Origin of the sequence: Deinococcus taeanensis (assembly GCF_020229735.1) — a bacterium.
GTDB lineage: Bacteria > Deinococcota > Deinococci > Deinococcales > Deinococcaceae > Deinococcus > Deinococcus taeanensis.
In genome coordinates this window covers 1,448,481-1,505,001 of sequence record NZ_CP083455.1, presented here as the reverse complement: position 1 = coordinate 1,505,001, position 56,521 = coordinate 1,448,481, and the positions used below count along the sequence as shown (strand labels likewise).

Annotated in this window: 51 protein-coding genes (2 of these 51 only partly in view); 24 read left to right on the top strand and 27 right to left on the bottom strand. The window is 68.5% G+C overall.

The features are described 5' to 3' along the window. Positions 1-124, top strand: the end of a protein-coding gene (locus LAJ19_RS07290; protein ID WP_225475121.1) for a DUF3995 domain-containing protein. It extends 287 nt beyond the left edge of the window; 124 of the gene's 411 nt are visible here — the last part of the coding sequence; its start codon lies off the left edge, out of view; it ends in the stop codon at positions 122-124. 181 nt (positions 125-305) lie between these two features. Here LAJ19_RS07290 and LAJ19_RS07285 read toward each other — a convergent pair whose 3' ends face one another. Beyond that, positions 306-1,646: an FAD-dependent oxidoreductase gene (locus LAJ19_RS07285; protein ID WP_225475120.1), complete on the bottom strand. Its 1,341-nt coding sequence runs from the start codon at positions 1,644-1,646 to the stop codon at positions 306-308. A gap of 160 nt (positions 1,647-1,806) precedes the next feature. Next, a complete protein-coding gene (locus LAJ19_RS07280; protein WP_225475119.1) occupies positions 1,807-2,706 on the bottom strand; it encodes a CAP domain-containing protein in 900 nt (299 codons plus the stop codon). Positions 2,707-2,829: 123 nt separating this feature from the next. On the opposite strand from LAJ19_RS07280, the gene LAJ19_RS07275 reads away from it, so the two are divergent. From LAJ19_RS07275 to LAJ19_RS07265, 3 genes are all read left to right on the top strand, one after another. Then, the gene (locus LAJ19_RS07275) at positions 2,830-3,987 is read left to right on the top strand and encodes an aminotransferase class V-fold PLP-dependent enzyme (protein ID WP_225475118.1); all 1,158 of its coding nucleotides are present in this window, start codon (positions 2,830-2,832) and stop codon (positions 3,985-3,987) included. A gap of 159 nt (positions 3,988-4,146) precedes the next feature. Beyond that, positions 4,147-4,662, top strand: coding sequence for a MarR family winged helix-turn-helix transcriptional regulator (locus LAJ19_RS07270; protein WP_225475117.1), 516 nt, complete (start codon positions 4,147-4,149; stop codon positions 4,660-4,662). Then, positions 4,659-6,773, top strand: coding sequence for an MDR family MFS transporter (locus LAJ19_RS07265; protein WP_225475116.1), 2,115 nt, complete (start codon positions 4,659-4,661; stop codon positions 6,771-6,773). Before LAJ19_RS07270 ends, LAJ19_RS07265 begins: the two co-directional genes overlap by 4 nt. A gap of 75 nt (positions 6,774-6,848) precedes the next feature. Here LAJ19_RS07265 and LAJ19_RS07260 read toward each other — a convergent pair whose 3' ends face one another. Further along, positions 6,849-7,040 carry a hypothetical protein gene (locus tag LAJ19_RS07260; protein WP_225475115.1) on the bottom strand — a complete coding sequence of 64 codons (192 nt, stop codon included), beginning with the start codon at positions 7,038-7,040 and terminating at the stop codon, positions 6,849-6,851. Positions 7,041-7,211: 171 nt separating this feature from the next. Between LAJ19_RS07260 and LAJ19_RS07255 the strand changes: the two genes are divergently transcribed. Beyond that, a complete protein-coding gene (locus LAJ19_RS07255; protein ID WP_225475114.1) occupies positions 7,212-8,435 on the top strand; it encodes an alanyl-tRNA editing protein in 1,224 nt (407 codons plus the stop codon). 3 nt (positions 8,436-8,438) lie between these two features. Next, positions 8,439-9,152: a purine-nucleoside phosphorylase gene (gene deoD / locus LAJ19_RS07250; protein ID WP_225475113.1), complete on the top strand. Its 714-nt coding sequence runs from the start codon at positions 8,439-8,441 to the stop codon at positions 9,150-9,152. An 84-nt stretch (positions 9,153-9,236) separates the two neighbouring features. Here deoD and LAJ19_RS07245 read toward each other — a convergent pair whose 3' ends face one another. The 3 genes from LAJ19_RS07245 to LAJ19_RS07240 form a co-directional block, all read right to left on the bottom strand. Then, the gene (locus LAJ19_RS07245; protein WP_349774803.1) at positions 9,237-10,121 is read right to left on the bottom strand and encodes an RsmB/NOP family class I SAM-dependent RNA methyltransferase; all 885 of its coding nucleotides are present in this window, start codon (positions 10,119-10,121) and stop codon (positions 9,237-9,239) included. Beyond that, positions 10,118-10,516, bottom strand: coding sequence for a transcription antitermination factor NusB (locus LAJ19_RS21910; RefSeq protein WP_349774802.1), 399 nt, complete (start codon positions 10,514-10,516; stop codon positions 10,118-10,120). The genes LAJ19_RS07245 and LAJ19_RS21910 overlap by 4 nt, the downstream gene beginning before the upstream one ends. A gap of 66 nt (positions 10,517-10,582) precedes the next feature. Beyond that, on the bottom strand, positions 10,583-11,821 hold the full coding sequence (locus tag LAJ19_RS07240) for an MFS transporter (RefSeq protein WP_225475112.1): 1,239 nt from the start codon (positions 11,819-11,821) through the stop codon (positions 10,583-10,585). A 498-nt stretch (positions 11,822-12,319) separates the two neighbouring features. On the opposite strand from LAJ19_RS07240, the gene LAJ19_RS07235 reads away from it, so the two are divergent. From LAJ19_RS07235 to LAJ19_RS07225, 3 genes are all read left to right on the top strand, one after another. Continuing rightward, the gene (locus tag LAJ19_RS07235; protein WP_225475111.1) at positions 12,320-13,501 is read left to right on the top strand and encodes a sugar ABC transporter substrate-binding protein; all 1,182 of its coding nucleotides are present in this window, start codon (positions 12,320-12,322) and stop codon (positions 13,499-13,501) included. A 241-nt stretch (positions 13,502-13,742) separates the two neighbouring features. Beyond that, positions 13,743-15,140, top strand: coding sequence for an ABC transporter permease subunit (locus LAJ19_RS07230; RefSeq protein WP_225475110.1), 1,398 nt, complete (start codon positions 13,743-13,745; stop codon positions 15,138-15,140). Further along, a complete protein-coding gene (locus LAJ19_RS07225; protein WP_225475109.1) occupies positions 15,137-16,522 on the top strand; it encodes a sugar ABC transporter permease in 1,386 nt (461 codons plus the stop codon). Before LAJ19_RS07230 ends, LAJ19_RS07225 begins: the two co-directional genes overlap by 4 nt. A 108-nt stretch (positions 16,523-16,630) precedes the next feature. Here LAJ19_RS07225 and LAJ19_RS07220 read toward each other — a convergent pair whose 3' ends face one another. Continuing rightward, a complete protein-coding gene (locus LAJ19_RS07220) occupies positions 16,631-17,137 on the bottom strand; it encodes a transcription initiation factor IIE subunit alpha family protein (RefSeq protein WP_225475108.1) in 507 nt (168 codons plus the stop codon). 398 nt (positions 17,138-17,535) lie between these two features. Here LAJ19_RS07220 and LAJ19_RS07215 point away from each other — a divergent pair, with 398 nt between their 5' ends. The 3 genes from LAJ19_RS07215 to LAJ19_RS07205 all read left to right on the top strand — a co-directional run bounded on the left by LAJ19_RS07215 (position 17,536) and on the right by LAJ19_RS07205 (position 20,475). Continuing rightward, positions 17,536-18,270 (top strand): ABC transporter ATP-binding protein, encoded by a 735-nt coding sequence (locus LAJ19_RS07215; protein ID WP_225475107.1) that lies wholly within the window; start codon positions 17,536-17,538, stop codon positions 18,268-18,270. Further along, positions 18,260-19,534: an ABC transporter permease gene (locus LAJ19_RS07210; protein ID WP_225475106.1), complete on the top strand. Its 1,275-nt coding sequence runs from the start codon at positions 18,260-18,262 to the stop codon at positions 19,532-19,534. Before LAJ19_RS07215 ends, LAJ19_RS07210 begins: the two co-directional genes overlap by 11 nt. 86 nt (positions 19,535-19,620) lie before the next feature. After that, a complete protein-coding gene (locus LAJ19_RS07205; protein WP_225475105.1) occupies positions 19,621-20,475 on the top strand; it encodes a metallophosphoesterase family protein in 855 nt (284 codons plus the stop codon). A gap of 59 nt (positions 20,476-20,534) precedes the next feature. Here LAJ19_RS07205 and LAJ19_RS07200 read toward each other — a convergent pair whose 3' ends face one another. Next, a complete protein-coding gene (locus LAJ19_RS07200; RefSeq protein WP_225475104.1) occupies positions 20,535-22,259 on the bottom strand; it encodes a fasciclin domain-containing protein in 1,725 nt (574 codons plus the stop codon). 174 nt (positions 22,260-22,433) lie between these two features. After that, on the bottom strand, positions 22,434-25,787 hold the full coding sequence (locus LAJ19_RS07195; protein WP_225475103.1) for an FtsK/SpoIIIE family DNA translocase: 3,354 nt from the start codon (positions 25,785-25,787) through the stop codon (positions 22,434-22,436). Between the two features lie 87 nt (positions 25,788-25,874). Here LAJ19_RS07195 and LAJ19_RS07190 point away from each other — a divergent pair, with 87 nt between their 5' ends. After that, positions 25,875-26,294, top strand: coding sequence for a M67 family metallopeptidase (locus LAJ19_RS07190; protein ID WP_225475102.1), 420 nt, complete (start codon positions 25,875-25,877; stop codon positions 26,292-26,294). Between the two features lie 15 nt (positions 26,295-26,309). On the opposite strand, the gene LAJ19_RS07185 is transcribed toward LAJ19_RS07190, so the two are convergent. The 4 genes from LAJ19_RS07185 to pulA form a co-directional block, all read right to left on the bottom strand. Then, positions 26,310-27,260, bottom strand: a complete 951-nt coding sequence (locus tag LAJ19_RS07185; RefSeq protein ID WP_225475101.1) for a nucleoside hydrolase — start codon at positions 27,258-27,260, stop codon at positions 26,310-26,312. Positions 27,261-27,334: 74 nt separating this feature from the next. Next, the gene (locus LAJ19_RS07180) at positions 27,335-27,625 is read right to left on the bottom strand and encodes a hypothetical protein (RefSeq protein WP_225475100.1); all 291 of its coding nucleotides are present in this window, start codon (positions 27,623-27,625) and stop codon (positions 27,335-27,337) included. Between the two features lie 83 nt (positions 27,626-27,708). Then, positions 27,709-28,134, bottom strand: a complete 426-nt coding sequence (locus LAJ19_RS21905) for an alpha-1,6-glucosidase domain-containing protein (RefSeq protein ID WP_349774838.1) — start codon at positions 28,132-28,134, stop codon at positions 27,709-27,711. Then, positions 28,080-31,421: a pullulanase-type alpha-1,6-glucosidase gene (gene pulA / locus LAJ19_RS07175; RefSeq protein ID WP_349774801.1), complete on the bottom strand. Its 3,342-nt coding sequence runs from the start codon at positions 31,419-31,421 to the stop codon at positions 28,080-28,082. The genes LAJ19_RS21905 and pulA overlap by 55 nt, the downstream gene beginning before the upstream one ends. 130 nt (positions 31,422-31,551) lie before the next feature. On the opposite strand from pulA, the gene LAJ19_RS07170 reads away from it, so the two are divergent. Further along, positions 31,552-31,770: a hypothetical protein gene (locus LAJ19_RS07170; protein ID WP_225475099.1), complete on the top strand. Its 219-nt coding sequence runs from the start codon at positions 31,552-31,554 to the stop codon at positions 31,768-31,770. A gap of 119 nt (positions 31,771-31,889) precedes the next feature. Here the strand turns inward: LAJ19_RS07170 and LAJ19_RS07165 are convergent, their stop codons facing one another. The 3 genes from LAJ19_RS07165 to LAJ19_RS07155 all read right to left on the bottom strand — a co-directional run bounded on the left by LAJ19_RS07165 (position 31,890) and on the right by LAJ19_RS07155 (position 33,884). Next, positions 31,890-32,333 carry a hypothetical protein gene (locus LAJ19_RS07165; protein ID WP_225475098.1) on the bottom strand — a complete coding sequence of 148 codons (444 nt, stop codon included), beginning with the start codon at positions 32,331-32,333 and terminating at the stop codon, positions 31,890-31,892. 160 nt (positions 32,334-32,493) lie between these two features. Then, positions 32,494-32,964, bottom strand: coding sequence for a hypothetical protein (locus LAJ19_RS07160; protein ID WP_225475097.1), 471 nt, complete (start codon positions 32,962-32,964; stop codon positions 32,494-32,496). Between the two features lie 59 nt (positions 32,965-33,023). After that, on the bottom strand, positions 33,024-33,884 hold the full coding sequence (locus LAJ19_RS07155) for a M55 family metallopeptidase (RefSeq protein ID WP_225475096.1): 861 nt from the start codon (positions 33,882-33,884) through the stop codon (positions 33,024-33,026). 116 nt (positions 33,885-34,000) lie between these two features. Between LAJ19_RS07155 and map the strand changes: the two genes are divergently transcribed. After that, positions 34,001-34,762, top strand: a complete 762-nt coding sequence (map, locus tag LAJ19_RS07150; protein ID WP_225475095.1) for a type I methionyl aminopeptidase — start codon at positions 34,001-34,003, stop codon at positions 34,760-34,762. Positions 34,763-34,855: 93 nt separating this feature from the next. Here map and LAJ19_RS07145 read toward each other — a convergent pair whose 3' ends face one another. The 3 genes from LAJ19_RS07145 to LAJ19_RS07135 all read right to left on the bottom strand — a co-directional run bounded on the left by LAJ19_RS07145 (position 34,856) and on the right by LAJ19_RS07135 (position 38,745). Beyond that, complete coding sequence (locus tag LAJ19_RS07145) at positions 34,856-35,701, bottom strand: DUF4384 domain-containing protein (RefSeq protein ID WP_225475094.1); 846 nt, start codon at positions 35,699-35,701, stop codon at positions 34,856-34,858. A gap of 171 nt (positions 35,702-35,872) precedes the next feature. Then, entirely contained in the window at positions 35,873-38,050 is a 2,178-nt protein-coding gene (locus LAJ19_RS07140; RefSeq protein ID WP_225475093.1) for a sensor domain-containing diguanylate cyclase, read from the bottom strand. Between the two features lie 104 nt (positions 38,051-38,154). Further along, positions 38,155-38,745: a hypothetical protein gene (locus LAJ19_RS07135; RefSeq protein ID WP_225475092.1), complete on the bottom strand. Its 591-nt coding sequence runs from the start codon at positions 38,743-38,745 to the stop codon at positions 38,155-38,157. A 109-nt stretch (positions 38,746-38,854) separates the two neighbouring features. Between LAJ19_RS07135 and LAJ19_RS07130 the strand changes: the two genes are divergently transcribed. Genes LAJ19_RS07130 through LAJ19_RS07115 form a run of 4 tightly spaced genes read left to right on the top strand, consistent with a single transcriptional unit; the run spans position 38,855 to position 42,765 of the window. After that, a complete protein-coding gene (locus LAJ19_RS07130; RefSeq protein ID WP_225475091.1) occupies positions 38,855-39,988 on the top strand; it encodes an ABC transporter ATP-binding protein in 1,134 nt (377 codons plus the stop codon). 55 nt (positions 39,989-40,043) lie between these two features. After that, positions 40,044-40,871 (top strand): ABC transporter permease, encoded by an 828-nt coding sequence (locus LAJ19_RS07125; protein WP_225475090.1) that lies wholly within the window; start codon positions 40,044-40,046, stop codon positions 40,869-40,871. Then, positions 40,868-41,677: an ABC transporter permease gene (locus LAJ19_RS07120; RefSeq protein ID WP_225475089.1), complete on the top strand. Its 810-nt coding sequence runs from the start codon at positions 40,868-40,870 to the stop codon at positions 41,675-41,677. The genes LAJ19_RS07125 and LAJ19_RS07120 overlap by 4 nt, the downstream gene beginning before the upstream one ends. Continuing rightward, positions 41,674-42,765: a polyamine ABC transporter substrate-binding protein gene (locus LAJ19_RS07115; protein ID WP_225475088.1), complete on the top strand. Its 1,092-nt coding sequence runs from the start codon at positions 41,674-41,676 to the stop codon at positions 42,763-42,765. Before LAJ19_RS07120 ends, LAJ19_RS07115 begins: the two co-directional genes overlap by 4 nt. Positions 42,766-42,832: 67 nt before the next feature. Here the strand turns inward: LAJ19_RS07115 and LAJ19_RS07110 are convergent, their stop codons facing one another. Continuing rightward, positions 42,833-43,162: a hypothetical protein gene (locus tag LAJ19_RS07110; RefSeq protein ID WP_225475087.1), complete on the bottom strand. Its 330-nt coding sequence runs from the start codon at positions 43,160-43,162 to the stop codon at positions 42,833-42,835. Further along, on the bottom strand, positions 43,159-44,856 hold the full coding sequence (locus LAJ19_RS07105; protein WP_225475086.1) for a PhoX family protein: 1,698 nt from the start codon (positions 44,854-44,856) through the stop codon (positions 43,159-43,161). Before LAJ19_RS07105 ends, LAJ19_RS07110 begins: the two co-directional genes overlap by 4 nt. Positions 44,857-45,068: 212 nt before the next feature. Between LAJ19_RS07105 and LAJ19_RS07100 the strand changes: the two genes are divergently transcribed. Together LAJ19_RS07100 and LAJ19_RS07095 are read left to right on the top strand one after the other, a co-directional pair. Further along, positions 45,069-45,347, top strand: a complete 279-nt coding sequence (locus LAJ19_RS07100; protein WP_225475085.1) for a stage V sporulation protein S — start codon at positions 45,069-45,071, stop codon at positions 45,345-45,347. A 136-nt stretch (positions 45,348-45,483) separates the two neighbouring features. Then, on the top strand, positions 45,484-46,170 hold the full coding sequence (locus LAJ19_RS07095; RefSeq protein WP_225475084.1) for a zinc metallopeptidase: 687 nt from the start codon (positions 45,484-45,486) through the stop codon (positions 46,168-46,170). Between the two features lie 63 nt (positions 46,171-46,233). Here LAJ19_RS07095 and LAJ19_RS07090 read toward each other — a convergent pair whose 3' ends face one another. Both LAJ19_RS07090 and LAJ19_RS07085 read right to left on the bottom strand, forming a co-directional pair. Next, a complete protein-coding gene (locus LAJ19_RS07090; protein WP_225475083.1) occupies positions 46,234-46,593 on the bottom strand; it encodes a metal-sulfur cluster assembly factor in 360 nt (119 codons plus the stop codon). Then, entirely contained in the window at positions 46,593-46,907 is a 315-nt protein-coding gene (locus LAJ19_RS07085) for a rhodanese-like domain-containing protein (RefSeq protein ID WP_225475082.1), read from the bottom strand. The genes LAJ19_RS07090 and LAJ19_RS07085 overlap by 1 nt, the downstream gene beginning before the upstream one ends. Positions 46,908-46,991: 84 nt before the next feature. Between LAJ19_RS07085 and LAJ19_RS07080 the strand changes: the two genes are divergently transcribed. Then, on the top strand, positions 46,992-47,270 hold the full coding sequence (locus LAJ19_RS07080) for a rhodanese-like domain-containing protein (protein WP_225475081.1): 279 nt from the start codon (positions 46,992-46,994) through the stop codon (positions 47,268-47,270). Positions 47,271-47,317: 47 nt separating this feature from the next. Beyond that, on the top strand, positions 47,318-48,778 hold the full coding sequence (locus tag LAJ19_RS07075) for an aspartate aminotransferase family protein (protein WP_225475080.1): 1,461 nt from the start codon (positions 47,318-47,320) through the stop codon (positions 48,776-48,778). Positions 48,779-48,832: 54 nt separating this feature from the next. On the opposite strand, the gene LAJ19_RS07070 is transcribed toward LAJ19_RS07075, so the two are convergent. Continuing rightward, complete coding sequence (locus LAJ19_RS07070) at positions 48,833-49,351, bottom strand: hypothetical protein (RefSeq protein WP_225475079.1); 519 nt, start codon at positions 49,349-49,351, stop codon at positions 48,833-48,835. Between the two features lie 378 nt (positions 49,352-49,729). On the opposite strand from LAJ19_RS07070, the gene LAJ19_RS07065 reads away from it, so the two are divergent. Continuing rightward, positions 49,730-52,273: an excinuclease ABC subunit UvrA gene (locus LAJ19_RS07065; protein WP_225475078.1), complete on the top strand. Its 2,544-nt coding sequence runs from the start codon at positions 49,730-49,732 to the stop codon at positions 52,271-52,273. A gap of 494 nt (positions 52,274-52,767) precedes the next feature. Here the strand turns inward: LAJ19_RS07065 and LAJ19_RS07060 are convergent, their stop codons facing one another. The 3 genes from LAJ19_RS07060 to mntE form a co-directional block, all read right to left on the bottom strand. Next, on the bottom strand, positions 52,768-53,271 hold the full coding sequence (locus LAJ19_RS07060) for a helical membrane plugin domain-containing protein (RefSeq protein WP_225475077.1): 504 nt from the start codon (positions 53,269-53,271) through the stop codon (positions 52,768-52,770). 36 nt (positions 53,272-53,307) lie between these two features. Further along, positions 53,308-56,370: a formate dehydrogenase subunit alpha gene (fdhF, locus tag LAJ19_RS07055; RefSeq protein ID WP_225475076.1), complete on the bottom strand. Its 3,063-nt coding sequence runs from the start codon at positions 56,368-56,370 to the stop codon at positions 53,308-53,310. 90 nt (positions 56,371-56,460) lie between these two features. Beyond that, positions 56,461-56,521, bottom strand: the end of a protein-coding gene (mntE, locus tag LAJ19_RS07050) for a manganese efflux transporter MntE (protein ID WP_285892295.1). It continues 869 nt past the right edge of the window; the window shows 61 of its 930 coding nt (coding positions 870-930); its start codon lies beyond the right edge, outside the window; its stop codon occupies positions 56,461-56,463.

Genomic DNA, 56,521 nt, shown 5'->3' with positions numbered 1-56,521 from the left:
GGGTGCAGCAGGCTACGTGCTGCCGCGTCACCCTGGTCAGGACTTCGACCGCCTCAACCGGTGGCTGTACTCACCCCTGTGCCTCGCCCTGGGCGGATTGTCGCTTCTGGCCCTCATGGGCTGAAGGGTTGAGGCTCCACGCGGCGGCGCAGTTGGGTTCAAGCAGCTGGACGTGCTCGTCTGGAGCCCCATCATCCTTTGACACTGACGACGTTCACGTGCGGGCAGCACGGGTGGGGTGCGCGGGGTGGTCCGTCCGGTTACATCCCTCCCGGCTGAAACCGCTGTACCTGCTGCCGAGGCCTCTACAGCTCGCGGTGAAGGCGGTCGGCGGCGACCAGCAGAACGTCCCACACGCTGCTGAACGGAGGGGCATAGGCGAGGTCCGCGTCGAACAGGTCCTGAGCGGTGGCCCGCTCACCCAGAAGGGCCGCCACCACGTCCACCCGTTTGACACTCAGCGGATTATGCCCGAGCAACTGCGCGCCCAGCAGCCGCCCGGTGCCGCGTTCACCGGTCAGGCGCACGTGAATGGGGCGGCTGCTGCGGTGGTACCCGGCGTGGTCGGTGCTCGTGACATCCACGCTGAGTGCATTGAGGCCCAGGGCGTCCGCGTCGGCCTGGGTGAGGCCGGTGCGGGCCACGCCCAGCCCGAAGGTCCGGAAGATGCCGGTGCCCACCACGCCAGGAAAGCGCGCGTCACCGCCGGCCATGTTCACGCCGGCGATGCGGCCCATCCGGTTGGCGGTGAGGCCAAGCGGAATGTGGACGCGGCGGCGCGTGACACGGTGTACCGTCTCGGTGTTGTCCCCGGCGCTGTACACGCTGGGAACGCTGGTTTCCTGCCGGGCGTTCACGGCGACCGCGCCGCTCTTCCCGAGGCGCGCGCCGGCGGCCTGGGCAAGGGTCACGTTGGGTTTCACGCCCACAGCCACGATCACCACGTCGGCCCGCACCAAGCCGTGGTCGGTCTGCACGCCGGTCACGCGGTCCTGCCCGGTGAGCCCCTGAACAGTGACCCCGCAGCGGACATCCACGCTGTGACGTTCCAGTTCAGCCCTCACCTGCGCCTGGAGGCCGGTGTCCAGCATGCGCCCCGCCACCTCCGGACCTTTTTCCAGCAGCACCACACTCAGGCCGCGGGCGTGCAACGCCTCGGCGAGTTCCAGGCCAATGTACCCGCCGCCAATCACGCACGCGCGTCTGGCGCCGCGCAGGCTGGCGTCGAGCGCCTCACCGTCCGGGATGTCCCGCAGGACGTGCACGCCGCCCAGAGGGGTGCGGGCCCAGTCGGGCCGGACGGGGGAGACCCCCGTAGCCAGCAGCAGCCGGTCGTAGGGTTCGGTGGTGCTCCGCCCGGAACCGTGGTCCGTGACTGTGATGGTGGCGGCGCGCGGGTCTACTCCCGTGACCTCATGCCCCAGCCGGACGCCGATGCCCCGGGCGCGCATCTGGCTGGGGGTGCGGGCGATCAGGTCCCCGAAGGTGGCCACCTCTCCGCTGATCACGTACGGCAGACCGCACGCACCGTAACTGATGGTCTCACCCCGCTCGAACACCACGATCTGCGCGTCCGGATTCAGGCGCCGGGCGCGGCTCGCGGCGCTCATTCCGGCGGCCACGCCCCCCACGATCACGATTCGCATGCCGCAGCCTAAAGCGGACGGGGCAGGGCGCGGCTTCCGGACGCCTTCATGTAGAGGAGGGCAGGCGCGCAGGGCGTGGAGGGTGGGAAGCGGTCAGTGGGTGAACTGGCTGTAGGCGCTCAGGGCGGGCCACCGCTCCTGGCCATGACCCCTCGTCTGGTCAGCGGCCGAAGTCCTGCACCCAGTAGGTCGCGAACACCGTGTTGGGGGTGCCGTTGCCCATCGCGGCGCCAAAGTCGCGCCAGTCGCTGTTCATGAGGATGCGGCAGTGGCTGGGGCTGTCCAGCAGGCTTTGCAGGGCGTCCTCGGGTGTGGTGGAGTCGTACGCGGCGTTCTCACCGACGGCCGTACTGGGGTACCCGGCGGCGCGGGCGCGGTCTGGTGGGGCGCTGCCGGTTTCGGGGTTCATGTGGCCCCGGAAATTCAGGCGGATCATGTCGTTCAGGTGCGTCTGGGCGGAGATGGCCAGCTGATCGTTCCAGGTGAGGGGCGGAGCACTGTGGAACAGTTCGTCCCCGCAGCGTTGCCCCTGACGGCGGGCCTCGTTGGTCAGGTCGAGGAAGTGCAGCAGCCACGCGCGGGGGTCGTCCGCTTCGATCTGGGCGGGTTTCACGCTGACCAGCGCGGCGCGGCCGTCCTGTACGGCCAGGCCGTAGCGGGTGAAGCCGACCCTCATGGCGCACTGGTTGGCCAGGGCCTGCACGACGGCGGGCGCGCGGCCCAGTTTCGGCAGGACGAACTGGTTGGCTTTCTGCGCCCGCACCTTTGCGCTCTGCAGCTCGGTCTTTAGTGAGAAGCCGCGTGCCACCCGGGCGGCCACGGCGTCCAGCACGGGGTCACGGCGGGCGGTCTGTCCGCAGGAGCGGAAGTCTGCCTGCACGAGCAGGTCGAAAATCTCGGCGCGGTCGACCATGGCGTTCGCGGCGACCGGTTGCCCGTCCGGCAGGGTCAGCGGCGCAGGCAGGGGGAGGCCAGAGGGGACGCCGGTGGTCTGCGCGGGGCTGGTGCCGCTCAGCCCGAGGCTCAGGGTGAGCAGGGTGGAACGCAGGGCGCGGTGCATGTCTCATTTCATCAAAGAATCCCCACACTGTCCTCACATGTCGTCCATAAAAAGTGAGGTTTCTCACGCAGGGCTGCACAGGGGCGTCACGCGCCCCGGGGACGGCAGCCTAAGATGCTGGGCATGACCGATGCTGTCCGCCCGGATTTCACGCCCCTGAACCGCGAACGTCTGATCGCGCCCGGCCCGGTCGAGGTCGCGCCCGCCGTTCTGGCGCAACTGGCGCAGCCGCAGATGCACCACCGCGCGCAGGCGGGAATCGCCAAGCTCATGGAAGCCCGGCAGAAGCTCACGCGCCTGCTCGGCGATCCGTACGACGCGGTGATCACCACCAGCAGCGGCACCGGCGCCTTCGAGGGCGCGCTGGTCAGTACCACGCCGGGCGGCGCGAAGGTGGTGAACGCTCAGGCTGGAAAGTTCAGCGAACGCTGGGGCGAGATGGCCCGCCGCTTCGGGTACGACACGCAGCTGGTCGCCCGGCCCTGGGGTGAGGTGCTCGACCCGCAGGAGGTCGCGGACGCCGCGAGGGACGCGCACACGCTGCTGATCACGCACAGCGAGACGAGCACCGGCGCACTGCACGACCTGGAAGCCATCGCGCGGGCCGCGAAGGCGGCCAATCCGGACCTGATCATCATTGCCGACTGCATCACGTCGTACGGCGTGGCTGAGCTGCGTCCGGCAGCGTGGGGCGTGGACGTGATCGTCTCCGGCAGCCAGAAGGGCACGGCCACACCCCCCGGACTGGGGTTCGTGCTGTTCAGCCCGGAGGTGCAGGCGCGCCTCATTCAGAACCCGGAGCGCGGCTTCTACCTGGACATGACGCGGGAACTGGCGGGCCAGAAGGCCGGGAACACGCCGCAGACCCCGGCCATCAACCTGATCTACGCGCTGGACACGGCCCTCGACCGGCTGTTGAGTGTGCCGCTGGAGGTGCTGTGGGCCGAGCAGCGCCGCAAGACCGACGCGCTGATTGCGGCAGGTACCGCGCTGGGGGCGTCCGCCTGGGCGGCGCGGACCAGCCCGGCGGTGGCGGTGCTCACGCCGCCCGCCGGGGTCACGGGACGGCAGGTGGCGGCGCAACTGGCCGCCATGGGACAGCGGGCCCTGCCGGGGCAGGCGCCGCACGAGGACACGGTGTTCCGGGTGAGCACCATGGGGTACGCAGACCGGTACGATGCCCTGGCGATTGCGGGCATTCTGGAGGACTGCTTCCGCGCGCTGGGCGTGTCCTTTGAGCGGGGTGCGGCGGTGCAGGCGGCCTGGGCTGCCCTGAGTTGAGGTCTGGGAGCAGGGGCGGGGGCAGCCGCCCCCGCCCCTGCTTCGTTGTGCGCACCTCAGTTCGTGCACTGGGGAGGGCCATAGGCATATCCATCTATGGCCGAGAGGATGCGAACTGTCGTACTGTCTTGGCTATGAGACTGTTGCAAGATTGGAAGTATGATTCCTCCTGAGAGCGCCCCGCCGGACGGCGTGAGTCCTGAACATCTGCAGGCCGCCCAGCAGTTCGGCCGGGCCATGAAACGCCTGCACCGCATCATCAGCAGCCGCGTGATGCGCGGCATGCAGGACGAACTGATGGACCACGACCTGAGCTTCTCGCAGATTACGGCCCTGCACCAGCTGCGCGCCTACGCCCCCATGAGCGTGACGCAGCTGAGCGAACGCATCCGCCTGAGCCTGCCGGCCGCCAGTCACCTCGTCGAACGCCTTGTCAAGCGCGGCCTCGCCCAGCGCACCGAGAACCCCGACAACCGCCGCGAGAAACTCGTGGAACTCACGCCCGCCGGCCGCAACATCGTGGGCCGCATGGACAGCGAATTTGTCAGTGCCTATGTCACCGCCTTCCAGGGCGTGAACCTCAGCACGGTGCAGGCGGCCTCGCACCACCTGCAGGCCGTCCTCGACGAGCTTGACCCCCAGTTCTCCACCGAGCCGTGCCAGGAGCACCCATGACCGTACCCCACACCACCGAGCCCGCCGGGCGCATCGACTACGCCAAGACGCTGGACCTGCCCACCAAACGCCTGATTCTGCTGGGCGTCCTGCTGGGCCTGTTTCTCAGCGCCCTGGATCAGACCATCGTGTCCACGGCGCTGCCCCGCATCACGCAGGAACTTCAGGGCCTGAGCCTGTACTCCTGGGTCACCACCGCCTACCTGCTCACGAACACCGCCCTCGTGCCCATCTACGGGAAGCTCTCGGACCTGTACGGCCGCAAACCCATTCTGATGGTCGGCATCATCGTGTTCCTCCTCGGGTCGGCCCTGTGCGGACTGAGCGGCGAGCCCTTCCTGGGCAACCTGTTCGGCGGCGGCATGATGCAACTCGTCGTGTTCCGCGGACTGCAGGGCGTGGGGGCCGCCGCGCTGGGCTCCGTGGCCTTCGCCATCATTGCCGACCTGTTCGAACCGGTCGACCGGCCCCGCTACCAGGGGCTGTTCGGCGCCGTATTCGGCCTGAGCAGCGTCATCGGGCCGCTGCTGGGCGGCTTCCTGACCGACCAGGTGTCCTGGCGCTGGGTGTTCTACGTGAATCTCCCCATCGGTCTGATCGCCCTGGCCTTTATCGCCAGCAAGATGCCCCGGCTCGCCAGTGGCCTGCAGGCCCGGGTGGACTGGCTGGGTGCCCTCCTGATCCTGGTATTCGCTGTGCCTCTCCTGCTGGCCCTCACCTGGGGCGCCGACGGCAACTACGCCTGGACGAGCCCCACTGTACTTGGCCTGTTCGCCCTGAGCGCCGCGAGCCTGATGGCCTTCCTGTTTGCCGAGAGCCGCCACGAAAGTCCCATCCTGCCGCTCACGCTCTTCCAGAACCCCACCTTCGCCTGGAGCGCCCTGGCGCGCTTCATGATCGGCGCCGGCTTTCTGGGCGCAATCCTGTTCCTCAGCCTGTACCTCGTGCGGGTGCAGGGCGTGAGCGCCACCAAGGCGGGTACCGCCACCATTCCCCTCACGGTCGGCCTGATCATCGGTGCCATCGGGTCCGGTCAGCTCGCCAGCCGCCTGGGCCGCTACAAGATTTTCATGCTGATCGGCCTGATCACCGCCGCGCTGGGTTTCTTCGCGCTCAGCACCCTGAATGCGGACAGCAGCTACTCCAGCGTCGTGATCCGGATGGTGCTGCTGGGCCTGGGTCTGGGCCCGGCCCTGCCGCTGTACACCACCGCCGTGCAACTCGCCGTGAAGCCCTGGGAGATCGGCGTGGCCACCAGCGCCGGGCAGTTCTTCCAGCAGATGGGAAGCACCATCGGCACCGCCATCTTCGGCGCGGTGCTGACCGCCGGCGTGAGCAGCAACCTCGCGGCGCAGTTCGCAGCGCAGGCCGCCAGCCAACAGGGCACCGTCGCCGCACAGCTGCAGAAGATCGGTGAGGACATCAAGTCCGGCAGGGCCGGCGGCACCAACGACCGCAGCGCCACGCCGGAGAAACCCGAAGACATCAAGGCCCGCTTCGCCACCCTGCGGGAAAACCTGACCCGCGCCGTCCAGACCGGTGACGCCGCTGCCCTGAGCGCCGTGAAGAACGACCGGTTCATCCAGTCCCTCCCGGAGAAGGCCCGCACGCAGCTCACCAGCATTCCGGGCGGTGGCGTGCCCGCCCAGGTGAAGGCCAGCTTCAACCAGACCTACGCCAGCATCGAGCGGGCCATGAACAGCGGTGACGCCGCGCAGGTACAGGCCGCAGCTGCCAGCCCGCAACTGCCTCAGGTGCTGCGCGCCACCCTCGCCCGAATTCCAGCCGCTGCACTCGCCAGCCCCCAGGGCCGCGCGCAGATCCTGGCCGGGCTCCGCCAGGGCCTCGCGCAGGCTGAAGGCCCCGCCGCCGAGCAGGCCACCCGGCAGGCCCTCAGCGGCGCCCTCAGCAGCGTGAACGACGGCGAGAAGATCACCCTCGCCAGTGCCCGCGCCGCGAAGGTCGCGTTTGCCGACACCATCAGCTCTATCTACCGGTACTCCGTCGCGGTGGCCATCCTGGCCTTCCTCGCCACGCTGATGATGCCCAACCTGGAGATTCCGCGCCGGGCCAGAGGGGAACGCGCCGCGCCCGCCCACGTGGAGATCTGAACAGACTCCACGGTGCCCGCAGGGACCGCCACAGCTTCCCGCTGTGGCGGTCCCTGCGTTCAGCTCGCCCGGCCCTCAGCGCACACGGGCCGCTCCGGACACCGCACGACGCCGCGTGCCCGCCACGTCCAGGGCAATTCCACCCCACAGCAGGACCACAGCGCTCAGCAGCGTGCCCGGCGGCGGCCAGCCGAACGCGTTCCCCGCACCGAACACCGCTGCGATCACCATCAGAATTCCCAGTTTCTCCAGGCCCAGATTCGCCACACGTCCCTCCACATCACGCCGCCCACGGGGCCGGCGGCGCCACCGGACCAGTGTAGGAACGTCCCACGGCCGGCGCCGCCATCAAGCGTTCACCAGCCCTTGCGCCAGACTTCAGACTGCGCCTACCGCGACCCGGACGGCCCTGCCCGGCAGGCGCTAGCCTGAACCGGTATGACCCGCCCCCTGTTCCACGACAGTACCCTCATGAGCTTCGCTGCCACCGTCCAGGCCACCGAGGGGCAGGCCCTCACCCTGGACGCCACCGCCCTGTACCCCGAAGCGGGCGGCCAGGCCGCCGACACCGGCCTGCTGCGCTGGCCTGGAGGACAGGCGCGCGTGACCGGCAGCCGCAAGGACAAGACCACCGGCCTGATCTGGCACACCCTGGACGCCGCCCCGCCGCCCGCCGGCACCACCGTGCACGGCGAGGTGGACCGTGACCGCCGCTGGCGGCACATGCAGCGCCACAGCGCCGAACACCTGCTCGCCCAGGCGTTCACGCAGGTGAACCCCGCCTTCACGGTGGTAGCCGTGAGCATGACCAGTCCTGAGTGCAGCATTGATCTGAGCGGAGATCCGGCCGAAGTGCACGTCCGCGCCGCCGAAACCCTCCTGCGCCAGACGCTGGCCCGCACGGAACTCACGCTGCGAACCCCCGTCGTCCCCGAAACCGACCTGCACCACTACCCTCTGCGGCGGGACACGAAGGTCCGCGGGGACGTACGCCTCGTGATCTTCGAGGATGACCAGGGCGCGCCCTTCGACGTCAGCGCCTGCGGAGGCACGCACGTCCCGCACGCCAGCATGGCCGCCCCGGTCGTGATTCTCCGCACCGAACGCATCAAGGGTGGGGTCACCCGCGTGACCTTCATGGCCGGAGAGGAAGCGAGCACGTACCTGAGCGGCGTGTACGCCGACGCACGCCGCCTCGCCCAGGACTTCAGCGTGCCCGTCGAGCGCCTCCCGCAGCGCGTACAGGCACTCAGTGACGACCGCGCCGCCCTGCACCAGCAGCTCACCGCCCTGCATGACACGCACGCCCGCGCCCTGCGGGACGCCGCCCCCAGCGAAACGCACGGCGCCCTGGCCCTACGCGCCGTGCGCCTCCCCGACCCTGCCGGCCTGCAGGCGGCGCTCACCGGGCTGCCGCCCCAGACTGTGGTGGTCGCGCTGGCCGAAGGGGGCCGCTGCGGCGTGGCCAGCACCCACCCGGACGTCAACGCCGGCACCCTGCTGCGCGCCGCACTCGCCGACGCGGGCGGCAAGGGCGGTGGGCGGCCCGACCTCGCGCAGGGCAGCACCACCCACCCGGACGCGTTCCTGAGTGCCGTGCGCCGGCACCTCAGCGCCCCCCCAAGCCGGGACGCCTGTCTGGACGACCCTGCTAGCCTGTAACGCATGAGTCTTCACCTGAACGCCGAACCCGGTCAGATTGCCGAAACCGTCCTGCTCCCGGGCGACCCGCTGCGCGCCAGGCACATCGCCGAAACCTTCCTGGACAATCCCGTGCTGCACAACACCGTGCGCGGCATGCACGGCTACACCGGCACGTACAAGGGCCAGCGGGTCAGCGTGCAGGGCACCGGCATGGGCATCGCCAGCTCCATGATTTACGTGAGTGAACTCATCACCGAGTACGGCTGCAGGAACCTGATCCGCGTCGGCACCGCCGGCAGCTACCAGGCGGACGTGCATGTGCGCGACATCGTTCTCGCCCAGGCGGCCTGCACGGACAGCAACATCAACAACATCCGCTTCGGGCACAAGAACTTCGCGCCCATCGCTGACTTCGGCCTGCTGATGCGCGCCTATCAGATCGCCCGCGAGCGCGGCCACGCCACGCACGTCGGCAACATCATGAGCAGCGACACCTTCTACCACGACAGTTTCGACCAGTACAAACTCTGGGCGGACTTCGGCGTGCTCGCCGTCGAAATGGAAGCGGCCGGGCTGTACACCCTGGCGGCCAAGCACGGCGTGAAGGCCCTGACGGTCCTCACCATCAGCGACCACCTCATCACAAGGGAGGAAACCACGGCCGAGGAGCGTCAGCTGACCTTTAACGCCATGATCGAAATCGCGCTGGACGCCGCCCTGGCCGACGCCCAGTAACCCAGAATGCACAGCACCGGGCCGCCCCGCGCGGCCCGGTCCTCGTTGGGGAGCCCGGCAGAAAGGGAGCGCCGGGGGTGGGCGTCAGTCGTGCCGGCGCAGCCGGGCGATGAAGAAACCGTCGATCCCGCCTTCGGGGATGGTCAGCACCCCCGGACCGGCCGGCACGCTGGGCACCTCCACGTTCGGAACGTCCTCAGCCTGGAAGGCCGGGTGCTCCGCCAGGAACACCTGCACCAGCTGCGGCCCTTCCTCGGGAGTGACGGAGCACACCGAGTACACCAGCGTGCCGCCGGGCTCGACCAGCGCCGCGGCGTTTGGCAGCATGCTCGCCTGCAGGCGGGACATTTCCTGCACGGCGTGGGGCGTGAGCCGCAACTTGATCTCGGGGTGACTGCGCAGGGTGCCGCTCCCCGTACAGGGCGCGTCGAGAAGCACAAACGGCGCGGGCGTCAGGTCCAGGGGACGGGTCAGGTCGTGCGTCACGAACTCGGCCTTCAGCCCCAGGCGGTTGAGGTTCGCGCGGGCCGCGTCGTGTTTGCGGGCCACGACGTCCACGCTCGTCACCTGCGCGCCGCGCGTGGCGAGCATGGCTGCCTTCACGCCCGCGCCGCCCGCGAGGTCCAGCACCCGCGCGCCCTGAACGTCCCCGAGGGCGTCCACGCAGGCGAGGCTGGCCGGATTGATCGGCTGCGCCTGGCCCCGCTGGAACGCCGTGGTCTGCCGCAGTGGCCGCTCAAGTTCCACGCGGTCCACGCCCTGCACGCCCGGCAGCACCAGACTGCCCTCCGCTTCCAGGGCGCGCACGCCGTCGTCGGAGAGACTCAGCCACAGCGGCTGAGCGTTCAGCAGGTCCGCGATGACCGTGGGCGCGCGGTCCCCGTACGCGCCGTGGTACACGTCCGCGAGCCAGCCGGGAAGTTCGGTTGGGTCGGGGCTGCGCTCCACGCGGCGCAGCACGGCGTTCACGAGGCCCGGGGGGCCAGGCGGGCGCCCCGGGCGAGGTTCACGTATTCACTTGCCACCGCGTGGGGTGGGGTGCCCAGGAACAGTTTCTCGAACGCGCCGGCCATCAGGAGCGTGCGGGTTTTGGGGTGCGTGTCTCCGGTGAGCAGGGCGTTCAGGCTGCGGGTCAGGCTGGGAGCATGCCGGAGCGTGCCGTACACAATGTGCGTGGCGAGCCCGGCGTCCCGGGTGGGCAGGTGGGCCTGCTGCAGCGCGGCGTCCAGGGTGGGAGCAGCGAAGGCGTCGGCGTCGAGCACGCGGAGCAGCACGCGCACGGCCAGTTCGCGCGCGGGGTTGAAGGGGCCGGGGCGGTCCCCGCTGGGGCGGGGGCGTTGGGGGCGGCGCGGGGCGTCGGTCACCGGGGCAGTGTACGCGCCTCACGCCCGCCCGGGCGTGAGGCGCGTGTCCCGGGGCGTGCGGGCCGCTCAGGTGGGGGCGGGTTTCACCTGCGGGCGAAGGACCACGACCACCAGCAGCAGGGTCAGCAGCACGCCGCCGCTCAGCAGGTACGGCGCGGCGTGACTGACCGTCTGGTACAGGCCGGTGCCCAGGAGGGGGCCGGTCATGCGGCCCAGGGCCAGAGCGCTGGAGTTCAGTCCCGCCACGGTGCCCTGCAGGTCCTCACTGACACTCAGGCTCAGCCCTGCGCTGAGGCTGGGGCTCAGGATGGCGCTGCCGATACCGATGACCGCCAGGGCCACCGTGATGGGCCAGAAGGTCTGTGCGGCGGGCACGAGCAGCATGCCGGCGCCCATGATCAGCAGGCCGGCGGCCACGAGGGGGGCCGTGGGCAGTTTTTTCGCCAGGGGACGGATGGCGCCCCCCTGGACGAGCGCGGCCACCAGGCCGAACACGGTCAGCATGATGCCCACGGTGCGCGCCGCGCCTTCCGGGGTGAGATTCAGGGTGTCCTGCACGTAGAAGCCGATGGTCTGTTCCATGCCCACGCTGGCAAGTGTGGACAGCGCACTGATGATCAGCAGCAGGGGAATGCCGGGCTGGCGCAGCAGGGCGCGGCGGCTGCCCTGTGGGGTGGGTGGGGCGTCTGTGCGGCGCGTTTCGGGCAGGGTGCGCCACGCGATGAGCGCGGTGACGAGGCCGAGTGCGGTGCTGAAGAAGATGGGCGCGGTGAGGCTCACGGTGCTGAGGGCGGCGCCGATGGCGGGGCCGAACACGACGCCCAGCCCGAAGGCGGCGCCGATCAGCCCGAGGCTGGCGGCGCGGTCCTGGGTGCTGCTCAGGTCGGCCATCATGGCCTGCGCGGTGGGGAGGGTGGCGCTGGACAGCATGCCGCCCACCAGGCGCGCGGCGACCAGCAGGCCGAACAGGGCGGCGCCGTCCAGTGTGCCCTGCACGCCGAGGTGCGCGAGGAGGCCGAACAGTCCGAAGCTGATGGAGAATCCGACGAGCCCCAGCAGCAGCACCGGTTTGCGCCCCGTGCGTTCGCTGCGGTGGCCCCAGATGGGGGAGAAGAGGAACTGCATCAGTGAGTACGCCGTGGAGAACCAGCCGGTCTGTGTTTCGGTGAGGCCCAGGGCGCGGCCGAGAGGTGCAATGATGGGAAACAGAACGCTGAGGCCGAGCATGGCGATGAAGATGGTCAGGAACAGCGTGAGTTTTGTTCGGCCGGGCGCGGCCGGCGAGGGAGGGTCGGCGGGCGACATGAGCGGCAGTATACGCTTCGCCCTGACCGAGCGGTCAGGATTGACTGGGGAGTGGGGTACTCCAGGGCAGAACCTCCCTCTGGTGTCGGCGGTGAGGCCTGACCTGGTCCTTCGTTCCCTGGCAGCAGGGCATATTCCAGGGCGTTCCATCAGCGGCGGTCACCCGGAAGGGGTAGCGCAGGTTCAGGGGCACCCGGTATGCTTCACATGAACCGCTTCCATTCACCCTGCCGCGCCCGCTGCATGAGCAGCCGAGCGCGCTGCCCGTCATAGGGTGAAGGCTGACTTACAGCTGACTGGGACGGCGAAATCGTTCTTCTGCCCCCATTGTCAAGCGCGGCTTCCAGGCTTATAATGTTCAGTGAGCAACCAGAATTGACCCGTTGCGGACGCTCATCCGCAATCCTTTCCAGTTCCTTCCTGCCGTGGAAGGCCCATGGAACTCTGCACACCACCAGAATGGAAGCGATTCACAATCGCACGCACCCAAGGAGACCTATGAAAAAAGCTCTGACTGTCCTCTCCCTTGCACTGCTCGGCCAGGCCAGTGCCGCCACCATCACCGTGTGGACGCACTTCGGTGACGCCGAACTGGCGTGGCTGCGCACCCAGGCCACCCAGTTCAAGGCCAAGACCGGCAACACGGTGAACATCGTCAGCGTCCCCTTCGGTGAAATGACCGACAAGTTCATCCAGAGCGCTCCCAAAGGCCAGGGCCCGGACCTGATGACCACCCAGCCGCACGACCGCCTCGGGCAGCTCGCCGCAGCGGGCGTAATCGAACCGATGGACAAGTTCGTCACCAGCCGCACCGACCTCGACAAGACCGCCCTGAGTGCCATGACCTACCAGGGCAAGCTGTTCGGTATTCCCATGTTCGCTGAAGCTGTCGCCGTGGTGTACAACAAGGCCCTGGTCCCCACCGCGCCGACCAGCTGGAACGCCTTCCTGGCCGCCGCACAGAAAAACACGGGGTCCGGCAAGTTCGGCTACCTCGCTGAACTGAGCAACGCCTATATGCAGTACGGCATCATCAGCGCCTACGGCGGGTACGTGTTCAAGAACACCGGCGGCACCCTGAACGTCAAGGACGTGGGCCTCTCCAACGCCGGCGCTGACAAAGCCAGCGCGTTCCTGAACGACCTGCGCTACAAGTACAACCTCGTGCCCGAAGGTGTGGACGGCAACGCCGCCAAGAGTGCATTCGTGCAGGGCCGCCTGGCGATGTACCTCACCGGGCCCTGGGACATGGGAGACATCAAGAAAGCCGGCATCAACTACGGCATCATTCCCTTCCCGACCCCTCCCGGTGCCAGCGGCAAGTGGAGCCCCTTCGTCGGCGTGCAGGGCACCATGCTCAACGCCTACAGCAAGAACAAGGCGGTGGCTGCGCAGTTCGCCAAGCAGATCACCAGCTCTGAAGCGCAGGTCGCGTTCAACCAGGCCGGCGGGCGCATTCCCGTCAGCCTGAGCGCCCGCACCAAGCTGAAGAACGACCCCGTCGTGCAGGGCTTCGGCAAGACCATCAGCATGGGCACCCCCATGCCCAACGTCCCCCAGATGGGCGCCGTGTGGGGCCCCTGGACCAGCGCGATCACCCAGAGCGTCCAGAAGCCCGACCAGAACTACGGCCAGATTCTCGACAAGGCCGTGCAGGAAATCAACAGCAACATCAAGTAACCCTCAGGGGCGCGTGATCGACTGACCCCCGTCACACCATCCCCACTTGATCCCAGGACGGAAGAGGTCCGCCCGCCGCGGCAGTCCTCTCCGTCCTTGTTCCGTGTCCACCACCCGTTGTCCTGACGCTCGTTCCGCTGTCCCTTCAGCGGGCTGGACCGTAAAGGCAACCCCATACCCACAAGGCTGGCGGGCGACCGGACCCCAACGCTGACTTTCCTGCACGGAGGCCCTGACACTGATGACCACCCTGACCCCCTCCCGAGCCCGGCCCAGCGCGCCCCCCCAGGGCACGCGCGGCATTCTGACGGCCCTGCTGATCCTGGCGGCTCTGCTGGGCGCGTCCGTCCTGATCGGCTGGCTGCTGTCTACCCTGACCGCTCAGGTTCTGCCAGGCGCGCCGGCCTTCACGATCCTGATCTGGACGCTGCTGGCCCTGCTGCTCTTGGCGCCCGTGACCCTGCGCGCCTTTCCGTGGCTGACCAACTGGTTTTACCTGCTGCCTGCCCTGGTGTTCATCCTGGCGTTTACGGTGCTGCCGGTCGTGCTCACGATCAACTACGCCTTCACGAACTACAGCGGGCAGAACAGCGGCAATCCCGACAGTGCCACACGTCAGGCCGCGGCGCTGGGGGCCGGCCGGCGCACCGTGACGCTGCCGGAACTGGGAGAACCGGTCGCGGAGTTCCTGCGCTGCCGGACGGCGGCCTGCGCCGACGCCACGGTGGTGCTGTACGACGAGGAGGCGTCGCAGCCGTACCGCGCGCGCGTGGCCGGCGCTCAGGGCCGGACCCTCACGCTGGCCGCTCCGGTGCCTGACGCCCTGACGGTCACCCAGGCCACCCGCATCAACAGCATCAGCTATGTGGGGCTCGCCAACTTCCAGCAGATCTTCGGGAAGGCCAGCCGCGCCCTGTGGCCCGTGTTCCTGTGGACGGTCGTGTTTGCCTTCAGCACCATCTTCCTGAATGCCGTGGCCGGGCTGATCCTGGGCATCCTGCTGTTCAACAAACGCCTCAAGGGACGCAACATCTACCGCACCCTGCTGTTTCTCCCCTGGGCCATTCCCACCGTCATCAGCGTGCAGATGTGGGTGGCCCTGTTCAACCAGCAGTTCGGGATTGTGAACAAGACGCTGGGGTTGCTGGGCGTGGTGGCCATTCCGTGGCTGAACGATCCGCTGTGGGCGAAGGTGAGCATTCTGCTGGTGAACCTGTGGCTGGGCTTTCCGTACATGATGACCGCCACCATCAGCGCCCTGAGCACCATCAATGAGGATCTGTACGAAGCGGCCGAGATTGACGGCGCCAGCCGCTGGCAGCAGATCACCAGCATCACGCTGCCGCTGCTGCGTAACTCGTTCACGCCGATCCTGCTGTCCGGTTTCGCGTTCAACTTCAACAACTTCGGCATCATCTACCTGCTCACCGCCGGCGGGCCCGCGCAGGAAGGGCGGGAAAGCACCGCGCAGAGCACCGACATTCTCCTCTCGTGGGGATACAACACGGCGTTCGTGTCCAGCGGCGGGCAGAACTTCGCCCTGGCCAGCGCCATCGCCCTGATCATCTTCTTCTTGACGCTCGCCATCAGCCTCGTGAACTTCAAGGCGGCCGGCGTGTTCGAGGAGGCCCGCAAGTGACCGCCGCCCCCACCCCGAACCGCAACGCGCCCCTGCCGCCCGGCGGGTACGTGCACCGTGAACCCACGCTCCTGCGCCGCCTGCTGCCCTGGGTGGTCGGCGCGGTCGTTCTCGGCCTGCTCATCTGGCTGGGCGTCACGCTGAACAACAGCCTGAACGGCAAGGCCAAGAGTTTTTCCATCTACTTCGTGGAGCGCGGCTGGGTGCGCTTCCTGCTGTTCCTGCTGGCCGCCAGCGGTGTGCTGGCCCTCACCAGTCTGCTGGGCCAGCAGATCGGCATGGCCCGTACGGGGCGCCGCATCAGCTACGCCGCGGTGCTGGGCGACCAGCTGACCCACCTGTTCCTGATTCTGGTCGTTCTGGGCGCCATCTACCCGCTGCTTTACGTGCTGATCGCGGCGTTCGATCCGCGCAACAGCCTCTTCGCCTTCCCTGACTTTGGCAGCACCAACCCGTTCTATAAAACCGGGCTGCTTCCGGACGTCAGCCAGCTCAGCCTGGAGAACTTCGGGAAGCTCTTCGAGGGCGTGACCATCCCCGCGTGGCAGCTGCTGCTGGCGCTGATCTCCGGCGCGGCGCTCGCGGCGCTGCTGCTGTCCCTGCTGATCAGCAGAGTAGGCCGCGACAGCGAAGCGCAGGCGAACATCCGCGCCTGGAGTCTGCGGACACTCGTGGCGGCGCTGGCGGTGCTGGTAATCTTCATGACCCCCGCGCAGTTCACGGGGGGCAGCAACGAGAGCAAGTTCCTGCTGTCCGTCCGCAATACCCTGCTGGTCTCCGGGCTGACCGGCATTCTGGCGATCCTGCTGTCCACCACCGCCGGGTACGCCATGGCGCGCCTGCGCTTCCCGGGCCGTTTCCAGATGCTGCTGTTCTTCATCTTTATTCAGATGTTCCCGGTGTTTCTGGCTCTCGTGGCCGTGTTCAAACTCCTGACTGACCTGGGCCTGAGCAACACGTTCACCGGGCTGATCCTGGCGTACTCCGGCGGCGCCATTGCCTTCAACACCTGGATCTTCAAGGGGTACGTGGAGAGCCTGCCGGAATCGCTGGAGGAAGCAGCGATGGTCGACGGCGCGACCCGCTGGCAGACCTTCACCCGCGTGGTGCTGCCCCTGTCGCGCGGCATGCTGGTTTTTATCTTCCTGAACCAGTTTATCGGCACCTACGCGGAGTTCATTCTCGCCAGCATCCTGATGACCGGCGTGGAGCACTGGACGGTCGGCGTGATGCTCCGGTCGTTCACCAGCGGGCAGTTCAGCACGAAGTGGGGCGTGTTCGCCGCGGCGGCCACGCTGGGCGCCCTGCCGATCGTGGGGCTGTTCTACGGCTTCCAGAACTTCTTCGTGGGCGGCGCCGTCGCGGGCGGCGTGAAGGAATAGCTTCAGCGCAGGTCAGGCCGCCGCACCCGTGGGCGCGGCGGCTTTTCTCTTGGCCTGATGAGCCAGAAAAAACCCCCGCCGGGGCGGGGGAGAGGGAGGCGCCCAGGTTCAGGCGACGTTTTTCTTGCGCCCGGTCTTTTCGGGTGCGGCGCTTTCCTGACCCAGCGCCTGGGTTTCTTTCAGGCGGAAGATCACGAGGCTGCCCACGAAGGTGCAGGTGATCATGCCGTGCGCGTTGAGGAGGCTCAGGGCGGCCATGACGTCCTCGCGGGTCATGCGGAGCTGATCACTCATGTACAGCGCGGAGTCAGCGCGCCCTTCGAGATAATCGCGGACCTTCTTCGCGTCGCTGGTCAGGGCCGTGGCAGGCACGTCGGCCAGGCCGGGATCAGCGAGGCCGTACACGGCGCGCGTCCCGGTGCCGGGCAGACGGCGCACGCGGCCCTGATCGAGCAGGCTGGCAAGCGCGGCGCGCAGGTGGGACAGCGCCAGACCGGTGGTCTTGGCAAGTTCGGTTTCAACCCATTCGGGTTTGCTTTCCAGCGCCTTGAGAACAAGCTTCTCGTTGGCGCGCCGGGTTTCCTGCAGATCTTCGAGGGTGGGGGGGTTAAACATGTGGTCCTCCGGGCGCCGCGCCTCCCTGGAGGTGGTGCGGCGATGAACGAGGGTGATTCGGGTCCGGTCACGCCCGGCTGAGGGTGTGGACCGTGAGGGCGGGTGGCGTCGAAGACGGTGTCGGGACGTTTAAAAACCTGACTCGGTGCAACTTCGGCGGAAGCTGCGCCCTCTAGCGCAACTTTCCTATTGTCGCAGATTTTCTCTCATAGTGCATGAGGCAATGGGGGTATTGCGTTTTAGGAGCGTCCTGTGACAGCGAACGCTTTGCTGCGCCAGCACAGGCTTTTTGGTCCTGATCCACATCCATCTCACCGTTTGACTGGTCACTTCAGGGAACTTCACGGTCGGGTGCGGCGTAGCCTGAACGGGCCGCCCGGCGAACCCTAAGGAGATCCATGCTCGACATTCACACCCTGACCAAAACCTACGGGACCTATCCCGCCCTCCGGCAGGTCACCTTCAGCGCCCGCGAAGGCGAGGTGTTCGGCCTGCTCGGCCCCAACGGCGCCGGAAAAACCACCCTGCTGCGCATCCTCGCCACGCTCCTCCGGCCCGACAGCGGCACGGCCACCGTCGCCGGACATGACATTCACAGCGATCCTGAAGGCGTCCGGCGTGTCGTGGGCGTCGTGAACGGCGGCATGGGCCTTCCTGCACGCCTGACCGGCCGGGAGGTGCTGCGCTCCTTTGCCGCCCTGTACGGCCTGAGCCGCGCCCAGGCGGACGCCCGCATCGACGAACTCGACCGCCGCCTGGACCTGGGCCGCACCCTCGACGCCCGCGCGGGCGAGTACTCCACCGGGATGAAACAGAAAGTGGTGATTGCCCGCGCCGTCATCCATGACCCGCCCATCCTGATTCTCGACGAAGCGGCCAGCGGCCTGGACATCTTCGCGCGGCGCACCCTGCTGGACTTTGTCCACGCCACCCGCGCGCCTGGACGTCTGACCGTCTACTCCACGCACGTCATGAGTGAGGTCGAGGAAGTCTGCGACCGCGTCGCCATCCTACATGAGGGTCGCCTCCTCACGGTCAGTTCCATTCCTGACATCCTGCAGCGCACCGCGCAGACCACCCTGGAAGGCGCCTTTTTCCACCTCATACAGGCCGAGGTGCCACATGCCGGCTGACGCGCGCCGCGGCCTGCGCCGCGCCCTGGTGTGGGAAATCACCGTCCGCGACCTCCTGTCGACCCTGCGGGACCGGCGCACCCTGAACGCCACCATCCTCATGCCGCTGATCCTGATCCCGCTGTTCACGCTGGGCCTCCCACTGATGATGGGTAGCCTGATCGGCGGACAGCAGCAGACCCGGCAGCAGCTGGGCATCAGCGGCGAACTCCCCGGCGGGTTGCGTGCCGCGCTGGAACGCGACGAAACCCTCCCGGACGGCACGGTCGTCCGCGCCGGCGTGGATCTCGTGCCCGTCACCGACCCGCTCCAGGCGGTGCAGAGCGGCAGCGTGGACGCCGCCGTCCAGGCTTCCTCACCACTGCCCGAGCGGGCCGGTGACGGCACGGGAACGCTGAACATCTACGCCAAACTGGGCAACCTGCGCGCGCAGACTGGCGCGTACAGCAAAGTGCAGGACGTCCTTGAAGCCTACAACCGGCAGTTGACCGTACAGCGCCTCACCAGCCTTGGCCTCAGCGAGTCCACGCTCACGCCGGTCACCCTGCGCCCCGTGGACGCCAGCAGCACCCAGGAGCAACGCAGTGGCCAGCTGGCCTTCCTGATTCCCATGCTGATGATGCAGTTCATCCTCGCGGGCGCCATGGCCACTGCCCTGGACGCCACAGCAGGAGAGAAGGAACGCGGCACGCTTGAAAGCCTGCTCGTCTCGCCGGTCCGCCGCGCCGAGGTTGTCGCCGGCAAGCTGCTCGCCACGACCCTGACGGCCCTCACCAGCGCCGCTTTCAGTGTGGCCGGGTTCCTCCTCAGCGGCCTGGCCATGCGCGCCCTCCAGGACCGGCAGCCGGAAGCCAGCGCCGCCTTCACGCAGGGCATCGGCGGGCAGCTGAGCCTCAGCCCGTCTGCCCTGCTGTCCCTGCTCGGCACCGCCGCCTCCACGGCGGTCCTGATCAGCGCCCTGCTGATCACTGTGGGCATCTACGCCCGGTCCTTCAAGGAAGCCCAGACCTACGTGGCGCCCATCACCATGCTGATCGTCATTCCCGCAGTGATGCTGCAGTTCGCGGACTTCCTGCACAGTGGACCCGGCCTGTACGCCGTTCCTCTGATTGGCGGGATGGTCAGTATCCTGGACACGGTGCGCGGCGCGTTGAACCCTGGGCACGCCGCCCTGGCGTTCGCCGTGAATCTTCTTGCCGCGCTAACCCTGTGTGCCCTGGCCCTGCGGTCCTTCAGCCGGGAGGAGGTCATCTTCCGGAACTGACCCCTCCCCCGGATAACCCTGATCTTCGGCTGAGTGGGCGGCGCATTCCGGTTGCGCCGCCCAGCATGCCCTAGACTGCCGGCCGAATGAGGCTGGCAGTCCTGGCAGATATCCACGGCAATGCCGACGCGCTCCGGGCGGTCCTGCGCGACGCCCGGAACCAGGGGGCTGAGCGGCTGATCGTCAACGGCGACGTCGTGAACCGGGGTCCCGACTCGGTCGAAGTGCTGCGCACGCTGCTCGAACGGACCGATGTCACCTTCACCCTCGGCAACCACGATGATCTCCTGCGCCTCTGGCACACCCGCAGCGCTAACCTCCCCGCGGACTGGTTCACGGACCCATTCTGGGGCGCGACAGCCTGGAGCGCCGAACAGCTCGACCACGCCGGGCTGCTGCATGTGCCCGCCAGCTGGCCGATGTTCCTCGACCTGCACCAAGCTGGCCTGAGTGCCGTGCAGATGGCGCATGGCACCCGCGACCACTACCGGGAAAGCCTCAGTGACCGCAGCGCGCCGGACCGGATTGCGGCGCTTGCCCATCGCCCGGGTGAGGCGCCGTATGGGGTCCTGATCGGTTCGCACATTCACCGGCCGGTTCACGCTACCCTGAACGGCGTCCTGATTCTCAATACGGGTGCAGTTGGCGCGCCCGCCACAGGCGACCCGCGCGCACAATACCTGCTGCTCACCGCCACCCCCCAGGGGTGGGAGGCCACATTGCGGGCGGTGCCTTACGACCGCCGGGGCGTCCTGCGGCGCTTCGAGACGAGCGGGCTGATGCGCACCGGCCTCAGTGCACACATCTTCCGTGATGAGGTGGTCACGGCCCGCAGCCTCTACACCCCCTACTGGGCCTGGACAGAACGTGCCGGTCTGCCCCGCACGCACGCCACGTGGGCACAGTTCCTTCGCCAGCATCCGGACCTCGAACCCGTCTGACTTGCCCCGGCGTGACACTGGCCGCCCGGAGTGTGTCCGGGCGGCCAGCGTGAATACGCTTACTTCAGGGTGGGGGGCAGAAGCACCGTATCGATCGGGTAAACGACGCTGTTGCCGGCATCGGCGCGGGTATTGATCGTGCCGCCGGTGATGGCACCAGCCTTCAGGACGCCCACGCGGTAGGTGCTGCCATTCGTGGTCAGGTCAATGCTGCTGCCTTCCATGGACCGCAGCTGAGCGACGTTCAGGCCAGCATCGACCACGCGGCCCGTGACCACGTGGAACAGCAGCACCTGCTTGAGCTGATCCGGGCTGGCCATCAGTGCGTCCAGGGTCGTCTGCGGCAGCTTCGCAAAGGCGTCATTCGTGGGCGCAAAGAGGGTCACGTCACCTGCAGTCAGGGCGCCCATCAGGTTGGCTTTCTGCACCAGGCTCAGCAGCGTGCTGAACTGAGGCTGGCTGAGCACTTCCATCAGCGTTGCGCCGGACTGTGCGCTCGCCAGGGTCACAGTCGTGGTTGCCGTGGTGGTCGTGGTGGTCGCGGTTGTGGTGGTCGTGGTCGCCGTTGTCGTATCGGTCGTTGACGTCCCGGTCGTGTCGGCGGGCGCCGTGGGCAGCACCAGGTCAGGGGGCAGCAGCACCTGGTCTACCGCGTAGATGTAACCGTTGCTGGCTTCGACCGGCGTGACGGTCACGGTGGCCTCATTGACCATCTGGGTGGTGCCGTCCAGCTTGAAGTTCAGGCTGGCGCCCTGCTCACTGCGCAGCTGCGTGGCTTGCCCCAGCTGCTCGCCGGTGACCTTGCCGGACACCACGTGATACAGCAGGACGGCCTTGAGGGTATCGGGGTTGCTGGCGATCAGCGCGAGCGTATCGGGATCCAGCGCTTCAAAGGCTTCGTTGGTGGGCGCGAAGATGGTGTAGTCGTTGCTGATGAGCACTTCGGTCAGTTCGGCGTCGCTGAGCAGGTCGCGCAGCGTGCTGAAACGCTCGTCGGTGCCGATCACGTCATACAGGGTGGTGCCTTCGGTCATATCCGCGGTGGTATCGGCAGTGGCCGTCGTCTCCGTGGTGGTGTCGGTGGTGACCGTCGTGTCGGTGGTGGTCGTTGTCTCCGTGGTGGTCGTGGTCGTCGCGGGTGCGGTGGTCACGCCCACGGGCAGCGCCGGGATGGCCATGATGTCGGTGGCCGCGGGCGCCGTGGTGGTGGCGGGCGCGGTGGCCGTGGGGGCCGGTGCGGGCGCAGTGACCGTGGCGGCCGGCTGGGCGGGGGCCGCGGCCATCGCGGGCATCAGCACCGTATCGATCACGTGAATGATGCCGTTGCAGGCAGCGATGTCCGTGCGGGTCACGGTGGCGTTGTCTACCATGACCTTGCCGCCCGACGCGCTGATCAGCAGGCTGCCGCCCTGCACGGTCCGGGCAGTGGAGAGGGTCATCACCTGTTTCGCTGAGACCTTGCCCGGCACCACATGGTAGGTGAGCAGGGCGCGCAGCAGGGCCGGGTCGTTCAGGGCAGCGGCCAGCGTGTCACTGGGCAGCTTGGCAAAGGCGGCGTTGGAGGGTGCAAAGACCGTGTAGTTGCCGCCCATGAGGGTCTGGGACAGGCCAGCGGCCTCCACGGCAGTCGCCAGCGTGCTGAAGTTCGGGTCGCTCATGACGATCTGGGCGATGCTTTTGCACGCGGCGGCGGGGGCGGTCATGGCGGGTCCGCCGGCACCGCCGGCCATGGCCGGCGTCACGAGCATCAGGCTGAGCGTGATAAAGCTGGTCTGCTTTTTCATGAAATCACCTCGGGAAACGAAGATTGAACTGATGGTTCCGTCAGACAATCTTCACCAGCAGCGGTGAAAAAGCAACTTTTGGAAGCAAGCGAACAGGTGATGTAAATAAAAACGGCCCCACTTTTAGGGGGCCTCTCATGCTTTTATCAGGACCTTAAGAGTCTCTTCAGGTTCTTACTTTCCAAAATAGTCCGGAAGTTCTGCCTCGCTGACTAGAACCTCACGTGGTTTGCTGCCCTGATGCTTACTGACCACCCCCATCGCTTCCAGCATGTCCATCAACTTGCCGGCGCGCGCATGACCGACAGAAAGGCGCCGTTGCAGCCGCGACACGCTGCCCTGACCCTCCTCAATACAGATCTGTGCCGCCTGACGCAGCAGCGGATCACTGAAATCCATGTTGGTCCGGTCACCGCTGGGGCCACTGGCCTCCACACCACCCTCAAAGTCCGAGCCGTACGCTTCAACGAATGCATCCTCAAAAACCTGTCGGCGCAGCTCATCCGCAATCCGCGCGGACTCCACCTCACTGATGTAAGGGCCCTGCAGACGCACCGGCTTCACCAGCCCAGGCTGGTAGTACAGCATGTCACCCATCCCGGTCAGGCGCTCGGCACCCAGAGCGTCCAGGATCGTGCGGCTGTCATGGCTGCTGCTCACCGCAAACGCAATTCTGGCCGGAACGTTCACCTTGATCAGGCTGGTGAGGATATCCACACTGGGCCGCTGCGTCGCCAGCACCAGATGCATGCCCGTCGCCCGGGCCATCTGCGCCAGGCGCATGATGGCGGACTCGACCTCCTTGGGCGACGTGATCATCAGGTCGGCAAGCTCGTCGATGATGATCACCAGGTGTGGCAGCTCCGTCTCACCTACCTGACGCATCTTCGCGTTGTACTGCTCCAGGTTCTTCGCCCCCACCTGGGACATCATCTTGTAACGCCGTTCCATGTGGGCCACGGCGCCCAGCAGAACCCCCGCCGCATCCACCGGGTTCGTGACAACGGCCCGCACCAGATGCGGAATGCCGTCGTACGGCGTCAGCTCCACCATTTTCGGGTCGATCATCAGGAACCGCAGCTCCGTGGGCAGGTACTTGAACAGCAGGCTCGTGATCAGCGTGTTCACGCACACCGACTTCCCGCTGCCGGTGCTGCCCGCCACCAGCAGGTGGGGCATCTTCGCCAGGTCCCCCACCATCATCTCCCCGTCAATGCTCTTGCCGAGAATCACCGGGAGTTTCGCGCGGGTGTTCTTGAAGCTCGGGGCGGCCGCCGCCTGATGGAACGTGATCGGCTCCCTCTCAGCGTTCGGCACCTCCAGGCCAATCACGCTCTTGCCCGGCACCGGCGCCTCGACACGCACGCCGCCCACCGCCAGTGCGCGGGCCAGGTCATTCGCCAGCCCCGCAATACGGCTGATTTTCTCCCCGGGTGCAGGCTCGATCTCATACCGGGTCACTGTTGGTCCACGCGCGTAATCCACCACCCGGGCCTGAAGGTTGAAGTGCCGCAGCGTCTCATCAATCAGCCCGGCCCGCTGCCGCGCCGAAATATCCAGCGCCTCTGTATTGAGGGCCGCTCCCGGAAGAGGGTCCAGCAGCGATTCGTCCGGCTTCGCCAGGGGCAATGCGCCCTGGGCCGGTCGGGTGGTGGGCTCGCCCGTGAACAGGGGCAGCGGCGCGGCAGGCGTGCTGGCCGGCACCGGGCGGCGTTCCGGCACCGACGTTTCCCAGGGCGCAGCAACCACCGACGGGGCCGTCACCACCGGCGTGCCGCTGCCCCCGCCGGAGGGACCGAAAGGCAGGTCGTCATCGTCCCAGCCGCTGAACGGGTCAACCCCCCCCAGCTCCGGGTCGGGCCGCACCTCCGGGGCCAGCACCGGCGCGGGCCGCTGCGCCGCCGGCGGCAGGCTGACAGGCGTGGCGCTCACCGAGACCACGGCCGGGCCCGGCGCAGCGTTCCACAGGAGCGGTTCAGCTGGTTGCTCCTGCGGCTCTTCAGGGGAGGTTCGGGGAGCAGGGGAGAGGCCCCCTGCCACCGGGGGAACCGGCGGGAGGGTCACCGCCGTGGACTCGGCCATCTCTGGCACAGCCCCCACGGCGCGGGCAGGCGGTGTCCACAGCGGCGGGGAGGTCGTCACCCCGGTGTCAGCCGACGTTGACGTCAGGCCGGTGAAATCGAAATCCAGCGTGGGCACGCCCGCCTCGACGTGCGCGGCGGGCGTAATCGCCTCCGCGCGCCGGCGCGCCTCCTCCTGCGCGCGGGCCAGCTGCGCCCGCCACCCGGACGGGTCGGCCAGCACCGCGTCCGGGTCGGTTCCCAGGGCCTCGGCAAGAGATTCGGCCACGTCTGTGGGGGCACGGTCGAACGCCGCGGCCAGTTCCGGCCATCCCGCGTACGCAGCAGCCCGCGCCCGCCAGGCTGTGAATTCCGCGGCCAGCTCCTGCCATTCCTTCACGCGGGCGCGGTGTGCCGGCCATTCCCGGCTTAGGGCCGCCGCGTCGGCCTTCGCCAGGCCCTTTTCGGCCGCCTTGCGCTCCCGCTCCAGGCGCCCGGCGCGCTGCGCGAGCCGCTGGGCTTCCAGCACCAGCGTTCGCCTCAACCGTTCCAGGGAGGCGCTCGCCATGGTGCTCGGCAGTTCGGGACTCAGGTCGTGCCGCCCGGCCCGCACTTCGTTCGCCGTGGCCTCCACCAGCGCCCCAGCCTCGGGGGCCTCGGTCTCCACGGCCGCCCGCAGATCCCGCGCGGCGTTCCCTACAAACGTCTTCACCACTTCACGCCAGCCGGCCAGGTCCCGGTCCAGGTTCTTCAGTCCCGCCTCATCCAGGGTCCGCACGTCCCGCTGCGCATCCCGCAGCTCCTCGTGCAGATCGTGCAGTTCCGGCGCGTCCGGGTACAGGCGGCGCAGGCCCTCCACGTCCCGGGCCAGCGTTGCCAGGCCCTGCCGGGCCCCCACGCGCGCGCGCGCCGCCTCCCGGCCCTCCTGCCGCGCCTCGATCACACCCTGCACCTGCGCCGCTCCGCCGCCCAGCATCATGCTCAGGGCCCGGAAGAACCCCTTGAGCAGGGACAGCGGCGACAGGCGCAGCATCACCTCGGTGCCCAGCGTCAGGGTCAGGAGCGGCAGCAGCGCCGCGGCATAACTCACGGCCCTCAGCAGCGGCCCCATCACAAGACCGACCAGCGTGCCGCCCTGACCGGCCTCCAGCACCTCATGAAGGGCCAGCAGCGACAGCACCACCGCCACGCCCCCCAGCACCCGCCGCGTCAGGTTCCCCACGTCACGCCCCAGGAACACCAGCGTGCCGTACGCCACCGGCACCACCGGCAGCAGCGTCGCACCCCAGCCCAGCCAGCCCACCAGCACCGCACGCGCCTGCGCCATGAACGAGTCCCCGCCCGCCTCAACCGGCGGCATGAACACCGTCACCCCCAGAAAAATCCCCAGCGCGAACAGCACCAGGCCCAGGGCCTCTCCGTCGAACCGGCTGACCGGAGCTGCACCCCTTGAACGAGCCTTCGCCATGCCCGGCAGTGTACCCCAAACCACCACCCAATTCCGCACCAGCACGGCATTTCACCCTGCTCACCCCAGGGCGGTGCCAGGGGCATAATGCACCCCGTGCCCCTGTACCTGCCCGCCGCGCTGCACGCGGCCCTCTGGACCCACGTGCGGCAGGACCCCGAACGCGAACAGCTGGGAGCGCTCGGCGGCGTGCAGCGCGGCCCCGCATGGGTGGTGCGCACCCTGTACCCGCTGGCCAACATCGCCCCTGACCCCCGCAGGGAGTACCTCGCGGACCCCGGACAGCTGCTGCGCGCCCTGAAAGCCATGCGCGCCGAAGGGCTGAACCTCGTGGGTCTGTACCACAGCCACCCGCGCGGCCCGGAGACCCCCAGCGCCACCGATCTGCGCCTTGCGGCGTACCCGGTGCCGTACCTGATCGCCGACCTCAGCCGTTCTGCCCTGCGCGCCTACCTGCTACCCGGCGCCCACGAGGTGCCCGTGCATATCACTGACGGGCCTGCCTGAGCCCACCACAGGGCGTCAGGGCAGGCGGGCGAGACGCTCCAGCAGCAGCGCAAAGAACTCGGGGTCACGGACCCCTACCGCCACCAGCGCATTCGCCGGCTGACCGGTCACGCCGTACAGATCGCAGACCGTCCGGCCCAGGTTCAGCCCCTCCTGAAGCTCGGCGGCCACGTGCATGCCCTGCCACTCCAGCAACTCCGGACGGAACGCAGCCGCTACCGCCAGAGGATCATGCAGGGCGCCCCCGTTCAGACCGTACCGGCGGCGGTACACACCGCCGTAGAAGGTGAGCAGCTCCGCGCACACCACCCCCGCCCGCGTTCCCAGCGCCCGCAGCGCCTGCACCCGGTCCGGACTGGCAATGCACTGCAGGGTGACGTTCAGCCCCACCATCCGCAGCGGCACCCCGCTGCCGAACACCACCTGAGCGGCGTGCGGGTCGGCCAGGGCATTGAATTCAGCGGCGGGGGTCCGGTTGCCCTGCGCGGTACTGCCGCCCATCCACACAATCTCCCGGATCAGCGGCGCTATCTCCGGCGCCAGACGCAAGGCCAGCGCCACGTTCGTGAGGGGGCCGGTGGGGACCAGCGTCACCTGCCCAGGCCGCTCGCGCACCGTCCGGATGATGAAATCAACGGCGTGCTCGGGTTCGGCCGGACAACGAGGTTCCGGCAGATTCTCCGCGGGCAGGCCCGAGTCCCCATGCACCGCCGCGGCCGTCAGGGCCTCACGGACCAGGGGCCGGTCCGCGCCCGGATACACCCGAACGGCCTCGCCGGCCGGTCCCGCCAGAGCCAGGGTCACGCCCGCATTGCGCGTGGTGAGCTCCAGGCCCACGTTGCCGTGCACAGTCGTGACGCCCAGCACCGTCAGGTCCTCCGGGCTGCCCAGCGCCATCAGCCACGCCACCGCGTCGTCCAGGCCCGGGTCACCGTCAAGAATTACTGGCAGGGGGGAGGGGGTCATGCGCGGCAGCATAGCGTCCGCACCGCAACGCGAACGGGACCCGCCAGGGGTCCCGTCGGGCCGGTGCGGGCCGGTCAGGCCTGCGCGTGCCCGGGGTCCTGGTCCGTCTCGCCGCGAATGCTGGCGATGGTCGCCTCGACCAGCTCCTGGAAACCGCCCCGGTACATGGCGGCGAGCAACTCGATGGTTTTCGCGGCGTTGCCTTCAAAGGCAAAGCCGGTGTTGTCAAGCTGACAGTCGTTCATGGCGGTGCCGTCCGTGCCCTTGTACACCAGGAGGCACTCGACGAACGTGCAGTTCTGAAACTGGGTACCGTCGATCTCGATGCGTTTTTTGGTGAACGTCTGGTTTTCAATGGTTTGCATGGGTGAAACTCCTGCGGGTGATCTGAGCCCGAACATACCGCAGGCGGGCCGCCTTCTCACCTGGGCGGCCCGCCTGCACCGGTTTATTGACTGACGAACACGGCCGTGGTGAGGGCCGGAACGGTCACGCTGCCGCCACTGGCGCGGCTGCCCTTCACGACCGGGTCGGTGCTGCCCGCCAGCACCGGGTGCAGGCTGAGGTTCAGGCCCGTGAGGGCCGGGTCGTTCAGCGTCACGCTCTGACCGGTGGCGTTGAACACCACCAGCACCTGCCGGTAGGGGTTCGTGGCGCTCACGGCGCCGCTGAGTTTCATGGCGATCACGCCGGGCTGCTGCGCCGGGCCGACATTCAGGAAGGTCAGGCCCTGCTGCACCTGCGCGGCCGTCTCCATGCGGAACAGGCTGCTCGAGTAGCGCACGCGCAGCATCTCGCGGTAATGGTCGAAGGCCCGGCTCACATCGGCTGGACTGACCTTGAGGGCCGGATTGCCGAGGAGCGCGCGGTACAGGTCCCAGTTGCCGGCGTTCTTCTCGGCGGGTGGCAGGCCCCGGCCGAACCCGTTGCTCTTGCCGGTGAAGTCCAGGGTGTTGAACCAGTCGCCGCTGTTGTAGCTGTCCGTGTCGAAACTCTTGGACCGCAGGATCTCATCGCCGGCGTAACTGAACGGCAGGCCCTGACCCAGCAGCACCAGGCTGTTGCCAAGGTTCTGCATGCGGGTCCGCTGCGCGGCCGTGGCGCCGAGGGGCGCTTTGAGCAGCACCGCGTCGAACAGCGTCTGGTTGTCGTGCGCGCTGACGTAGGAGATCGCCTCGCGGGGGCTCGCGGCGTATCCGGTCGGCGCGCCGTTGTAACTGATGTCCGCGCCGCGCACGGCCTTGCCCGTCGCGTCAGTGAAGCGGTAGTCGCGCAGGTTCCCGGTGAGTCCCACCCGCACCTGATCTGCCAGGCGCAGCGCGCGGTCCCGGTCAGCGTTCTGCGGCTGCCCGTTGGGCAGGACGAACAGGCCTGTGCCGAAGCCCTGATCCTGAAGGCCCCGAATGGACTGCCGCCGCGCACAGCGTCGCGCAGACGGTCGTTGAATGTGCCGATGCCCTGGCCGAACAGGTTGACCTGCGTGGCGTTCACGCCGCGCTTGTTGCCCTGCACCTCCCCGAAGTCCCAGCCTTCGCCGTACAGGTAGATGCTCCTGCCGTCCACGCCGTCCTTCTGCACGGTCAGGGCGTCGAGGGCCTTGCGGGCCGCCTGCAGGTCCGCGACCATGTGATGGCCCATCAGGTCGAAGCGGAAGCCGTCGACCTTGTACGCCCTGGCCATCAGCACCAGGGTGTCCACCATGAGTTTGCGCATCATGGTGTGCTCGGTCGCCGTGTTCGAGCAGCAGGTGCTGTTTTCCACGGCGCCGTTGGCGTTCAGGCGGTGGTAGTACCCGGGCACGATTCGGTCCAGGACGCTGCGTTCCGCCTGTCCGCTGGCAGCCGTGTGATTGAACACCACGTCCTGAACCACCCGCAGCCCCATGCCGTTGAGGGCCGCCACCATCCGGCGGTACTCCAGGGTGCGCTGGTCCGGGTTCACGGCGTAACTGCCTTCCGGGACCATGTAGTGGTACGGATCGTATCCCCAATTGTAGGCGTCCTGATCCTTCACGGCCGTGACGGCCTTCTGCTGCTCGTCGCTGTTCGGTGCGAACTTTGACAGGTCCCCGGTGGCCTTCCATTCCGTTTTCGTTTCGTTGATGGTGGCAATGTCGAAGGTGGGCAGCAGGTGCACGGCCTTCAGGCCGGCCTGGGCCAGCGCCTTGAGGTGCTTCACGCCGTCACTGCCGGGCAGGGTGAACGCCAGGTAGGTGCCGCGCTGGGCGGCCGGTACGGTGGCGTCCGCTGCGCTGAAGTCCCGCAGGTGCAGCTCGTAGAAACTCAGGTCGCTCACCGAGCGCAGGGCCGGTTTCTTCAGGGCGTCCCACCCCTGGGGCTTCAGACCCGCGTCGTTCAGGTCCACCAGGACGCTCCGCGCGCTGCTCCGCGTCAGGGCCACCGAGTACGGGTCCGTGACGAGGTTCGTTTCAACCCGGCCACTGTCCGGCGCGTACACCTTCACCTCAAAACGGTACGTGGCGCCCTTCCAGCCGGGCGCCCCCCGGACGGTCCACACGCCCTTCGCGTCCCGGGTCATGGGCACGACCGTCTCCGCCTGCGCGCCAGAGGTGCTCAGGCGAAGCTTCACGTCCTGAGCGGTGGGTGCCCACAGGCGCACGGTCGGGATGTTCCCCTGCCACGCCACGCCCAGCGGCCCGTCGTAGGTGAACAGGTCATCCAGCGCCCAGGCGGTCTGCACACCCGTGGCGTCCAGCACCGTGCCGTCCGGCATGACGCTGCTCACGGCCACCTGACCGCGCAGCGCGTCGGGCACGCGGGCGAGGTCCTCGGCGCGCACGCGCAGCAGCGCATACCCCGCGAGGTACGGCACCTTTGCCTTCAGTGCCGGCGTCAGGCCTCCTTCCACCTCTTCCAGGGTCACGGTCTCTCCGCCGTCCACCCCGGCGGCGCTGAGTTTCAGGTTGCCGCCCTGCGCGGCGTGGAGGGTCAGCAGCGCTCCAGGCTGCACGAACTCCGGTTTCACGGCGATCAGATCCCGAGAAAGCATCACGGCCTGCTGCCGCTTCAGATCCCCCACCTGGCGCACGCTCGTGTCTGGCCGGGTGGTGTTCACCGTGGTGCCGCCGCTCACGATCCAGGCCTGATTGCCCATGTCGCTGGTAAGGACCATATCGGGCCCCGGGTCCTTGGTGTCGCCTTTGTGCACGATGAACCCCAGTTTCTTCCAGTCGGTCTTCAGGGGAACGTCCCAGTACACGCCGAACGAGTTGGTGCCGGTCGGTGTCAGTGGTTTGTCCCACTCGACCTGCGCGGTGGTGTCCTCCCAGGCGTGCAGGCCCCAGCCGGTGTAAGCGCCGTCCGGGCGGTAGTAGTTGATGCGCGCCACATTCGCCGGCACGGGCGGGTCGCTGAGCGCGGCGGGCGCACCGTACGCGAAGTCCGACTTGCCGCTCGTGACCGTGACCTCGTTGCCCTTGCTGAGGTCCGCGAAGAAGTCCGCCCCTGGGTCCTTCTCATCACCCTTGTGGACGATGAACCCGACTTTCGCCGCACCCGCTTTCAGCGGTACGTCCCAGTACGCGCCGCCGGCGTCCACGCCGGTCGGGGCGAGCGGTTTGCTCCACTCGACCTGCGCGGTGGTGTCCTCCCAGACGTGCAGGCCCCACCCGTCGTACTTGGCGTCAGGGCGCACGTACCGCACGCGAAGTACGTTCTTCGGGACCGGCTGGGCGGTGGCGACCGGGGCGGCCGTGGCCGGTGCAGTCGGCGCGGCCGGGGCCGCCGCGGGAGCCTGCGCCAGAAGCGCCTTGCTGGCGTCCACAGTAAACGGCCCACCCTTCGCATACGCGGCGTTCGTGCTGCCAGATTTCACGAACAGTTCCCGGCCACGGCCCAGGTCGAACCACAGGTCAGCGGCGGGATCTTTCGTGTCGCCCTGATGAATCACGAAACCGAGCTTCTGCGCGCCGGGTTTCAGGGGAATGTCCCAGTACGTTCCAAAATCATCCCGCCCGGACTGGGCGAGCGGTCTGCTCCACTCAACCTGGGCGGTGGTGTCCTCCCAGACGTGCAGGCCCCAGCCGGTGTAAGCGCCGTCCGTGCGCTGATAGTGCACCCGGGCGGTGTTGGCAGGAAGGGATGTTTGCGCTGCTGCCGAAGCAGACAGCGCGACCGTCAGCAGGGTCGCCAGTCTTTTCATTGGTCCTGAAATTGTAGCGCTTCCATGAAGTGCGGCCCGTTTCCCATCGGTCTGCTTTCCAGGGCCGGCCTGAACAGGCCTTGAGGCCCAGCACACGCCGCCCGGACCTTCCCCCGGTACGCTGGCACGCATGACCGGCAACGCCCACAGAAGCGATGAAACCCACGACCTCCCGCAGGAGCATCACAGCGACGCTGAAAGCCTGCGCCATATCCCGGACCGCCGGGACAACCCTGGTGTAGTGCAGGACGGCCCCGGCACCCAGGCCACCACCTTCGAGCACGAGGACCCCAGCGACGAGAGGAACACAGGCAGCACCCCCAGCGGCAGCGGGTCAAACCTGCCCTGAACAGTGCGCCTGGCGGAGCACCGCTGGAACGGCTGGGCGCGGTGGGCTCCCCTCACTGCCTTGATCAGTCCTTGCCCGCGTGCACTCACACGTGAGTGCACGCGCTTACTGTTCAGCCGTCAGAAGCGGAGTTCGAGTCCCACGCCCGCCGCGACCTGACCCGCCGTGGTGGCCCTGACAAAAGCGCGCCAGCCGGCCGGGCCGAACACCGGTCCACGCAGCCCTCCCTCACCATACAGAGCGAAGCGGTTCACGCCGCTGCCTGCGGGCACAAGCAGCTGTCCGCCGACCGTAGCGAAGGCATCCACCCGCGTCAGGGGAAGGTTCAGGTCACGTACGGTTACCCCCGCAGCAAAGCGGTTGAAAGAACTTTCCGTGGTGCGCCAGGGCCGCTCCGCACTGCCTTCCAGTCCCACCGTCCCCAGGAAGGGCACTGGAAGGAGGGCCGCGCCGGCGTGCACGCCGAACCCGGCTGTGGAGGCGTTCGCACCGGCCCACGCGACCGCCGCGGACGCCGGCATGCTGAATCCAAGGACAGCAATCAAGGGAAGAACGGAACGCATGCGCGGAGCCTAACAGGGGCAGGCGTGAGAACACCCCGTGAACGCACCTCAAGGTGTGCAGGCAAAGTGCCTCTCCGTCCTGGAGGACAAACCGCAAGCCGCTGGCCAGTCAGGGAGTGACCGATCATGTGCTGTGCGCCGCAGGTCCAGGCCGGACGTCCTAAGGCAATTCTTGCAACCCCCGGGGCAGCAGCACCACGCTGACCTCAATCGGGGTTTCCTTATCCCACTGCACTTCCCTGACAGAGATCGTCCGGTCTTCTAGCAACCAGCTTGCGTCCCCCCGCTGCTCATCGGGCTCGCCAAGAAAGCGCGTGGCTTCTGCCACTATGGCCCGCAGCCGTTCACTTGCCTCGTCGTGGTGGCGCGCGATGACGACCTCAGGGTTCTCCCGCTCCTCATCGGTGAAGTCGCCCTCGCCGTTCTCGAGTTGCGTGTAGAAGGGCTTGGACTTGAGAAGGGTCATGTACAGGCAGAAGGTGTCTTCAGCAACCTCGAGGGCTTCGAAACTCAGACTGCCGGGGAGCGTGACGCCCTCTTCAGGGAGCTCATCCCAGGCCCAGGTGACAGGCAGGGCCGGAAGAGCGGCCCACAGGGCAGCGCGGTCATCAGGAGCAACAATAACGTTCATCGCTTCACAGCCCACGGTGGGTCGCGCAGAGGTTCATCTGACCTCCTCTCCTGCGCGCCCTAGCCGTCAAGGCGGACCTCGCCTACCTTCGCCAGCATCCGGAACGTCTGGAACAGGTGGTAGGCGTCCGGGCTCTCCCACCCGACCGTCACGGCATCCACCCGGGTCACGCCCGGCACCCGCTCGCACGCATCCGCCCGCGCCTGATGATTGAAACTCAGGTGCGCGTGGGCCGGCCAGCGCGTGGCGTACGGCTGCGCGCTGAAGGCGCCCTCCACTGCGCGGCGCGCACCCTCACGGATGCGGCGCTGCGCTTCACGCGGGTGCAGGTGCGCGGCGGCAAAGGCACTCAGGCCTTCTTTCACCGCGACCGTCACCACGGCCTCGCCGAGCTCCACCCTGATTTCCTGCAGGGCCACGTCATCCCCACTGGCAAACAGGACCGGGACGCCGTAGTGCCCGGCCACCAGGGCATTCAGGCCGTACTCGCCGGTGCTGACACTGTTGACCCGCACGTCCCGGATGAACCCGTTCCAGGTGTGGGCCAGTGGCCCGCGCATGCTGCCTGCGCGCGCGTGGTACCCGACGAACAGGAGCCCCACCACACCGGGCTCCTGCACGCCCTGCACCATGCTCAGCGGCTTGTCATTCCCGGACGTAAAGCGCACGCCGTCCGGCAGCAGCTCTGGAATGAGGTTGCGCATCGTGTCGTGGCTGTCGTTTACGAGCACGTCCGTGGCTCCCGCGTCCAGCGCCCCCTGGGCGGCCGCCGCGGCCTCCAGTGTCATGCGCTCACGCGCCCGCTCGTACTCGCCGGCGTTCACGAGCCCGCCGAACTCCGGTGGGCTCACCTGCACCCAGCTCGACACCCCGCACACGCCTTCCATATCCACGCTGATCACAACCCGGCGTTCGCCCATGCCCGGCAGCGTAGAGCAGCGCAGGCCGCCGCGCCACCCGCGGCCGGCCGGGCGCTGACGGCCAGTGTGCGCCCGGACCACCAGGACATGTGCGGCCCGTGTTAGCCTCATGCGCTATGAGCCGCGTGTCCCTGAAGTCCGCCCGTGAAATTGAGATCATGCGCCGTGCGGGCGCGCTGGTCGCCGAGACCTTCCGCGTGCTGGACCCTCACGTGAAACCCGGCGCGACCCTGCAGGACCTCGACCGGATCGCCGAGGAGCACATCCGCAGGGCCGGCGCCACACCCGCCTACCTGGGGTACGGGCCGAAGAACAACCCGTTCCCGGGCACCATCTGCGCCAGCGTGAACGAAGTGATCTGCCACGGCATTCCCGACGGGCGGATCCTGCAGAGCGGTGACATCATCGGCGTGGATATCGGCGTGCTTCTCGACGGGTACTACGGCGACGCCTGCTACACGTACACGGTCGGGCAGGTCACCCCGGAAGTGCAGGGGCTCGTGGACACCACCCGCGACGCCCTGAATGGGGCGCTGGAACTCGTGAAGCCCGGCGCGCGCCTCGGTGACCTCGGGCACGCTATCCAGTCCCTGGCAGAAGGCCGCGGATACGGTGTCGTGCGGGAATACACCGGGCACGGCATCGGCAGGCGCCTGCACGAGGAACCGACCGTGCTGCACTACGGGGCGCGGTACACCGGGCTGAAACTCCAGCCGGGCATGGTGTTCACCATTGAGCCCATGGTGAACCTGGGTCGCCCTGAAACGCGCCTGCTGGCCGACGGCTGGACCGTCATCACGGCCGACAAGAGCCCCAGTGCCCAGTTCGAGCACACTGTCGTCGTCACCTCCGGGGGGCATGAGGTCCTGACCGTCTGAACCCCAGAGCTGAGGCGCGCCGGGGCTGACCTCACCGCCTGACACGCACAAAAGACCCCAGGATGTTCCTGGGGTCGTTCTGTTCCGGGGAACTTACTCCTGGCGGACGAGCACCACGTCGAAGGTGTTGCGTCCCGCGGCACGCTGTTTCACGGTCAGGCGGGCCTTCACGTTATCGGTCAGGGTGAAGCGCCCCACCACCTGAAGCTGGCTGGACACCTTCTCCTCCAGAACGTACCCCTCGGCACGCAGCTGGTTCGCGTAGAAGTCATACACGCGCGCCAGCGTCATGCCGGAGGTGAAGCTCGCCTTCCAGGTGGATGTCGTGGTCATCACCGGCACCGGGGGCGTGGCGACCTTCGCGGAGATTTCGTACTGCGCGACGTCCGTCACCCACTCCTGGGACTTCAGCGGCTGCACCACAATGGACAGCGCCTGGGCCAGCCCCGCCTGACCGCCCTTGACGGTCACGGTCGCAAAACCGGTCTGCTGGTCAGCTTTGAACTGCGCGATGTCCGTCAGGTCCAGTTCGGTCGTGCTGGCCAGGGCGAGCACCTTGTTCAGCCCGGCCGGACCGGCAATGTCGAACGTGAACTTGTCCTCGGCGCTGGGGAAGCTCTTCGTGGTGTTCGCCTTCACGAAGTTCGCGCCTGTCGCGAAGCGGTTGGGGAGGATCAGATCAATCTCGCCCTTGTGGTTCACGTTGAACAGGTAAACGTACGCGTCCTGGGTGGTCTTCACATTCAGGGTGATGCGGTCCCCGGCGACGTAGGCTGGCGTCTTCGTGCCGGTGGTGTCCTTTCCGGTCCACACGCTGACCTTCAGAGGCGAGACCACGGGGTTCACGATGATGCTCTGCGACGTGATGCGCGGAGCGGTCTGGGCAGAGGCGACAGCAGCGGTAACAGCCAGGGTCAGGGTGGTGAGCACGTGTTTCATGGGCCCACGGTGCCACGCCTCACCTGACTGGAGCTGAACTTTCCCTAATGGTGCCCTATGGTTCCGAACGCCGGGGGACGCACCCCGGCCCCTGTGTTCTCCGCCCTGAACACGCAAATCTGCGTCCGCCATCTTCTGATGGACGGGGGCTGAAGATGAAGAAAGTGCTGGTCAGGAGTCCAGGGCAGGTGTCGGTGTGGGCTCCCCTGGGGTGGTCAGGGTCGTGTGCTGCCGCAACGCCCGGTGGTCATGCTTCTCCTCGTACATCCGTTCGTCGGCCAGGCGCGTCAGGGCCGGAGCCTCCCAGGCATCTTCCGGGAAGAAGGCGATGCCGGCGCTGGCGTCCATCTGAGAAAAGCCAGCCTGACGGGTCAGGCGCACGGCGGCCCGCACGCGCTCGAGTACCGTGCGCGCTCCTGAAACCGTGGCGCGGTCGAGCAGCACGGCATATTCGTCGCCGCCCAGCCGGAAGATGCGGTCCTCATTGCGGAACGCGGTGCGCAGCGCTCCGGCAAACTCGCGCAGCAGCGCGTCGCCGCGCTCGTGCCCTTCGTGGTCATTCACGCCCTTCAGCCCGTCAAGGTCAATGACCATGACGCCGAACGTGCCCTGGTGGCGTTTGCTGGCACTGACCGCCTGATCCAGATTCTGATCGAAGGCCCGGCGGTTGCCCAGGCCCGTCAGGCGGTCGTGCAGCGCCGCGAACTCCAGTTCCAGCAGGGACGCGCGCCGCTCCTGGCTGATCTGCACGCTGCGGGCCGCGGCCTCCAGTACCCGCCGGTCCGCGTCGGTCCACGGCCGGTCGGTGCAGCGGGCTGCGAACAGCACAGTCCGCTCGCCGTTCGGGCCGCACACCGGGATGTAGGCGGCGCTCCGTACCCCCCACGCAACGGCAGCGGGCAGGGCCTGGACCTGTTGCGCGTACGCCTCGACGTACAGCGGCTGACCCAGCGCCGAGGCCACGGAATGAAGGCTGCGTTCGGCAGATTCCGACCGGGCGGCCTCAGGGAACGCCGGAGCGCCGTTTTGTTCGGTGAGCACGCGCAGCGTCACGGTGTCGCCGTCCACGGTGGCCCACGCGACCAGATCCAGGGCGCAGGCCTGCGCCGTCAGGGGCGCCAGCGCCGCGGTGAGCTGCGCGGCGTCCTGGTGCTGCGTGGACAGAACACTCAGGGCCGACAGCGTCTCGGCCTCCTGCGTGCGGCGGTGCAGGGCGTCCGTGCGGTCCAGAATCCGCCGTTCCAGGTCCCGCTCGTTGCGTTTCAGGTGCTCCAGCAGACGCTGCAGGGCGAGCGAGAGGGTGCGGGCCTCGGCGTACGCGGTCACCGGCGGCAGTTCGGCGTTCAGCACACCGGCCTCAATGGCGTGCGCCGCGGCCCTCAGCCGCCGCAGCGGCCGCGCGATAAAGTGCGCCAGGACGAGGCCCAGCGCCGCGAACAGCACGCTCAGGCTGACGTTCAGAAGAATGGAGGTCCGGCGGAAGGCGCCGACCCCTGCGAAGGCCACCTGCGTGTCCTGCCGGACTATCACGCGCCATTCCAGGCCGGTGTACGTGCGGTACCCGCGGCTGCGGCTGCTGCCCGTGACGTACATCCGGCCGTCCGGCCAGCGTTCCACGGCGTACCCGCTGACCGGAAAGCGCTCCAGCAGCGCCGCGGGCAGGGCCTGACCCTGCAGGTCCGGCGGACCCAGCAGGACCACGCCCTGACGGTCAACGATGAACACCTCGAACTGCTCGCGGTCCTGCACCGGCTGCAGCAGGGATTCGCGCACTTCCTGCGCCCAGGTCCAGCTGAGGTGCGCGCCGAGTACGCCGGTCACGCGGCCCTGAGCGTTATGGACCGGCGTGGCGACGTCCACGAACCGCAGCGGTTCGCTGCCCTCGCGGGGCAGCAGTCCCGCCAGGAGTTTCGCCTCGTGAACGTCGCCCGCGAAGGGGCCTTTGAGGGCCCCCTGAAACCACGGGCGGGTGGCGACACTCTGCCCTTCGAGCAGCCCGCCGGTACTGACGAGCACCTTGCCCTGCGGGTCGGCCAGGCCAATCCAGGCGTAACTGGGAAAGGTGCTCTTCAGCCGGTCCAGCAGCGTCCGCGTCTGGTCGCCCCCAGCGCGGACATTCTGAACGTCTCCCAGCGCGCTGAGGATCTCCAGGTCCCGGGCGCGTTCGAACATCCCGCGGTCGAGCTTGTCGGTCATCTCGTACGCGAACTGCCCCAGCGACTGGCCCACTTTCGCCTGAAGCTGCTGCGTGGCCGCCCGGGTGTTCAGGTACGTTTCGAGCAGACCGAACAGCAGAAAGATCGCCGCGAAGGCCGTAGAGAGCAGGGCGGTCAGACTGAGGGTCGGCATGGGGCGGCACATCCTTTCGGGGGTACCGTACGGCGCGCAGCCTCACAGCGCCCTGACCCGGGGGGCCGCCAGCAACATGAAGAGGCAGCGGGCCAGCGCCTGCCTTAGCGCAGAGGCTGCTCCGGCACTTCCTGAAAGCGCTCCCGGAGGAAATGCGCCTGCGTGAGCAGCCGGTCTGCAGCGCCGTGATCGTGCCGCAGGACGTCCGCCACCCCGTCATTCAGGCGCTGCAGCTGCGCGCGCAGCAGTTCCTCCGGATCCTGGCCCTGAAGGCGCAGCTGCGCCCGGCCGCCTGGCGTGAGATTCAGGTACGCGCGCAGCGTCTCCCGCAGGTACTCCCCGCGGATCTGCGCGAGCAGCGCACGCGAGCGCGAATCTGCCGGCGCCGGGGCGTCCTGCAGGCGGCACAGCAGCGCCAGCGCGTACAGGCGGTGCGGTTCGGGCAGCTGCAGTGCCAGTGCCGGGGCGTCATCCATGGCGGCCAGCGTGGGGAGAGCGGCTGGCAGGGCCGCAGGCGGCGTCGGGGCGGGGGGTGGCAGCTGACGAAGCAGCGTTTCGCGTTCCATCTGGTGACGGTGAATCATCTGCCGGCGCATGAGCGGAAAACCGAACACGCTGCCGAACAGCAGGGCAGGCACAACAATCGCTTCCAGGTCCACAGGGGCCACCTCCACAGCTTCAGGCGTTCTCGCCACGCACCCTAGTTCAGCGCGCCGCGTGCGGGCGTCCCACGAAAGGCGGACGGTTCCTTACAATCTCGGTCATGCATTCTGTTCAGTCGGGGGGAGGCGCGCCATCACCGGCGTGACATTCAGGGGCCGCCGCGTGCGGGACCTCGCCGCTGACGCGGCCGTCAGCGTCACGGGCCTGCGCAAAAGCTACCGTGGTGGCGCGCACGGCGCGCCCTCAGTCGTGCTGGACAGCATCGATCTTGACGTGCGGCGCGGCGAATTCTTCAGCCTGCTGGGCCCGTCCGGGTGCGGGAAGACCACGCTGCTGCGCATCCTGGCGGGCTTCGAACACCCCGATGCCGGTGAAGTCCGCATCGCGGGACGCGACATGCGGGGCGTTCCGCCGCACCGCCGGGACGTGAACACGGTCTTTCAGAGCTACGCCCTGTTTCCGCACATGACCGTCCAGGACAACGTCGCGTTCGGCCTGCGCATGAAAGGCGTGCCGGCCCCGCAGGCCCGCGAACGGGTCATGACGGCCCTGGAGCGCGTGCGTATCGCGCAGTTCGCCACGCGCCGCCCGGACCAGCTCAGCGGCGGGCAGCGGCAACGGGTGGCCCTGGCGCGCGCCATCGTGAACGAACCTCAGGTGCTGCTCCTCGACGAGCCGCTCAGCGCGCTGGACCTGAAACTCCGCAAGGAGCTGCAGGTGGAACTTGCGCACCTGCAGGAGACGCTGGGCATCACCTTTGTGTTCGTCACGCACGACCAGGAAGAAGCGCTGGTCATGAGTGACCGGATCGCCGTGATGAACGGCGGACGCCTGGAGCAGCTGGGCCGCGCCGAGGACCTCTACGAGCGGCCCCGCACGGCGTTCGTCGCGAATTTCCTGGGCAGCAGCAACCTGATCGAAGGCACCGTCCTGAATGTTCAGGGGCGGCACGCCACCGTGCAGACCGCGCATGGCCCGCTGCGCACCGCGCACGGCGCAGGCCTGCGCGCCGGGCAGCGCGTGACCCTGTCCGTCCGGCCCGAGAAACTGCGCATGGAGCGCGACGAGGGCACCGAAGGCAACGAGATCCGCGCCCGTGTGGACGACATCGTGTACACGGGCGCCGAGAACCAGTACCTGCTGCAGGCCGGCGGTCAGCAACTCGTGGTGTTTCAGCTGAACGCCGATATCGGCGCAGATGAGGACTTCGACTACGAAGAGGACGTCACGCTGTACCTCCCGCCGGACAACCTTGTGGTGCTGGAGGACGCGTGAACCCGCCCTCAGGCCGGAGTGTCCGCCGCCGCCATCCGGACCAGCGGGGGCGCCCATGCTGACCGTCCGGCGGTTTTTTGCCACGCTCGGACCGGGCGTGCTGTGGCTTACCGCGTTCCTGGTGCTGCCCGCCGCGGTCATGCTGACCTACTCCGTGCTGACCCGCACGGACCTCGCGCAGGTGGGCGCCCCCTGGACCCTGGAATCCTGGCAGCGCGTCTTCGGGTACGACGCCCTGTTTCAGGAGTGGACGGGCGACAACCTGCGCGTCCTGTGGCGCAGCGTGTGGGTGGCGGCCCTCACCTCGGGCCTGTGCGCGCTGCTGGGCTACCCCCTGGCGTTCTTCATCGCCCGGCAGGACGAGCGCCGCAGGAACCTGCTGCTGCTGCTGCTGATCATTCCTTTCTGGACGAACTTCCTGATTCGCGTGTACGCCTGGATTCTCATCCTGCGGCCCTTCGACCTGGTGCCCAGCCTGAGCGCGACAATGTTGGGCATGGTGTACGCGTTCGTGCCGTTTTTCGTGCTGCCTGCGTACGCCAGCGTGGAGAAGATCGACTGGCGGCTGCACGAGGCCGCGCAGGACCTGGGTGCGCCGCCCGCCCGGGCCTTCCTGAGCGCCGTGTTCCCGCAGACCCTGCCCGGGCTGGTGGCTGGCGTGCTGCTGACCTTCATTCCGGCGCTGGGGACTTTCGTGGTCAGTGACCTTCTGGGAGGCGCCCGCGCGGCGCTTGTCGGGAATCTGATTCAGAACCAGTTCGGCCAGGCCGGCGACTGGCCGTACGGCAGCGCCCTGAGTTTCCTGCTGATGGGCGTGGTGCTGCTGGGCCTGTGGGCGTACGCCCGCGCCGCCGGGCATAAAGGCCTGGAGGAACTCGGATGACCGGCCGCACCCACCCTCTGCTGGGCGCATGGGCGGCGCTGGTGTACCTGTTCCTGTACCTGCCGATCGTGGTGCTGATCGTCTTTTCCTTCAACGATTCCCGCTTCGGCGCGACCTGGGCTGGTTTCACGACCCGCTGGTACGCCGTGCTGTTCGCCCGCGCGGACGTGCGCGAGGCGCTGACGCACACCCTGAACGTCGCGGTGGTCAGCACGCTGATCAGCACGGTGCTGGGCACCCTGGTCGGGCTGGGCCTGTGGCGCTACACCATCCACCTGCGCGCCGCGCTGACCGGCCTGCTGGTGCTGCCCATCGTGATTCCGGACGTGGTGATGGGCGTGAGCCTCCTGATGTTCTACGCATTCGTCCGGGCCGGCCTGGAACGCGCCGGCTGGACCTTCGACAACGGCTTCTGGACGGTCCTGCTCGCGCACGTGACGTTCCAGATCAGTTACGTGGCCCTCACGGTCCGCTCGCGCCTCGCCGGGTACGGCCCGGAACTGGAGGAAGCCGCCCGGGACCTGGGGGCCAGCGGCTGGCAGTCCTTTTCCAAGGTGATCCTGCCACTGGCCATGCCGGGCGTCCTGGCGGGAGCGCTGCTGGCCTTCACGCTGTCGCTGGACGATTTCGTGGTGACGTACTTCACGAGCGGATCGGGGTTCAGAACCCTGCCCGTGCTGATCTACACGAACGTGAAACGCGGCGTCACCCCGGACATCAACGCCCTGAGCGCCCTGCTGGTGCTGGTGACGGTGGTGGCGGTCATCGCCGCGAACGCCCTGCTGCGCCCCCGGAGGGCCCCGTGAAGCGCACGGCCGCGCTGCTGCTGGGGGCTGCGCTGCTGGGCAGCTGTTACCGCGTCCCGAAACCCACGGCCGGGATCTCTGCCGCCGTGCCGGCCGCGCGCGGGGACAGCCGCACCCTGCGCGTGTTCATCTGGTCGGAGTACATCGACCCGGACCTCGTGAAGACCTTCGAGAAACACAGCGGCGTGCGCGTCATCCTGGACACGTACGAGAGCAATGAAGCGATGCTCGCCAAGCTTCAGGGCGGCGGCGCCCAGTACGACCTGGCCGTGCCCAGTAACTATGTGGTGCAGACAATGGTCCGCGCTGGCCTCCTGCAACCGCTGGACCGGACGCAGCTGCCGAACCTGAAGAACATCGCGCCCGGCTTCCTGAACGCCGCGTACGACCCGGGGAACACGTACTCGGTGCCGTACCAGTACGCCGCGACGGGCCTGGCGTTCAACCGGTCCAGGTACGTGCCTCAGGACACCTGGGCGGAAATTTTCGGCCCGGAGGACCGGCTCTCCTTTGTGCTGCTCGACGACCCACGTGAGGTGATCGGCGCCGCGTTGAAGTTCCTGGGATTCAGTGCGAACACCACCCGCGTCGCGGAACTGCGCGCCGCACGGAACCTGCTGCGGCGCGTGGTCGCCAAGCGGGGCTTCCAGGGGTTTGACGGTGGGCCCGGCACCCGCAACAAACTCCTGGCCCAGCAGATTGACCTGGGGCAGATCTACGTGGGTGACCTGCTGATCGCCACCGAGGAGAACCCGGACGTGCAGGTCCTGCTGCCCCGGCAGGGCACGACCATCAGCATGGACACCCTGGTGATCCTGAAGCGCAGCGCCAGCCCGGCGCTCGCCCACCAGTTCATCAACTTCATTCTGGACGCCCGGAACGGCGCGCAGCTCAGCAACTACACGTACTACGCCACCCCGAACGCGGCCGCCCGCCCGCACCTGGATGACTTCCTGAAGGACGTGCCGGCCCTGAACCCGCCGCCCTCATGGCTCCGGGACGGCCGGCTGGATTTCATCGGGGAACTGCCCACCGGGCGTCCGCAGCGGCTGTACGACCGCATCTGGACCGAACTGAAAAGCCGCTGACCCCGCGAGAAGCGGGGCGCCGGAGGCTGCATTCCGGTGCCCCGCTTCTCGCTTTCAGCCGGGGCTTTCAGTCAGGCTGGTTCACGGGCCGGGCGAAGTCCAGCCAGCCCCACTCCCGCAGGTACGCACGGAACTCCCTGAGCAGCCCGGCGGCGTTCGCCTGCTCCTGCGCGGGCAGGGTGCGCAGCCACGCGTCACCGGTCGCGCGGGTGTAGGCCAGCAGCGGGGCAGGGGCGCCGAGAAAGCCCTCCAGGGCTTCCAGCTGCGCCTCGAACCGGGCGCGGCGCCAGGGGGACTGCCGGGTGACCTCCGCCAGAAAGTCGGCCGCGGCGTGTTCCAGCAGGGGCGCGCGGCCCACGATCCACGGGGCTTTCACGGGCGGCAGGGCGCCCGTCACGCCCGCCACCCGGGGAACCCCTCAATGGCAACCAGGGTGGGGCGCGGCACGCGGCTGCCTGGCCTGGCGCCGAACGAGGAGCGCAGCTTGTCCAGGCTCTCGCTGTCCTCTCCGGGATGCTGAATGGACAGGAACAGGGTCCGGCCGTCCGGGGACCAGACGGGACCGGTCATCTCGGCGTCTACCGGGCCGATGGCGAAGCGGTAGGCCCTGCCGGCGTGCTGGCCCTCGGTGGGAAAGAAGAACATGGCGTTGTTGCCGTGGAAAGCCTTGATGGGGTTGGTACTCAGGTCGCTGTTGTCGGTGACCATCCACAGGTTTCCGTACGGATCGAACACGAGGTTGTCGGGACTGGCAAAGCCGCTCTGCGGGCCGCCCACGGCGAACACCTCCCACAGGAAGGACTCGGCGGCCCAGTCGTCCTGCGCCTCTCGGAGTTTGATGATCTGCCCGAAGTAGTTGCCGTGCCTGCTGTTGTTCGTCAGGGCCACGTACACCTCACCGGTGCGGGGGTGAATCTCGATGTCCTCCGGGCGGTCGACGGGCGTGCCGCCCACCGCGAGGGCGCTGGCACGCGCGTCGGCCAGCACGTCCGCCTGGCTGGCGAACAGGGGTCTGCCGTCGGCGCCTTTGGCGTCCTGAAGTTTCTTGTTGCGGTCGTAGTCCAGCAGCAGCCACCGGCCGGTGCCGAAATCCGCGACGTACAGGTCGCCCTCGGTGAGCAGGTTCAGGTTCGCGGCGCGGTTGGCAGGCTCGAAGCGGCCGCGCGACACGAACTTGTACACGCAGGCGTCCTGCATATCGTCGCCCATGTACCCGACCACGCGGCCGTCCCGGGCGACGGTCACGGCGACGTTCTCATGCCGGAACCGGCCCATGGCGGTGCGTTTCTTCGGCGTCCAGCTGGGGTCAAAGGGATCGATTTCGGTCACCCAGCCCTGGTGCAGGGCCTCGTAGCCGCTGCCGGCCCAGGACCTGGTGTACCCGTCCACGTTCTCCTCGCAGGTGAGCAGCGTGCCCCAGGGCGTCTGCCCGCCGGAGCAGTTGCCGACGGTGCCCCGGACGGTGGTGGCACCCTTCACGGCCGCCGTACCTCGCACAGGTCCGGTCAGTTCAATGCTGGTCAGCGCGTCGATGCGGCGGTTGCGGGGGTCGGGCACGATCCGCCACTGTCCCTGCTCCCGGCGGACGCGGACCACGCTGACGCCCATGGCCTGCATTTCCGCGCGGATCTGCTCGGGGGTTCGTTCCCTGGTGTTGCCGCCCACGAACAGGGCGTTCACGTACTCGTGGTTGATGGTGAGCAGGGCGTCGGTGCTGCTGCGCCCCCCTTCGAGCAGATCAATGGGGAAATACCCCACGAAGTCGTGGTTGAAGCCAATTTCGCGGCCGTCCTCGGTGAACACCTCGCCCCAGGGGGCCAGCAGCTGGGACCGGTACCCGGGCGGGAGGGTCAGGGTGTCGGCATTCCCGCTGGGTATGGCGCGGAAGGGCGGAACGGTGCGGGGGTTCAGGGCCCTGGGGTCCACGGCACTGGGCCCGCCGTTGTTCGCAGCCTGGGCCTCGCTGATGGTCAGGGGGAGCGTGAGGGCGGCGGCCGTTGTGGCGGCGCTCCCCAGCGCGGCGCGGCGCGACAGGCGCGTGTCGAGCAGGCGGTGCCAGAAACTGGGGGTGACGGGGTCCGGGTGGGTCATGTCCCTCAGGGTGCCGTGGGCGCGTGACGGGCCGGTCAGGGGCTGGTCAGGGGGGTGTCAGGGTATGGTGGGTGAAGCGGCACGTTTCAGTACCCCCGGTGGGGGCGTCACCGGTGACCCCGCCTGGGGCATGGTCCCACCGGGACCGGGCTGCTTAATATGAAACCGTTTCAGGCTCCGCTGTCAGGCCGAGCCCGGAAAGGAGCATCTTCTTGGAAACCCTGCGCGTCTCCGGCACTTCCCGACCCAACGCCATCGCCGGTGCCATCGCCGCTCTGCTGCGCTCGCAGGGGCAGGTGGAAATTCAGGCCATCGGCCCGACTGCCGTGAACCAGGCGGTTAAGGCTCTGGCCATTGCCCGCGGGTACCTCGTGGGTGATCACCTTGACCTGTACACCCAGCCGGAATTTGTGAAACTCGACGTGCAGTCTGAGGAACGGACCGCTGTGCGCTTCGTGGTGCGCAGCATTCCCGCAGCCTCTCAAAGCTGACCTCGCTGCACCAGGCGCGCCGCCCTGACCTGTCAGGCGGCGCTTTTCTCTTGGCACTGCACCTGAGGAGCAGTGTCCTGAGTTATCATCAAACTTGAGTGAGTAGCGCTAAGATTATGTCAGGAGGAGGTCTGATATGGCATTCTTCGGCCCCTACACCCCCCTGATCCTGATCATCCTGCTCGCGTCCTTTCTCATCCAGGGCGCCCTGAGCCGCACCTACGGCCGCTGGAGCCGCGTCCGCAACCCCCACACCCTCACGGGCGCACAGGTGGCCCGCATGATGCTTGACCAGAACGGCCTGCACCACGTGCCGGTTCACGCCGTCCCCGGAACCCTCAGCGACCACTACGACCCCATTCGCAAGACCGTAAACCTCAGCGAGAGCGTCTACGGCGCGCCCAGTGTCGCCGCCATGGCGGTCGCCGCGCACGAGGTCGGGCACGCCATTCAGGACAAGGTGCACATGCCAGCCCTGGTCCTGCGCGCCCGCCTCGCCGTTCCACTCAGCCTCGGCATGAACCTCGCGCCTCTGCTGTTCATGGCCGGCGTGCTCATGCACTTCACCGGCCTGCTCTGGGTGGGCGTCCTCCTCTTCGGCGCGGCCCTGCTGTTTCACCTGATCACGCTGCCCGTGGAATTCGACGCCAGCCGCCGCGCCCTGGCCTACCTGCAGCGGCGCGGCCTGAGCGGTGGCGCCCAGGCCACCAGCGGCGCCCGCTCCGTGCTGACCGCCGCGGCCCTCACGTACGTCGCCGGATTCGCCATGGCCCTCGCCCAGTTCCTGAACGTCCTGAGCATCGCCCGCAGCAGTGACGACTGAACACCACCATGACAAGGAGCCCGGAGGTTGATCTCCGGGCCCCTCGTCATGGTGGCCGTGCCGTCAGACGTTGAAGCCGAACATGCGCATCTGGCGCTTGCCGTCCTCCGTCATCTTGTCCGGCCCCCACGGCGGCGACCACACGAACTCCACGTTCACCTCGTTCACGCCGTCCAGGCGCCCCACGGCCATCTCCGCGTCCGCGCGGATCAGGTCCTGCACCGGGCACCCCACGCTGGTCAGGGTCATGGTGATGTCCACCAGGCCAGCCTCATTGATGTCCACCCCGTAGATCAGCCCGAGATCCACGACATTCACCGGAATTTCCGGGTCCTTCACGACCTTCAGCGCCTCCAGGATCTGCGCCTCGCTGGGCAGCCCGGCAGGCGTTCCGCTCTGCGGCGTGTTCTCCGGCGCGGTCATCAGCTCTGCCCCTGCACGCTGGGCAGCCCGTCCTGCACCCAGGCCATGGTGCCCCCGGCGAGGTTCACGACCTGACCGTACCCCTGCGCCTTCAGGAACTCGCCGGCGCGGGCGCTGCGGGCCCCGCTGCGGCAGATCATCACCAGTTCCCGGTCCTTCGGGAGTTCCGCGTAACGGGTCTCGAAGTCGCTGAGCGGCATCAGCAGCGCGCCCTCAGCGTGCACCTCATCAAATTCGTTCTGCTCACGAACGTCCACGAGCAGCGCGCCCTGCTGCACGCGGCGCTGCCCTTCCTGCGGAGTGACATCTTCCATGCGGCCCAGCATACCCGAGCGGCCCACTCGGAATGTGCGCCGCGGCCACCCTGTCACCCGGCGCGCCGCGCGTATCCTGCGCCCATGACCCTCCCCGAAGGCGTAACCGTGATCGACCTGCGCCCCGACGACCTGCGCGGCCGTGACCCCCTGACCGCCCTGACCGACCGGCCAGTGCAGGCCGTCAGCCTGGACGCCATCGAGAACGGCACGCACGGCCTGTCGCCCGACCTGGGCCCCCTGCTCGTGATCTGCGAGCGGGGCGTACGCTCCGGGCTGGCCGCCCGGTACCTGCGCGCCGACGGGCTGAACGCCCAGGCGTACCCAGGCGGGGTGCCCGCCCTGAAAGCCGCGCAGTCCTGAACGGCCGCGGGACCTCTCGCGCCACCCCGGGCACTAGACTGGCGTTCATGTGTGCCCTGCCTCCTGGTTTCATTACCACCCGCGACGTGCTGGACGAACGTCTCAGCGGCCCCGACGTGCGCCGCCTGGAACTGCGGCACGGGAATGAGGAACTGCTGTACGGCCTGGACGTCCTGGGCCTCGCCGGTCCGTTCTCCCGCGTGACCCCCTGGGAACTCGAGGACGAGCGCGGCGTGCGCCGCATCAACGCCAGCGGGTACGCCGCCGCGCCCTTCGGGGAGATGCCGCCCGCCATCACGGCGTTCATGCAGGAATTCCTCACCAGCAACCGCGCCATGGGCCTCCCGCAGCAGTCCACCAGCCCCTGGCGGGCCGCGCTGGAAGCGAACCTCGTGGCGCTGCTCGCCCGCGACCTGCCCAGCCACGCCGACAGTCAGGTGTTCTTCTGCTCCAGCGGCACCGAAGCGATCGAGGGCGCCCTGAAGTTCGCCAAAGCCTGGCGGCCCCGGGCGAAATACCAGATCTCGTTCGCCAGCGGGTACCACGGCAAGACCCTCGGCAGCCTGAGCCTCACCCCCAACCCCGAATACCAGGACATCTTCCGGCCCCTGGTGCCCGGCGCGCTCACCAGCCCCTACGGCGACCTGGACGCCCTGGCCCGCCTGATCCGCCGCGTGGGACCCGACAACGTCGTGTGCGTGGTCGTGGAACCCATTCAGGGAGAGGGCGGCGTGAACCTCCCACCCGCCGGATTCCTCAGCGGCCTGGGCGACCTGTGCCGCCGCCACGGCATTCCCGTGATTGCCGACGAGATTCAGACCGGCCTGGGCCGCACCGGCCACTGGTTCGAATCGGCCGCGCAGGGCCTCAACGCCGACATCATCACCCTCGCCAAACCGCTGGGCGGCGGGATGACTGCCGTGGGCGCCACCATCGTCCGCGCCCCCATCTACAAGAAGATGCTGGGCGGCCTGAGCAGCAAACGCCACAGCAACACCTTCGGCGGCGGGGCACTCGCCATGGCAGTCGGCCTGAAAAGCCTGGAGTACCTGCTGGAAAACGACTTCCCGGCCCGCAGCCGTGAACTCGGCGCGCAGGGCCTCGCCCGGCTGCGGGCCATGCACGCCCGCTTTCCGAAACTGCTGGAGGACGTCCGCGGCCAGGGCCTGCTGCTCGCCCTGCAGTTCCGGCCCATGGTGGGTGTGCCGCTGCCCGGCGTGCTGAAGGAACTCGTGTTCGAGGCCACCGCCATCCTGGCCCTGCGCGAACTGCACCAGGGGGGCGTTATGGCAAACCTGTCCCTGAGCAGCAAACGCACCGTGCGCCTGACACCCGCCCTGGACATGCCGGACGACGTGTTCGCCACCCTGATGGACCGCGTGGAAGCCTTCACGCAGACCCACCCGCACGCCCGGGACCTCCTGACCCGCACGCCGCCGCAGGTCACGGCGCGCCTCGCGGCCTTTGCGGCCAGCTCGCCAAAGAAACGGACGCCCAGCGACGGCTAGGTCCACTCACGCACCGGCAGGGGAGGACGGAAGCGCGCTCTCCCGCCTCCGCCTTCAGGCGAGGCCGCAGGCGCGCTGCACGAGCAGATGCAGTTCGTCGCGTCCCAGGCGCCGCACCTCCAGCGTCAGGTCGTCCGGCAGGCTGCTGAGGCCCGGCACGACCGGCATGAACCGCAGTTCCGGGCGGCAGATCAGGTCCCGGGTGGCCGTCAGGGCCAGCGTGAAGTCCACGCGAAGCTCGAAATGCGCGTTCAGCTCCTCGCGCAGCGGCGCAGGGTCACCGGCCAGCAGCGCCACCATCGCGGCGTGCGGCGCGAACCCGTCGTCGAGGTGCCGCGCGGTCCGGTCAACGTCCAGGAAGATCCCGGCGTTCATCAGCGTGGCCCCGGCGATCCGGCGGCGGCACAGGTCCGCGCTGTCGCCCCGCACCAGGGTCACGCGGCGACCAGCGCGCGCGGCGCCGCCCAGCAGCGCCCAGTACCGGCCCAGGCTGGAGTACCGCGCGAGTTCCACGTGCCCGGCCGGTTTGAACGGCAGGGGCCGGGTGGGCCGGTCGGTGGCGGGGGAGGTCACAGCCTCATGCTACGGCGAGCGGCCCCGGGCAAGAGCGGTGAAGGTCACGCGAACGCCGGCCGGCCTACACTGCACGTTTCCGGACAGATAGACTGGCGTGACCCGCCCGGGCGGCCTGCTCTGGCCTCCGAGCCAACCCCACCCTGACCGTGACGCTCCGCGTGGTGAGGGGCACGCACCGTGAACCGTGCGCAGGCCAGAGCAGCCCTCCTGACCGCCGTGCAGGTGAAGCTCAGCACCCCGGAGCAAAGGCTCAGGTCACCGGGACTGGTGTGCGGCGCCCTGCCATGGGGTTCATGACCACAACCCTCTGGACCATGGGGGACGGCTGAAGGCCCCCTGATCCGCCGCGCCGCACCCCCGGCCGATACTGCCGGCATGACCCGCTCCTCTGCCCCCGGCCCCCGCGAGGGCTTCGTGCAGGTGCGCGGCGCCCGCGAACACAACCTCAAGGACGTGAACGTGGACCTGCCGCGCGACGCCCTGGTCGTCTTCACCGGCGTGTCCGGCTCCGGGAAGTCCTCCCTGGCCTTCGGGACGCTGTACGCCGAGGCGCAGCGCCGCTACCTGGATTCCGTCTCGCCCTATGCCCGGCGCCTGTTCAACCAGCTGGGCACCCCGGACGTGGACCGCATCGACGGCCTGCCGCCCGCCGTGGCCCTTCAGCAGCAGCGGGGCGTGCCCACCGCGCGCTCCACGGTCGGCAGCCTGACCACACTGAACAACGTGCTGCGCCTGCTGTACTCCCGCGCCGGCGACTACCCGCCCGGCCAGGGCATCGTGTACGCCGAAGGGTTCTCGCCGAACACCCCTCAGGGCGCCTGCCCGGAATGCCACGGGCTGGGCCGCGTATTCGACGTCACCGAGGACAGCATGGTGCCCGACCCGACCCTCACGATCCGCGAGCGGGCCGTGGCCGCGTGGCCCACCGCGTGGGCCGGGCAGAACCAGCGCGACATTCTCGTCACGCTCGGCTACGACGTGGACACCCCCTGGCAGGACCTGCCCCGCCAGGCCCGCGACTGGATCCTGTTCACCGACGAACAGCCCCAGGTGCCCGTGTACCCGGGCCTGACGCCCGAGGAAACCCGGCGAGCCCTGAAACGCAAGGCGGAACCCAGCTACCTGGGCACCTTCACGTCTGCACGCCGGCACGTGCTGCACACCTTCACGAACAGCCCCAGCGACACCATGAAAAAACGCGCCGCGTCGTTCATGGTGATCCGCGAGTGTCCCGTCTGCCACGGCAAACGCCTCACGCGCCAGGCGCTGGCCGTGACTTTCGCCGGACTGGACATCGCAGACTTCTCCCGGCAGCCTCTTACCCGAGTGGCCGAACTGCTCGCTCCGGCCGCCTCGGGCCGGACCGACCGCGCCGGACGGGCGCGCCCCGAGGAGGAAGCGCTGGCCCTCACCCGGCTCGCCGGGGACCTGTGCGCCCGGGTGGAGGTCCTGACCCGCCTGGGCCTGGGGTACCTGACGCTGGAGCGCAGCACCCCCACCCTGTCCCCGGGGGAGCTTCAGCGCCTGCGGCTCGCCACGCAGCTGTACTCGAACCTGTTCGGGGTGGTGTACGTGCTCGACGAACCTTCCGCCGGCCTGCACCCGGCGGACACGGAAGCCCTGCTGGACGCCCTGCGGGACCTGAAAGCCGGAGGGAACTCCGTGTTCGTGGTGGAACACGAACTGGAGGTGATCCGCCGCGCAGACTGGATCGTGGACGTCGGCCCGGCCGCCGGAGACGCGGGCGGGCAGGTGCTGTACAGTGGTCCGCCCGAAGGCCTGCAGGCCGTACCGGACTCCCAGACGGCCCGGTACCTGTTCGCCTCACCCTCCCCGCTGCCTGAAACGCGCCGGACCCCACGCGGGTGGCTGCGCCTGGAGGGCGTCACGCGCAACAACCTCCGCCACCTGAGCGCCGAACTACCGCTCGGCACCCTGACCAGCGTCACGGGCGTGAGCGGCAGCGGCAAGAGCAGCCTGATCACGCAGGCCCTGCCGGACCTCCTGGGCACCCACCTGGGCCAGACCCCCGCGCCCGAACCCGACCCGGACCCGACCCTCCCGCCGGATGATGCTCCGGTTCCCACAGGCGGCACCCTGAGCGGGGACGTTTCCCAGGTGCGCCGGCTGGTGCAGGTCACCCAGACGCCCATCGGGCGCACGCCCCGCTCCAACCTCGCCACGTACACCGGCCTGTTCGACCACGTCCGCCGCCTGTTCGCCCAGGCCCCCCTCGCCCGCCAGCGCCGGTACAGCGCCGGGCGATTCTCCTTCAATGTCAGGGGCGGCCGCTGCGAACACTGCCAGGGCGAAGGATTCGTCATGGTTGAACTTCTGTTCCTGCCGTCCGTGTACGCGCCCTGTCCCGTCTGTCACGGCGCCCGCTACAACGACAAGACCCTGGAGGTCACGTGGGCTGGCCTGAACATTGCCCAGGTGCTCGCCCTGCGCGTCGATGAGGCCGCCGTGATCTTCCGCGACGAGCCTCCCGTTCACCGCGCCCTGAACACCCTGCAGGAGGTGGGCCTGGGCTACCTGCGCCTGGGTCAGCCGGCCACGGAACTCTCCGGCGGTGAAGCTCAACGCGTGAAACTCGCCGGCGAACTTCAGAAGGCCACGCGCGGCCACACGCTGTACCTGCTTGATGAGCCCACCACCGGCCTGCACCCCAGCGACGTGGACCGCCTGAACGCCCAGCTGCACCGCCTCGTGGATGAAGGCCACACCGTCATCGTCGTCGAGCACGACCTGGGCGTCGTCGCCGCGAGCGACTGGGTGCTGGACCTGGGGCCGGGCGCCGGTGACGAAGGCGGACAGATTGTCGTGGCCGGGCCACCTGATCAGGTGGCCCGGTCGCAGGCCAGCCGCACCGCCCCGTACCTGCGCGCGCACCTGGACCGGCTGGCCGTGCCCACCTGAGCGTCCGGAACCCCTGCGCCTGGGCGGCGCCCCAGCAATGCCCACCGTCCCCGTCAGGCAGGGGAGAGGCACTGCGGTGCCGCTGGTCTGCCCACGTGCCTGCCAGCCAGGGCCTCTCCGGGGCCAGGGGGCCGCGCAGGCAGGTCAATTACGGTGGTCCGGCGCCCGCCGTCCAGGCGGAGGCACACGTGCAGGGGAGGACGCCGTAGCGCTGCTGCCCGACCGGCACACGCCACACCGCCGAACGACACGGCCAGCCTATTGACCGCGAGCCGGACGTATCCCCAGGTCGGCCGGTGCCACACGTTTGGGTGTTCGTCCTCTGGGCGCTGGTCGAACTCAGCGGGGAACGGGCCTTTGAGGAGCAGTCGGCCGGGCAGCCGGTGCCGGTCCTGGCCGGGCGGACGCATCAGGATGCCCGCGACCGGGCGTCTGCGGATGGGGTTCCGGCGGTTGGCAGGCAGGCGCAGGTGGCTGGGGTGACGTGGGGCCGTTCAGCGGCCCACTTCCGCCTGGTTCGGCTGCTGAGGAAGGTCGCCGTTCGCTTCGCGCAGCGTGCGGCCCATGCCGCGGAGCAGGGCCAGGATCGCGCCCAGCGCCACCTGCACGTCACGGTCTTTCAGAAGGGTCAGCAGTTCACCCAGGCCCGCGCCCCGGCCGGAGGCAACATGCCGCGCGCTCTCGCTGACCCCCACGGTGACGGCGTGGCCCAGGACACTGACCTCGCGCGGGTCCAGGCTGGAGAGCGTCTTGCTGAGCTCCGTCACGTTGCGCAGGAGGGTCGTGCCGCTCGGCCCGCCCGTCACGTGCAGCAGGGCCGTGACGAGCCCCTCACCGCCGCGGACGGCTTTGCTCAGGACGTCCAGCACGCCGTGTTCATGCAGGTCGGTCAGGAGGCGCAGGGCGTCGTCCAGGGCGGGGGCAGCGTCGTCCAGGTGGGCGTGCAGGCGTTCCTGCGGGGTGGGCTCGGGGGGGGTGAAATCAAGTGCTTTCGCCATGGATTCTCCTGGGGAAGGGCCGGGCTCACGCCAGGGTCAGTCGTCGGTGCCCAGCGCGTCGGAGCGGGCGTTCAGGCTGTCGCCGTGCATGGGCAGCGGTCCCCCGGGGAAGACGTAGTCGGGCCGCGCCCACTTGCGTTCCACTTCCACGCCCCCCTGCGGCGTGGGGTGACCGTACCGGTGATTGGTGGGCGGCAGGGGGTTCTCACCGACGTCGTGCAGGACTTCCATGCGGACGCTGGTGTCCTTGTACGCGGGCGTGTTCGTGATGGTGTCGCCGCCTGATCCGGTCAGGCGGTTCACGGCGTCCGTGGCGTGGCGGGCGTTCATGGGCACGTACAGCTCGTGACCGTGAACGCGGCCGGTCACGTGCGCCCGCAGCCGCACGGCGCCGTTCGGGCTGACCAGCCTCACCCACTGTCCGCTCTGCACGCCGCGCTCAGCGGCGAGTTCCGGGCTGACCTCCACGAACGCGTCCGGCGCCTTTCCGGCGATGCCGTGCACGCGGAAGGTCATGTTGCCCTCGTGGAAGTGCTCCAGCATCCGCCCACTGTTCAGGTGCAGGTCGTACTCGGCGTCCGGAGCGTTACGGCGGGGCTGGTACGCCGCCGGGTGCAGTCTCGCCCGGCCGTCCGGGAAGTGAAAGCGGTCGCGGTACAGCAGGGGCGTGTCGGTGCCGTCCTCAGCGACGGGCCAGCACAGCGACCGGTACCCGGCCAGGCGGTCGTAGGTGACGCCCGCATAGAACGGCGTGAGGCGCGCGATCTCGGCCATGATCTCGGCCGGGTGCGTGTACGTCCAGCTGGCACCCATGCGGTTGGCCACGGCCGTGTAGATCTGCCAGTCGGGCCGGCTGCCCTTCAGGGGCGCCATCACCTGGTACAGCCGCTGAATGCGCCGCTCCGTGCTGGTGAACGTTCCTTCCTTCTCCAGGGACGGCGTGGCGGGCAGAACCACATCTGCGTACCGGGCGGTGTTCGTGAAGTACAGGTCCTGCACCACGAAGAATTCCAGCGCCTCGTACCCTTGTTCCAGGTGGTTGGCGTTCGAGTCGGTGAGGCTCATCTCCTCGCCCGTGAGCCACAGGGCCCGCAGCTGGCCGTCAATGGCCGCGTCGACCATCTGTGTGTTGTCCAGGCCTCGTTCGGGGCGCAGCGTCACCCCCCACTCCCGCTGGTGGCGCTGCACGGTCAGCGGGTCCGTGACCTTCTGGTAGCCGCTCACCTGGTCGGGCATGGCGCCCATGTCGCTGGCCCCCTGCACATTGTTATGCCCCCGCAACGGGTACGCGCCGGTACCGGTGCGCCCGTAGTTGCCGGTCAGGAGGAGCAGGTTGCTGATCGCGGCGCTGGTGTCGCTGCCGCCGCACTGCTGCGTGACGCCCATGGCCCACAGGATACACACGCTCCGCTGCGCGGCGAGGTCACGCGCGAAGGCCTCCAGGGTCAGGGCGGGAATCCCGGTCTCCTGCTCGGCGTACTCCAGGGTGTACGGGCTGAGGGACTCCAGGTACTCTTCCAGGCCGTTGACGCGGTCGTTCAGGAACGCCCGGTCCTGCAGGCCCTGATCCACGATAAACCGGCTCACGGCGCTCAGCCACACGAAGTCCGTGCCGGGGCGCGGGCGGATGAAGGTGTCCGCCCGGCGGGCCAGTTCATGCTCGCGGATGTCGAACACCACGAGCCTGGTGCGTCCCAGTTTCTGCGCGCGTTTCACGCGGGCCGCGAGCACCGGGTGGCTTTCAGCGGCGTTGCTGCCGATGGTGATGACCATGCTCGCCTGCTCGATGTCGTGAATGGTGCCGCTGTCCCCGCCAATCCCGACCGTGCCGACCAGGCCGGCCGTGGCGGGCGACTGGCAGTACCGGGAGCAGTTGTCCACGTTGTTCGTGCCGATCACCTGCCGCGCGAACTTCTGCACGAGGAACGCCTCCTCGTTCGTGGCCTTGCTGCTGGCGACGAACGCCAGGGCGTCCGGGCCGTGCGCCGCGCGGACGTCAGCCAAGCGGCGCGCCACGAGGTCCAGCGCCTCGTCCCACGTGGCCTCCTGGAAGCGGCCGCCCTCCCGGATCAGGGGTGACGTGAGCCGGTCGGGGCTGTTAACGTACTCCCAGCCGAACTTGCCTTTCACGCAGGTGGAGATGCCGTTGGCGTGCCCCTGGCCCGGCTCGACCTTCAGAAGCTGCCGGTCGTGCGTCCACACGTCGAACGAGCAGCCCACGCCGCAGTACGTGCAGACCGTCTTCGTTTTCTGAACGTACCCGTCGCGGGCGGCCGACTCGATCTCGGAGACGTTCATGATCGGCCGCAGGCCGGTGCTGCCCTCCACGCCCTTGACCACGTCAATGGCCGCGTCCCACACCGGCAGCGGAATGCCGGTGAACAGGCCCGCCTCGCCCAGCATGCCCGTTTCCATCAGGGCGTTGCACGGGCACACGGTGACGCAGTGCCCGCAGCTCACGCAGCTCGATTCCCCGATGGGCTTCCCGCCGTCCCACAGGACGCGCGGCTGCTCCGCTTCCCAGTTGATCGTGAGGGTCTCGTTGACCTGCACGTTCTGGCAGGCTTCCACGCAGCGGCCGCACAGAATGCACTGGTCCGGGTCGTACCGGTAAAACGGGTTCGTGTCGTCCTTCGGGTAGCCCTTGGGCTGGAACGGCCGGGTCTGATGCTCAAGGCGAAGGACGCCCAGCGTGTTGTGCACGGTGCAGTTGCCGTTGTTGTTGTCGCACACCGTGCAGTACAGGTCGTGGTTGGCGATCAGGCGGTCGTACGCGTCACGCTGCGCGGCGCGCGCCGCGTTCGTCTGCGTGCGGACCACCAGCCCTGCCCGGACGGGCGTGCCGCAGGCGCGGCCCAGGGCGCCGTCGATCTCCACGGCGCAGGTGTCGCACGTCTGGATGGGGCCCAGCTGCGGGTGGTAGCACACCTGCGCGAGTTCAATCTGCGCGCGGTTGATGACGTCCAGCAGCGGCTCCCCCGCCCGCGCCGTGTGTACGGCGCCGTCCACGGTCACCGTCACCTCCGGCCCAGGCGGCGGCCGGGTCGGGCCCACCGTGAACCGTAACTGCGCGTCGTTTGGCACGTCCGTCTCGCGCATGCATCCTCCCTTGGAACTCAGGCCAGTATAAAGACAGGCCGTTCGCGCGGGACGGAGCAGAACTTTAGGCCCCGGCCGGTCCAGCGCGGTCTACAGCACCAGCACGCCGTGATGCTTGGCTTTCTCCTGCGGCTCCACGTGAATATTGATC

Coding starts and splice junctions, on each gene's coding strand:
- LAJ19_RS07285 (WP_225475120.1), bottom strand. CDS start 1,646: ATGCGAATCGTGATCGTGGGGGGCGTGGCCGCCGGAATGAGCGCCGCG.
- LAJ19_RS07280 (WP_225475119.1), bottom strand. CDS start 2,706: ATGCACCGCGCCCTGCGTTCCACCCTGCTCACCCTGAGCCTCGGGCTG.
- LAJ19_RS07275 (WP_225475118.1), top strand. CDS start 2,830: ATGACCGATGCTGTCCGCCCGGATTTCACGCCCCTGAACCGCGAACGT.
- LAJ19_RS07270 (WP_225475117.1), top strand. CDS start 4,147: ATGATTCCTCCTGAGAGCGCCCCGCCGGACGGCGTGAGTCCTGAACAT.
- LAJ19_RS07265 (WP_225475116.1), top strand. CDS start 4,659: ATGACCGTACCCCACACCACCGAGCCCGCCGGGCGCATCGACTACGCC.
- LAJ19_RS07255 (WP_225475114.1), top strand. CDS start 7,212: ATGACCCGCCCCCTGTTCCACGACAGTACCCTCATGAGCTTCGCTGCC.
- deoD (WP_225475113.1), top strand. CDS start 8,439: ATGAGTCTTCACCTGAACGCCGAACCCGGTCAGATTGCCGAAACCGTC.
- LAJ19_RS07240 (WP_225475112.1), bottom strand. CDS start 11,821: ATGTCGCCCGCCGACCCTCCCTCGCCGGCCGCGCCCGGCCGAACAAAA.
- LAJ19_RS07235 (WP_225475111.1), top strand. CDS start 12,320: ATGAAAAAAGCTCTGACTGTCCTCTCCCTTGCACTGCTCGGCCAGGCC.
- LAJ19_RS07230 (WP_225475110.1), top strand. CDS start 13,743: ATGACCACCCTGACCCCCTCCCGAGCCCGGCCCAGCGCGCCCCCCCAG.
- LAJ19_RS07220 (WP_225475108.1), bottom strand. CDS start 17,137: ATGTTTAACCCCCCCACCCTCGAAGATCTGCAGGAAACCCGGCGCGCC.
- LAJ19_RS07215 (WP_225475107.1), top strand. CDS start 17,536: ATGCTCGACATTCACACCCTGACCAAAACCTACGGGACCTATCCCGCC.
- LAJ19_RS07210 (WP_225475106.1), top strand. CDS start 18,260: ATGCCGGCTGACGCGCGCCGCGGCCTGCGCCGCGCCCTGGTGTGGGAA.
- LAJ19_RS07205 (WP_225475105.1), top strand. CDS start 19,621: ATGAGGCTGGCAGTCCTGGCAGATATCCACGGCAATGCCGACGCGCTC.
- LAJ19_RS07200 (WP_225475104.1), bottom strand. CDS start 22,259: ATGAAAAAGCAGACCAGCTTTATCACGCTCAGCCTGATGCTCGTGACG.
- LAJ19_RS07195 (WP_225475103.1), bottom strand. CDS start 25,787: ATGGCGAAGGCTCGTTCAAGGGGTGCAGCTCCGGTCAGCCGGTTCGAC.
- LAJ19_RS07190 (WP_225475102.1), top strand. CDS start 25,875: ATGCACCCCGTGCCCCTGTACCTGCCCGCCGCGCTGCACGCGGCCCTC.
- LAJ19_RS07185 (WP_225475101.1), bottom strand. CDS start 27,260: ATGACCCCCTCCCCCCTGCCAGTAATTCTTGACGGTGACCCGGGCCTG.
- LAJ19_RS07180 (WP_225475100.1), bottom strand. CDS start 27,625: ATGCAAACCATTGAAAACCAGACGTTCACCAAAAAACGCATCGAGATC.
- pulA (WP_349774801.1), bottom strand. CDS start 31,421: ATGAAAAGACTGGCGACCCTGCTGACGGTCGCGCTGTCTGCTTCGGCA.
- LAJ19_RS07170 (WP_225475099.1), top strand. CDS start 31,552: ATGACCGGCAACGCCCACAGAAGCGATGAAACCCACGACCTCCCGCAG.
- LAJ19_RS07165 (WP_225475098.1), bottom strand. CDS start 32,333: ATGCGTTCCGTTCTTCCCTTGATTGCTGTCCTTGGATTCAGCATGCCG.
- LAJ19_RS07160 (WP_225475097.1), bottom strand. CDS start 32,964: ATGAACGTTATTGTTGCTCCTGATGACCGCGCTGCCCTGTGGGCCGCT.
- LAJ19_RS07155 (WP_225475096.1), bottom strand. CDS start 33,884: ATGGGCGAACGCCGGGTTGTGATCAGCGTGGATATGGAAGGCGTGTGC.
- map (WP_225475095.1), top strand. CDS start 34,001: ATGAGCCGCGTGTCCCTGAAGTCCGCCCGTGAAATTGAGATCATGCGC.
- LAJ19_RS07145 (WP_225475094.1), bottom strand. CDS start 35,701: ATGAAACACGTGCTCACCACCCTGACCCTGGCTGTTACCGCTGCTGTC.
- LAJ19_RS07140 (WP_225475093.1), bottom strand. CDS start 38,050: ATGCCGACCCTCAGTCTGACCGCCCTGCTCTCTACGGCCTTCGCGGCG.
- LAJ19_RS07125 (WP_225475090.1), top strand. CDS start 40,044: ATGCTGACCGTCCGGCGGTTTTTTGCCACGCTCGGACCGGGCGTGCTG.
- LAJ19_RS07120 (WP_225475089.1), top strand. CDS start 40,868: ATGACCGGCCGCACCCACCCTCTGCTGGGCGCATGGGCGGCGCTGGTG.
- LAJ19_RS07105 (WP_225475086.1), bottom strand. CDS start 44,856: ATGACCCACCCGGACCCCGTCACCCCCAGTTTCTGGCACCGCCTGCTC.
- LAJ19_RS07095 (WP_225475084.1), top strand. CDS start 45,484: ATGGCATTCTTCGGCCCCTACACCCCCCTGATCCTGATCATCCTGCTC.
- LAJ19_RS07090 (WP_225475083.1), bottom strand. CDS start 46,593: ATGACCGCGCCGGAGAACACGCCGCAGAGCGGAACGCCTGCCGGGCTG.
- LAJ19_RS07085 (WP_225475082.1), bottom strand. CDS start 46,907: ATGGAAGATGTCACTCCGCAGGAAGGGCAGCGCCGCGTGCAGCAGGGC.
- LAJ19_RS07080 (WP_225475081.1), top strand. CDS start 46,992: ATGACCCTCCCCGAAGGCGTAACCGTGATCGACCTGCGCCCCGACGAC.
- LAJ19_RS07075 (WP_225475080.1), top strand. CDS start 47,318: ATGTGTGCCCTGCCTCCTGGTTTCATTACCACCCGCGACGTGCTGGAC.
- LAJ19_RS07065 (WP_225475078.1), top strand. CDS start 49,730: ATGACCCGCTCCTCTGCCCCCGGCCCCCGCGAGGGCTTCGTGCAGGTG.
- LAJ19_RS07060 (WP_225475077.1), bottom strand. CDS start 53,271: ATGGCGAAAGCACTTGATTTCACCCCCCCCGAGCCCACCCCGCAGGAA.
- fdhF (WP_225475076.1), bottom strand. CDS start 56,370: ATGCGCGAGACGGACGTGCCAAACGACGCGCAGTTACGGTTCACGGTG.